Annotated in this window: 58 protein-coding genes (2 of these 58 running past the window's edge); 19 read left to right on the top strand and 39 right to left on the bottom strand. The window is 65.0% G+C overall.

Features of this window, described 5'->3' with window-relative positions:
• The 9 genes from E5Z01_RS06280 to E5Z01_RS06240 all read right to left on the bottom strand — a co-directional run.
• A protein-coding gene (locus E5Z01_RS06280) for an ABC transporter ATP-binding protein (RefSeq protein ID WP_135228586.1) crosses the window boundary here: on the bottom strand, positions 1-482 show its 5' portion. It extends 256 nt beyond the left edge of the window; 482 of the gene's 738 nt are visible here — the first part of the coding sequence; it begins with the start codon at positions 480-482; its stop codon lies beyond the left edge, outside the window.
• Positions 479-1639 (bottom strand): ABC transporter permease, encoded by a 1161-nt coding sequence (locus tag E5Z01_RS06275; protein WP_135228585.1) that lies wholly within the window; start codon positions 1637-1639, stop codon positions 479-481. The genes E5Z01_RS06280 and E5Z01_RS06275 overlap by 4 nt, the downstream gene beginning before the upstream one ends.
• Before the next feature lie 128 nt (positions 1640-1767).
• Positions 1768-2331: a type 1 glutamine amidotransferase domain-containing protein gene (locus E5Z01_RS06270; RefSeq protein WP_119765926.1), complete on the bottom strand. Its 564-nt coding sequence runs from the start codon at positions 2329-2331 to the stop codon at positions 1768-1770.
• A gap of 116 nt (positions 2332-2447) precedes the next feature.
• Complete coding sequence (locus E5Z01_RS06265; protein WP_135228584.1) at positions 2448-2744, bottom strand: AzlD domain-containing protein; 297 nt, start codon at positions 2742-2744, stop codon at positions 2448-2450.
• Positions 2741-3478, bottom strand: a complete 738-nt coding sequence (locus E5Z01_RS06260; protein ID WP_135228583.1) for an AzlC family ABC transporter permease — start codon at positions 3476-3478, stop codon at positions 2741-2743. Before E5Z01_RS06260 ends, E5Z01_RS06265 begins: the two co-directional genes overlap by 4 nt.
• Before the next feature lie 212 nt (positions 3479-3690).
• Positions 3691-4605 carry an MDR/zinc-dependent alcohol dehydrogenase-like family protein gene (locus tag E5Z01_RS06255; protein ID WP_135228582.1) on the bottom strand — a complete coding sequence of 305 codons (915 nt, stop codon included), beginning with the start codon at positions 4603-4605 and terminating at the stop codon, positions 3691-3693.
• A gap of 3 nt (positions 4606-4608) precedes the next feature.
• Positions 4609-4860 (bottom strand): glutaredoxin family protein, encoded by a 252-nt coding sequence (locus E5Z01_RS06250; RefSeq protein WP_135228581.1) that lies wholly within the window; start codon positions 4858-4860, stop codon positions 4609-4611.
• A gap of 4 nt (positions 4861-4864) precedes the next feature.
• A complete protein-coding gene (locus tag E5Z01_RS06245; RefSeq protein ID WP_135228580.1) occupies positions 4865-6976 on the bottom strand; it encodes a protein kinase domain-containing protein in 2112 nt (703 codons plus the stop codon).
• 245 nt (positions 6977-7221) lie between these two features.
• Positions 7222-7467 carry a hypothetical protein gene (locus E5Z01_RS06240; RefSeq protein WP_135228579.1) on the bottom strand — a complete coding sequence of 82 codons (246 nt, stop codon included), beginning with the start codon at positions 7465-7467 and terminating at the stop codon, positions 7222-7224.
• Positions 7468-7683: 216 nt separating this feature from the next.
• On the opposite strand from E5Z01_RS06240, the gene dnaG reads away from it, so the two are divergent.
• Positions 7684-9456, top strand: a complete 1773-nt coding sequence (dnaG, locus tag E5Z01_RS06235; protein ID WP_135228578.1) for a DNA primase — start codon at positions 7684-7686, stop codon at positions 9454-9456.
• A gap of 50 nt (positions 9457-9506) precedes the next feature.
• Here the strand turns inward: dnaG and E5Z01_RS06230 are convergent, their stop codons facing one another.
• Both E5Z01_RS06230 and E5Z01_RS06225 read right to left on the bottom strand, forming a co-directional pair.
• The gene (locus E5Z01_RS06230; RefSeq protein WP_135228577.1) at positions 9507-9932 is read right to left on the bottom strand and encodes a hypothetical protein; all 426 of its coding nucleotides are present in this window, start codon (positions 9930-9932) and stop codon (positions 9507-9509) included.
• A gap of 9 nt (positions 9933-9941) precedes the next feature.
• Positions 9942-10397 carry a MarR family winged helix-turn-helix transcriptional regulator gene (locus E5Z01_RS06225; RefSeq protein WP_135228576.1) on the bottom strand — a complete coding sequence of 152 codons (456 nt, stop codon included), beginning with the start codon at positions 10395-10397 and terminating at the stop codon, positions 9942-9944.
• 60 nt (positions 10398-10457) lie between these two features.
• Here E5Z01_RS06225 and E5Z01_RS06220 point away from each other — a divergent pair, with 60 nt between their 5' ends.
• Positions 10458-11018, top strand: coding sequence for a cupin domain-containing protein (locus E5Z01_RS06220; RefSeq protein ID WP_135228575.1), 561 nt, complete (start codon positions 10458-10460; stop codon positions 11016-11018).
• 39 nt (positions 11019-11057) lie between these two features.
• Here the strand turns inward: E5Z01_RS06220 and E5Z01_RS19915 are convergent, their stop codons facing one another.
• The 7 genes from E5Z01_RS19915 to E5Z01_RS20195 form a co-directional block, all read right to left on the bottom strand.
• Positions 11058-11219 carry a hypothetical protein gene (locus E5Z01_RS19915; RefSeq protein WP_240738208.1) on the bottom strand — a complete coding sequence of 54 codons (162 nt, stop codon included), beginning with the start codon at positions 11217-11219 and terminating at the stop codon, positions 11058-11060.
• 163 nt (positions 11220-11382) lie between these two features.
• Positions 11383-11670: a hypothetical protein gene (locus E5Z01_RS06210; protein WP_135228573.1), complete on the bottom strand. Its 288-nt coding sequence runs from the start codon at positions 11668-11670 to the stop codon at positions 11383-11385.
• Positions 11671-11682: 12 nt separating this feature from the next.
• Positions 11683-14598: a type I DNA topoisomerase gene (gene topA / locus E5Z01_RS06205; protein ID WP_167757794.1), complete on the bottom strand. Its 2916-nt coding sequence runs from the start codon at positions 14596-14598 to the stop codon at positions 11683-11685.
• A gap of 469 nt (positions 14599-15067) precedes the next feature.
• Positions 15068-15589, bottom strand: a complete 522-nt coding sequence (coaD, locus tag E5Z01_RS06200) for a pantetheine-phosphate adenylyltransferase (RefSeq protein WP_119766617.1) — start codon at positions 15587-15589, stop codon at positions 15068-15070.
• 2 nt (positions 15590-15591) lie between these two features.
• Complete coding sequence (locus tag E5Z01_RS06195) at positions 15592-16137, bottom strand: RsmD family RNA methyltransferase (protein ID WP_135228571.1); 546 nt, start codon at positions 16135-16137, stop codon at positions 15592-15594.
• 31 nt (positions 16138-16168) lie between these two features.
• Positions 16169-16414, bottom strand: a complete 246-nt coding sequence (locus tag E5Z01_RS19910) for a carboxymuconolactone decarboxylase family protein (RefSeq protein ID WP_240738207.1) — start codon at positions 16412-16414, stop codon at positions 16169-16171.
• Between the two features lie 99 nt (positions 16415-16513).
• Entirely contained in the window at positions 16514-16648 is a 135-nt protein-coding gene (locus tag E5Z01_RS20195) for a hypothetical protein (protein ID WP_276321241.1), read from the bottom strand.
• A gap of 237 nt (positions 16649-16885) precedes the next feature.
• Here E5Z01_RS20195 and proB point away from each other — a divergent pair, with 237 nt between their 5' ends.
• From proB to E5Z01_RS06155, 7 genes are all read left to right on the top strand, one after another.
• On the top strand, positions 16886-17977 hold the full coding sequence (proB, locus tag E5Z01_RS06185; protein ID WP_135228570.1) for a glutamate 5-kinase: 1092 nt from the start codon (positions 16886-16888) through the stop codon (positions 17975-17977).
• A gap of 131 nt (positions 17978-18108) precedes the next feature.
• Positions 18109-19398, top strand: coding sequence for a glutamate-5-semialdehyde dehydrogenase (locus tag E5Z01_RS06180; RefSeq protein ID WP_135228569.1), 1290 nt, complete (start codon positions 18109-18111; stop codon positions 19396-19398).
• A gap of 156 nt (positions 19399-19554) precedes the next feature.
• Positions 19555-21390, top strand: a complete 1836-nt coding sequence (locus tag E5Z01_RS06175) for a diguanylate cyclase (protein WP_135228568.1) — start codon at positions 19555-19557, stop codon at positions 21388-21390.
• A 3-nt stretch (positions 21391-21393) separates the two neighbouring features.
• Positions 21394-21897 (top strand): GNAT family N-acetyltransferase, encoded by a 504-nt coding sequence (locus E5Z01_RS06170; protein ID WP_135228567.1) that lies wholly within the window; start codon positions 21394-21396, stop codon positions 21895-21897.
• An 80-nt stretch (positions 21898-21977) separates the two neighbouring features.
• On the top strand, positions 21978-22481 hold the full coding sequence (locus E5Z01_RS06165) for a DUF1999 domain-containing protein (protein WP_135228566.1): 504 nt from the start codon (positions 21978-21980) through the stop codon (positions 22479-22481).
• Positions 22482-22488: 7 nt separating this feature from the next.
• Entirely contained in the window at positions 22489-22704 is a 216-nt protein-coding gene (locus tag E5Z01_RS06160) for a heavy-metal-associated domain-containing protein (protein WP_135228565.1), read from the top strand.
• Between the two features lie 3 nt (positions 22705-22707).
• Complete coding sequence (locus E5Z01_RS06155; protein ID WP_135228564.1) at positions 22708-23028, top strand: DUF503 domain-containing protein; 321 nt, start codon at positions 22708-22710, stop codon at positions 23026-23028.
• 75 nt (positions 23029-23103) lie between these two features.
• Here E5Z01_RS06155 and E5Z01_RS06150 read toward each other — a convergent pair whose 3' ends face one another.
• The 6 genes from E5Z01_RS06150 to E5Z01_RS06125 all read right to left on the bottom strand — a co-directional run bounded on the left by E5Z01_RS06150 (position 23104) and on the right by E5Z01_RS06125 (position 29245).
• Positions 23104-23814 (bottom strand): ABC transporter ATP-binding protein, encoded by a 711-nt coding sequence (locus tag E5Z01_RS06150; protein ID WP_135228595.1) that lies wholly within the window; start codon positions 23812-23814, stop codon positions 23104-23106.
• Between the two features lie 20 nt (positions 23815-23834).
• Positions 23835-24632 (bottom strand): ABC transporter ATP-binding protein, encoded by a 798-nt coding sequence (locus E5Z01_RS06145; RefSeq protein WP_135228563.1) that lies wholly within the window; start codon positions 24630-24632, stop codon positions 23835-23837.
• A complete protein-coding gene (locus E5Z01_RS06140) occupies positions 24629-26053 on the bottom strand; it encodes an ABC transporter permease subunit (RefSeq protein ID WP_135228562.1) in 1425 nt (474 codons plus the stop codon). Before E5Z01_RS06140 ends, E5Z01_RS06145 begins: the two co-directional genes overlap by 4 nt.
• 3 nt (positions 26054-26056) lie before the next feature.
• Positions 26057-27046: a branched-chain amino acid ABC transporter permease gene (locus E5Z01_RS06135; protein ID WP_135228561.1), complete on the bottom strand. Its 990-nt coding sequence runs from the start codon at positions 27044-27046 to the stop codon at positions 26057-26059.
• A 212-nt stretch (positions 27047-27258) separates the two neighbouring features.
• A complete protein-coding gene (locus E5Z01_RS06130) occupies positions 27259-28410 on the bottom strand; it encodes a branched-chain amino acid ABC transporter substrate-binding protein (protein WP_135228560.1) in 1152 nt (383 codons plus the stop codon).
• 499 nt (positions 28411-28909) lie between these two features.
• Positions 28910-29245, bottom strand: a complete 336-nt coding sequence (locus E5Z01_RS06125; protein WP_135228559.1) for a histidine triad nucleotide-binding protein — start codon at positions 29243-29245, stop codon at positions 28910-28912.
• A 63-nt stretch (positions 29246-29308) separates the two neighbouring features.
• Here E5Z01_RS06125 and E5Z01_RS06120 point away from each other — a divergent pair, with 63 nt between their 5' ends.
• Positions 29309-29947 (top strand): hypothetical protein, encoded by a 639-nt coding sequence (locus E5Z01_RS06120; protein ID WP_135228558.1) that lies wholly within the window; start codon positions 29309-29311, stop codon positions 29945-29947.
• 177 nt (positions 29948-30124) lie between these two features.
• On the opposite strand, the gene E5Z01_RS06115 is transcribed toward E5Z01_RS06120, so the two are convergent.
• The 5 genes from E5Z01_RS06115 to E5Z01_RS06095 form a co-directional block, all read right to left on the bottom strand.
• A complete protein-coding gene (locus tag E5Z01_RS06115; RefSeq protein ID WP_135228557.1) occupies positions 30125-31261 on the bottom strand; it encodes an acyl-CoA dehydrogenase family protein in 1137 nt (378 codons plus the stop codon).
• Between the two features lie 135 nt (positions 31262-31396).
• Positions 31397-32296: a DNA polymerase III subunit delta gene (gene holA / locus E5Z01_RS06110; protein ID WP_135228556.1), complete on the bottom strand. Its 900-nt coding sequence runs from the start codon at positions 32294-32296 to the stop codon at positions 31397-31399.
• A gap of 22 nt (positions 32297-32318) precedes the next feature.
• Positions 32319-33176, bottom strand: coding sequence for a serine/threonine protein kinase (locus E5Z01_RS06105; RefSeq protein WP_135228555.1), 858 nt, complete (start codon positions 33174-33176; stop codon positions 32319-32321).
• A 182-nt stretch (positions 33177-33358) separates the two neighbouring features.
• A complete protein-coding gene (locus E5Z01_RS06100) occupies positions 33359-33571 on the bottom strand; it encodes a hypothetical protein (RefSeq protein WP_135228554.1) in 213 nt (70 codons plus the stop codon).
• Between the two features lie 113 nt (positions 33572-33684).
• The gene (locus E5Z01_RS06095; RefSeq protein WP_167757792.1) at positions 33685-34701 is read right to left on the bottom strand and encodes a sugar-binding transcriptional regulator; all 1017 of its coding nucleotides are present in this window, start codon (positions 34699-34701) and stop codon (positions 33685-33687) included.
• A 148-nt stretch (positions 34702-34849) separates the two neighbouring features.
• Between E5Z01_RS06095 and E5Z01_RS06090 the strand changes: the two genes are divergently transcribed.
• The 6 genes from E5Z01_RS06090 (at position 34850) to ilvA (ending at position 43014) form a co-directional block, all read left to right on the top strand.
• Positions 34850-35671, top strand: coding sequence for an MIP/aquaporin family protein (locus tag E5Z01_RS06090; RefSeq protein WP_135228552.1), 822 nt, complete (start codon positions 34850-34852; stop codon positions 35669-35671).
• A 69-nt stretch (positions 35672-35740) separates the two neighbouring features.
• The gene (gene glpK / locus E5Z01_RS06085; RefSeq protein WP_135228551.1) at positions 35741-37237 is read left to right on the top strand and encodes a glycerol kinase GlpK; all 1497 of its coding nucleotides are present in this window, start codon (positions 35741-35743) and stop codon (positions 37235-37237) included.
• 177 nt (positions 37238-37414) lie between these two features.
• Entirely contained in the window at positions 37415-38971 is a 1557-nt protein-coding gene (locus E5Z01_RS06080; RefSeq protein ID WP_135228550.1) for a glycerol-3-phosphate dehydrogenase/oxidase, read from the top strand.
• Between the two features lie 276 nt (positions 38972-39247).
• Complete coding sequence (locus tag E5Z01_RS06075) at positions 39248-40186, top strand: phospho-N-acetylmuramoyl-pentapeptide-transferase (RefSeq protein ID WP_119766614.1); 939 nt, start codon at positions 39248-39250, stop codon at positions 40184-40186.
• A 115-nt stretch (positions 40187-40301) separates the two neighbouring features.
• Entirely contained in the window at positions 40302-41246 is a 945-nt protein-coding gene (locus E5Z01_RS06070; RefSeq protein WP_135228549.1) for a class I SAM-dependent rRNA methyltransferase, read from the top strand.
• Between the two features lie 220 nt (positions 41247-41466).
• Positions 41467-43014 (top strand): threonine ammonia-lyase, biosynthetic, encoded by a 1548-nt coding sequence (gene ilvA, locus E5Z01_RS06065; protein WP_135228548.1) that lies wholly within the window; start codon positions 41467-41469, stop codon positions 43012-43014.
• A gap of 28 nt (positions 43015-43042) precedes the next feature.
• Here ilvA and E5Z01_RS20190 read toward each other — a convergent pair whose 3' ends face one another.
• From E5Z01_RS20190 to hpf, 5 genes are all read right to left on the bottom strand, one after another.
• Complete coding sequence (locus E5Z01_RS20190; protein ID WP_276321240.1) at positions 43043-43171, bottom strand: hypothetical protein; 129 nt, start codon at positions 43169-43171, stop codon at positions 43043-43045.
• Positions 43172-43414: 243 nt separating this feature from the next.
• Positions 43415-43912 (bottom strand): EVE domain-containing protein, encoded by a 498-nt coding sequence (locus E5Z01_RS06060; RefSeq protein WP_135228547.1) that lies wholly within the window; start codon positions 43910-43912, stop codon positions 43415-43417.
• Between the two features lie 33 nt (positions 43913-43945).
• A complete protein-coding gene (locus tag E5Z01_RS06055; protein WP_135228546.1) occupies positions 43946-44326 on the bottom strand; it encodes a hypothetical protein in 381 nt (126 codons plus the stop codon).
• Between the two features lie 3 nt (positions 44327-44329).
• Complete coding sequence (locus E5Z01_RS06050) at positions 44330-45478, bottom strand: butyrate kinase (protein ID WP_135228545.1); 1149 nt, start codon at positions 45476-45478, stop codon at positions 44330-44332.
• A gap of 166 nt (positions 45479-45644) precedes the next feature.
• On the bottom strand, positions 45645-46205 hold the full coding sequence (gene hpf, locus E5Z01_RS06045) for a ribosome hibernation-promoting factor, HPF/YfiA family (RefSeq protein ID WP_135228544.1): 561 nt from the start codon (positions 46203-46205) through the stop codon (positions 45645-45647).
• Between the two features lie 244 nt (positions 46206-46449).
• On the opposite strand from hpf, the gene E5Z01_RS06040 reads away from it, so the two are divergent.
• Together E5Z01_RS06040 and E5Z01_RS06035 are read left to right on the top strand one after the other, a co-directional pair.
• A complete protein-coding gene (locus E5Z01_RS06040) occupies positions 46450-47175 on the top strand; it encodes a TetR/AcrR family transcriptional regulator (protein ID WP_135228543.1) in 726 nt (241 codons plus the stop codon).
• 78 nt (positions 47176-47253) lie between these two features.
• Positions 47254-47913 (top strand): glycosyltransferase family 2 protein, encoded by a 660-nt coding sequence (locus tag E5Z01_RS06035; RefSeq protein ID WP_135228542.1) that lies wholly within the window; start codon positions 47254-47256, stop codon positions 47911-47913.
• A gap of 40 nt (positions 47914-47953) precedes the next feature.
• On the opposite strand, the gene E5Z01_RS06030 is transcribed toward E5Z01_RS06035, so the two are convergent.
• Both E5Z01_RS06030 and proC read right to left on the bottom strand, forming a co-directional pair.
• The gene (locus E5Z01_RS06030; RefSeq protein ID WP_135228541.1) at positions 47954-48484 is read right to left on the bottom strand and encodes a hypothetical protein; all 531 of its coding nucleotides are present in this window, start codon (positions 48482-48484) and stop codon (positions 47954-47956) included.
• Positions 48485-48554: 70 nt separating this feature from the next.
• Positions 48555-49349 carry a pyrroline-5-carboxylate reductase gene (gene proC / locus E5Z01_RS06025; RefSeq protein WP_119765882.1) on the bottom strand — a complete coding sequence of 265 codons (795 nt, stop codon included), beginning with the start codon at positions 49347-49349 and terminating at the stop codon, positions 48555-48557.
• 211 nt (positions 49350-49560) lie between these two features.
• Between proC and E5Z01_RS06020 the strand changes: the two genes are divergently transcribed.
• Positions 49561-51060: a YifB family Mg chelatase-like AAA ATPase gene (locus E5Z01_RS06020; RefSeq protein WP_135228540.1), complete on the top strand. Its 1500-nt coding sequence runs from the start codon at positions 49561-49563 to the stop codon at positions 51058-51060.
• A 423-nt stretch (positions 51061-51483) separates the two neighbouring features.
• On the opposite strand, the gene E5Z01_RS06015 is transcribed toward E5Z01_RS06020, so the two are convergent.
• From E5Z01_RS06015 to E5Z01_RS06005, 3 genes are all read right to left on the bottom strand, one after another.
• Positions 51484-53526 (bottom strand): M3 family metallopeptidase, encoded by a 2043-nt coding sequence (locus E5Z01_RS06015; protein ID WP_135228539.1) that lies wholly within the window; start codon positions 53524-53526, stop codon positions 51484-51486.
• Positions 53527-53812: 286 nt separating this feature from the next.
• Positions 53813-54898: a tRNA preQ1(34) S-adenosylmethionine ribosyltransferase-isomerase QueA gene (gene queA, locus E5Z01_RS06010; RefSeq protein WP_135228538.1), complete on the bottom strand. Its 1086-nt coding sequence runs from the start codon at positions 54896-54898 to the stop codon at positions 53813-53815.
• Positions 54895-55426, bottom strand: partial view of a LabA-like NYN domain-containing protein gene (locus E5Z01_RS06005; protein ID WP_119765878.1) — the 3' portion only. It continues 35 nt past the right edge of the window; the window shows 532 of its 567 coding nt (coding positions 36-567); the start codon falls outside the window, past its right edge; the stop codon is at positions 54895-54897. Before E5Z01_RS06005 ends, queA begins: the two co-directional genes overlap by 4 nt.

Raw genomic sequence — 55426 nt, 5'->3', positions numbered from 1 at the left:
AGGGCGACGCGCTGGGCTTCCCCGCCGCTGAGTTGATGGGGCAGGTGCGCGGCGCGTTTCTCGAGGCCCACCTGGGCCAGCAGGGCGCGGGCACGTTCGCGGCGCTGGCGTGGGGCAATGCCTGCCAGGGTCAGCGGGAATTCCACGTTCTCCTGGGCGCTGAGAATGCTGATGAGGTTGTGGTTCTGGAACACGAAGCCGTAGTGGGCCAGGCGAAAGTCGGCCCGCTCGGCCTCACCCAGCGCGTGCAGATCCGTGTCGCCCACCGTGACGCGGCCTGACGTGGGGGTGTCGAAGCCGGCCAGCAGGTTAAGCAGGGTGCTTTTGCCGCTGCCGGACGGGCCGACCACGGCGGTCAGGCCGGGTGGGAAGGTGTGCGTAAAGGGGTGCAGGGCCGTGACCTGGGCTTCCCCGCTGGGGTAGGTGCGGCTCAGGGCGTCGGTGCGGATTCTGGGGAGCTGGCTGCCGGGAAGCTCGGTCATACGCGCCCCAGGGCTTCGGTGATGGGCAGGCGGCTGGCATTGCGGGCGGGCAGCAGGCCCGAGAGCAGGCCCAGCAGCAGGCTGATGCCAAGCGCCAGCAGCGTCAGGCGCGGGGTCAGGGCCGCGGCATTAATGTCCGCGAGTTGCTGGGTGTAGGCGTTGACGCCCCAGATGCCCAGCAGGCCCAGCAGCACGCCGCCGACCCCGCCGACCAGCGCCAGCAGCAGGGACTCGGTCAGCACCAGCGCGCGCACGAAGGCGGGCCGCGCCCCCATGGCCCGCAGCGTGCCGAACTCGCGGGTGCGCTCGAACACGCCCATCATGACGGTGTTCGCCACCGCGAGGCCGCCCACGATCAGGGCGATCAGCGAGATGCCGAAGCGCACGGCGTCACTGATGCGCATGGTTTTTTCCATGAAGCTCAGGATGTCCGATTGCGTCTGCGCTTCCACGTCCAGCGCCGCCGAGATTTTTTTCGCCACGGGTTTGGCCTGGGCCGGGTCGTTCAGTTTCACGGCGATCATCGACAGGCGGCCCTGCGCGCCCTCGGAACGCTGCAACACACTCAGCGGCACGAACATCATGGTGTCGACCAGGCCCGATTCGGGCTTCAGAATGCCGACGACTTTTACGCTGTCGCGGCGGTTGAGCCGCAGGGTGCTGCCCAGGCCCAGGTGCATGTTCTCGGCGGCTTTCGCGCCGATGACGGCCACGCCCGCCTGGGTGTCGCCGGGGGCCAGGTTGCGGCCTGAACCGAGTTGCACCGTGGGGAACACGGCGCTGATGCCGGGGCTGGGCGGCAACCCGTAGAAGATGGCACTCTGTTTCGGATCCATGCCCCCGCGCACCGCCATGACCACAGGCGTGACGGCCCTGATGCCGTACTCCGGCCCGAGGCCCTGCAAGTCGGTCACCAGCGACTGCGGCACGTTGGGGTGCAGGCTGATGCCCTGCGTGATGCCGGTCAGGCTGACCTGAATGTCCGGCCCGATGCTGCTCAGCTGTTCGCTAAACACCTTGCGAATCCCTTCGCCGAGCGACAGGAACACCACCATGCTGGCGACCGCCACGGTGATGCCCAGCGTGGTCAACAGCGTCCGCACCGGGCGGCGGGTCAGGCCGCGCCAGGCCAGCGCCCAGAGATCCATGAACTTCAAGAGGAGCCTCGCATATCGCCCCCAACTATGCCGCCTGCGCCCCCGGAGCGCGAGGGCCTGATCTTTACCCCGTCACAACGAAAAGGAGGAGAGGACACGTGTCCTCTCCCCTTCCCTGAAGTCAGCCTTCAGCGGCGGCTGGCGTGGTTGCCCTCGGCGAATTCCTCGACGATCTTTTTGTTGAAAGCGGGCAGGTCGTCCGGGTTGCGGCTGGTGGTCACGCCCCGGTCGGTCACGCACTCCTCGTCGACCCAGTTGGCGCCACTGAGTTTCAGTTCGTGTTGAAGGCTGGGCCAGCTGGTCATCTTGAGGCCCTGGCTGATGCCCGTTTCGCTCAGCAGCCAGGGGCCGTGGCAGATCGCGGCGATGGGCAGTCCGGCGTCATAGCCCTGGCGCAGGAACTGCATGGCGTCCTTGTCCATGCGCATCGTGTCGGGGTTGACGGCCCCGCCGGGAATCAGGATGCCGTCGTAATCGCTGGCCTGCACGTCCTTCACGGTCTTGTCGACCTTGAATTTGTCGCCCTTGTCGATGTGGTTGAGGCCCTGAATCTCACCGGGCTTCAGGCTCACGATCTCGGTGGTGCCGCCGGCGGCGTGAATGGCGTCGCGCGGGCTGGTCATCTCGACCTGTTCGAAAGCGTCGGTCACGAGGATGGCGATTTTCTTGCCTTGCAGGGTTTCTTTCGTCATGCCCCCAGCCTGCCGCGCCGCTTCCCCAGAAAATTCAGTTTCCGTTGAAATCCGGTTTATGCAGCCTTACCGGGCCCTTAAGGCAGGGTGACAGCCGTGACATTTTCCTGCCCACCTTAAAGCCCGGCCAGACGCGCCAGCCAGTACGCCGCGAACCCGCCCAGGATGCCCAGGGCCAGGTGACGGGTGCGCCACATCAGCAGGCCGCCTGACAGCGCCCCCACCAACCGGCGGGCCCATTCGGAGCTGCCCAGCACGTCCGGCACGACCAGCGCCGCAAACACGCTGACCGGCACGAATTTCAGGAAATTCAGCCAGAAAGGCGGGAGTTGCAGCCGGCCCAGCGAAAGGCCCAGCAGCCGCAGGGGGTAGGTGACCGCCCACATCAGCAGCAGCACCAGGGGCAGGCTCATGGCATCTCCTTCATCGGGCGTCCTTCACTGGGCGCGTCCTCCTGCTGGGAACGCGTGAGGAAGGCCGCCCCCAGCAGCGCCCCGCCCACCCCCGCCAGCAGAATGACCAGCCCACCTGGCAGCACCCGCGACAGCCCCCACGCCCCCAGCCCGGACACCAGGGCCACCAGCAGGCTGATCCGGTCGACCAGCAGAGGCACCAGCAGCCCCAGGAACGCCAGTGGAAAAATGACGCCCACGCCCAGCGCCTGCGGATTAGGCAAGGCGGCGCCCGCCACGGACCCCAGCAGGGTCGCCGCGTTCCAGATGCTGTACAGGCTCAGCTCTGCGCCCAGCAGGAAGGGAAAGCTGAGGCCGGCGGGGTCTTTCGGGCCGTTCACGATCACCATGCCGTACGCCTCGTCGGTCAGGAACTGCGCCGCCACGGGGCGCTGCCTGCGCGACAGGGGCAACTGCCGGGCCAGGCTCAGGCCGTACAGCAGATGCCGGGCGTTCAGCAAAAAGGTCGTGAACACGATGCCCAGCGCCGAAGCCCCCGCCCCCAGCATGCCGGCTGCTGCAAACTGCGAAGCGCCGGCAAAGGTCGTGAGGCTCATGAACTGCGTTTCCCACAGGCTCAGGCCGGCTGAGCGGGCGGTCAGGGCGTAGGCCACCGCAAAGGGCACCATCCCCAGCCACAGCGGAAACATCAGGCGGTACCCGCGCCAGAAAGGCGGGAAGAAAGCAGAGGTCATCGCTGGGCAGCGTAGCGGGTCATACGCGCTGCGTCCAATTCCATAGGATTGGAGAAAAGTACTCCAATCCTATTGCATCTGCCGCAGCGCGTATTTTTTGCTTCTCCTTCCAGTCGGGTGATATCGCTGCTTCCCAGCGATATCACCGCAATTGGTATCAGCGGGGTAAACGCCAGGAAGACGTTTACGCCGGGAGGCCCCGGGGCCATATCTCAGGAATCGGGCGCTTCAAGGTCACGCCAGTCGACCAGCACACTGACCGGGCGCGGCCAGGTGCCCAGGTTGCCGAACACCTCCACCAGGTTCCCGACGGGCACCACCTGTTCAAACAGTTTTTCCAGCACCGGGTCGGCATGCGCCCACAACCAGGCGGCGTAAGCGGGGTAGTCCTCGCCGTCGCTGGAGGCCACCAGCGTCAGTTCGCGCGAGTGAAATTCGGGCGGCAGTACCAGCGCCCCCCAGTTGCCGTCCGAGAGCACGCTGCACCGGGCGCTGCGGCGCAGGTGCCGCAGCAACTCGGTAAACCCGGTCGGTGAGGCGCTGCACTCCACGCCCACATCAAACTGCTCGTGCGGCAACTCGCCAGGGGCGTGGGCCGCGCGTGCGCCGAATTCCAGCGCCAGGGCGCGGCGGTGCGGGTCCGGTTCCAGCACCGTGACCTGATCCAGGCCGCGCCGGGTCAGGTTGAAGACGCTCAGCAGGCCCAGCAGGCCCGCCCCCGCGATCAGGATTTGCTCGCCAGGCTGCGGGGAGAGCTTGCGCAGGCCCTTGTGGGTTTCCTCGCCCAGGATGCTGCACAGCGCGGTGCGGTCTGAAACGCCATGCGGAACCGGAATCAGGTTTTGCACCGGGACGTTGCCGTGGCTGGCGTGCCCCAGCGTGCAGACCACGCGCTGCCCCGCCTGCAAAGACACGTCCGGGCCGACGGCTTCAATGACCCCCAGCGTCTGATACCCCAGTTTCGTCGGGGACGACCCGCCGGGAAGACCGGCCACCACACTCAGTTCCGAGGAAATGCTGACGGCGCTCAGGCGCGTGCGAATCCGCGCCTGTCTGGCCGGCGGCGCCGGGAGCGTGAAGTCCTGCCAGGCCAGGCTGTGTGGGGCAGACACCACCAGGCGGCGCATGCTTTACCCTTCGGCCAGTTGGCGCAGCAGCACCAGTTTCAGCAGGCCCAGGCGTTTGCGGTCGATGCGGCCTTTCATCAGGAGTTGTTCGCCGTGGGTCAGAACGGGGATGTCGAAGCCGTAGCGTTCTTCCAGGGCGTCGTCACCGCTGATGTCCACCTCTACGAAGGTGAAGTTCAGGGCGCGCAGGTGCCCGGCGGCCACTTCACACAGGTGGCAGCCGGCGCGTCCGTAGAGTGTGAGCAACGGAAGCACTGGATCAGGCCTTGTGGGCGACGGCAGGACGGTCGATCAGGGTCATGGCCAGCACCGGGGCGTACATGTCGCGGCTGCTCAGCAGGTCGCCGACGCTGCTGAACTGCCGCAGCATCTGCCCGCCCTGCCGCACCGCGTAGATGCTGCCGTCCTGCGCGATTTGCATCAGCCAGGGGGCGTCGGTCGGTTCGCCCACCAGCGTCTCCAGGGCGAAGGTCGCGCCGGGCGTGCCGTCGGCCTCGATCTTGCGCAACTTGCGGGCCACGCTGTCCACGATGTATACGCCGCCTTCCCGATCCACGCTCAGGCCATCCAGCGGGCGCAGGGCCTCGCTGCTGCGGTCGAGGCGAAAAGCGTAGCGGCTGACGTACTCGCCCTGGGCACTGAAGCGCTGCACCTCGTTGCTGCCGCCGTCCAGCACGTACACTTCGCCGCTGGGGGCGGCGGCGATGGCGGTGGGTTTCTCGAAGCGCCCCAGACCCTTGCCGCGCCCGCCGAAGCGCCGCACGAAGCGTCCGCCGCCGTCGTAGACGTTCACGGTCAGGGATTCGGCGTCTAGCACGTACAGGTGACCCCTGGCGTAGGCCAGCCCGACGGGTTGCAGCAGTTCCCCCTCGGCCAGGCCGTAAGCCCCGAAGGCCGCCAACTCGCGGCCCTGCGCGTCGATCTTGCGAATGAGGGCGCCGCTGCGTTCCTGCCGGAATTCCAGCAGGCTCAGGTACAGGTTGCCGGCGGGATCACCCGTCAGGGCGTTGGGGGCGCTGGGGAGGTGCGTTTCGGCGTTGCCCTGGTCGCGCAGGCTGACCCGCAGTTTGCTTTTCAGGTCTAGCAGGCGCAGGGTACCGCGTTTCTCCTGAATGCTGATCGCCAGCGCCACCGGATCGGTAAACGCCTCGTCGGCCAGCACACCCGCGTCGATGCGGGCAATGACGCTGTCCAGCGTGGGGCGCTGCGCCGGGTCTTTCTCGATCATGTCCAGGATCAGGTCGCTGAGTTGACCGGGCACCTCCAGGTTCACCTGCTTGGGGGGCTTGGGGGACTCGAACACCTGCTGGTGAACTACCGCCTCGTAACTGCCTTTGAAGGCGGTCTGCCCGGTGACCATCTCGTAGGCCAGCAGCCCCAGCGAGTACACGTCGCTGCGGGCGTCGACGCGGTTGCCCTTGGCCTGCTCGGGCGCCATGTAAATGGGCGTGCCGACCCGCGCGCCGGTCATGGTGAGCCGGGTCAGCACCTTGCCCACGGCGATGCCGAAATCCATGAGTTTCACGCCGCCCTCGCGCAGTTCGCCCTTTTCGTTGAAGGCGTGTTTCAGCACCATCACGTTGGCGGGCTTGATGTCGCGGTGAACGACGTTCTGCATGTGAATGTGCCTCAGGGCGTCGGCCATGGCCCGCAGCATCTGCACGCTCTGCCCGAAGGTCAGGGGCCGGTCTTCCAGCAGGTGTTCCAGGCTCTCGCCGTCCAGAAATTCCATGGCGATGTAATGCTCGGGGTCTTGCATGCGGTAGTCGTACACCTTGACGATGTTGGGGTGGTTGAAGCGCTTTAAGACCTCGGCCTCGCGGTAGAAGCGCTTGACGAACTTGGCGTCGGCCAGGTACTTCTCCTGCGGCACCTTCAGCGCCACGACGCGCCCGTCCTGGCGGCGGCGCGCGCGGTATACGCTGCCCATCCCGCCGACGCCCACCCGGTCGAGCACCTCATATTCCTGAAAGTTCAGGTCAGTGGTGCCGCCATGCAAGGTGGGGGTGGTGTGGCGGGTCTTGTTGCCGCTGCGCGTGGCGGGCTTGGCGGTGCGCTGCAGCCGCATGGGTTTGGCGGCGGGCTGCGCCTGGAGGGGCTTGATAGGCCGCATACGCGGCAGGCTGGCGCTGCCCAGCGCGAAGGCGGCGCTGCCCAGCACCGTGCCGACCAGCACCAGAAAACCCTGCATGCGGCTCAGGCGGCCCAGGGCGGTGGCGGCGCTCTCGTCCACGTTCATGTTCAACGAGACCAGCAGGCCGGCCAGCAGCAGTGTGACCACGCTCAGCAGGGCGCTCAGGGGCCGCTCGGGCAGGCGAATCAGCAACAGCAGCGTGACCACGAACAGGGCCAGCATCAGGAGCAGGTTCATGCCTGACCTGCCGCATCGACGGAGGTGGAAGAGGGGAAGGCGAGCAGCATTGCCTTTATTTATACCGGGATCGGCCTTGCAAGGCGCTTACACCGACCCGCAGCGTGGGGGGAGTGAACGGGGAAAGTCAAGAAGTGCGCTGCCGGCAGGGTTGGGGGCAACACCACCCGGTTTGTCACACTCCGCCCTTACTCATGAAAAGACGACCTTTAAGAAAGCGCCTTGCCCGGGCACGCTTCAAAGGCTCAGGCGGCGTCCTGAAGTTCCAGGTTCAGGCGGCGTTCCAGTTCGCCCAGGGCGGCCTCGTAGAGGGCCTGGGGCACCTGGGGAATCACCGCCAGGAAAGTGGCCGCGTCCTGCAGACCGGCGTGGGTGCTGGCGTGCTGCCAGCCTGGCCCTTCCGCCAGCAGATGCACCGCGCCGGACTGGAGGAGAAAACGTACGCGCCCCTGTGCCGTGCGCGTGTCACTGAAATGACGGGTCACGTTCATGGGGGCAGGATAACAGTCCGCCTCTGACACCAGCATCACCCAAAGGATAGAGGCGCAAGAAGGGCCGACCCAGCCCGCTTGCCGCGCGTTCTCATAAAATTTCGCCCTCTGGGCCGAACTTTGCGTGGTCTAGCGAGTTGCGCGCAGAAGGCTTAAACTGGGTACTTCCCCTGGACGCAGTCCGTCTCAAGCTGGGGCGAGGGAGGTGAGTTGCACTTGGGAACCAAAGAGGACGTTCGGTCACGTCTGAACATCGCGGACGTGATCGGCGAGTATGTGCAGCTCACCCCCGCCGGCAAGGGCCGCTTGAAGGGCCTGTGCCCCTTTCACAAGGAGAAAAGCCCCAGCTTCCAGGTAGACACCGAGCAGGGGTACTTCTACTGCTTCGGCTGCAAGGCGGGCGGGGACGTGTTCAGTTTCGTGCAGCGCACCGAAAACCTCAGTTTCGGGGACGCGCTGCGCAAACTGGCCGAGAAGGCCGGCGTGCAGGTCGAAGCGAAGTACGGCGAGAAATCCAGCCGTGACCTGTATGACGTCAACGCTTTTGCGCTCGCCTACTTCCGCGAGCACCTGCAGGGGCCAGCGCTGGAGTACCTGAAGCGCCGGGGCCTGAGCGACGAGACCATCGCGGCCTTCGAGCTGGGCTACGCGCCCGACGGCTGGGACGGCCTGCTGAAACTGGCCCGCACCCGGAGCGTCGCGGAGCGGCAACTGCTGGAAGCGGGCCTGCTGATCGAAAACCCCGAGAATGGGCGGGTATACGACCGTTTCCGGGGCCGCGTGATGTTTCCCATCCGCGACCACCTGGGCCGCCTGGTGGGCTTCGGCGGGCGCGTGCTGGACGACAGCAAGCCCAAGTACCTGAATACCCCCGAAACCGAGGCCTTTAAGAAAGGCGAACTGCTGTACGGGCTGGACAAGGCCCGCACCCGCCTGAAAGAAGACGCCGAACTGGTGGTGGTCGAAGGCTATATGGACGTCATCACCATGCACCAGCATGGCTTCACGGGCGCGGTCGCCTCGCTGGGCACCGCCCTGACCGCCGAGCATGCCACCCTGCTGGAACGCCTGGGGGTTACGAAAATCCGTTTGATGTTTGACAGCGATGACGCTGGTCGAAAGGCAACTTTAACAGGTTTGGATCAGGTGATTGGAACTCGCTTTGAAGTATCCGCACATAGGATTTCAGGTGGAAAAGACGCTGCGGATGCCTTGCTTGAACAGGGCACTCAGGCAATAGAAAAAGCGCTCGAAGACGGCCTGGATGAAGTTACCGTCCGCTATCAAAACTCGACTGCAAAGTTTAATATCAATACCCCAGAAGGAAAAAGGGCGATCTTGATGGAGCTTTTGCCCAGAATGATGATTAACGAGTCGCTTGATTTTACGAATGCTCCAGCCACGAATCTACGGCGCATCGTTGCTCACGGTCTGGATATCTCTGAAGACAGGCTGCGGGAATGGATTGATAGCAAGGCCAAGCGCAAAGCCCTATCGGACACGCACATGATCGCCATGTCCAATTCTCGCCAAGAGGAAGACCGTGAGCTGGCGCTGCTGCGGCAACTGCTGGTCGACCCCAGCCTGCTGGCGAAACTGGACGGCAGCATGCCCTGGCGCAACGAGGCGGTGCGCAAGGTGATGCTGGCTGCGCAGGGTGCCCGCAGTCCCGAGGAGATTCTGGACGTGTTCCGCGGTCAGCCCGAGGAGCAACTGCTGATTCGCCTGATGTTCGAGGGCCGCGATTCGGGCACCATCAGCAAGGCGCACGCCCAGCAGTATGAGCAAAAGGTCACCGCCTACGCCGCCGCCGCCGTGGACGACATTCAGGTCACGCTGTCTATCGATTCCATGCGCTCGGAAGTGGATTTCCTGAAAAAACAGGTGGTGAGCGCCGCCCCCGCCGAGCAACTGGGGCTGCTGAAGCAGATTCAGGAGTTGCAGCGCGCCATCGAGGCCGAGAAACGCGGACGGCGCGGGCACGCCTGACCTGCCGGGCGCACCGCGTTTACGGATACAGTGACCCCTGACAGACACCTTCACTCCTGGGCGGTCGGGCGGCTGCGGAAAGCCAGGAAGACCCCCACCCCATTCAGCAGCAGGGTCAGGGCGTATAGAAGCACCAGTTCACTGTGCACCAGCCAGTACAGGCACAGCAGTGCGCCCAGTGAGTGCAGGCTCACGCCGACGCGGTAGGTGTGCCACTCGTGCGGCGTACCGTACAGGCGCGTGCGCGGGTGCGGGTCGCGCATGGTGTCCAGCGCTTCCAGGTAACGGATGCTGGTCAGCACCCCGAACACCAGCAGGAAGCCCGCCAGGAACATCTGCCACAACCCCACGAATGGCCCCACCCGGCTGAATTCCAGGGCGCCCAGCAGAAAGTGCGCCATCGCCCCCGCCAGGCTGGACAGCGCCAGCCCCAGCGTTTTCGGGGTGCTGTAGTTGGGCGGGTCGCCAAGCGGCATGGGGCCAGTTTACGTTTCCGGCAGAAGCAGGCCACTCAGGGCGTCTTGCAGGGCGTGCCAGCGGTCTTCGCCGAGTTTGGCGCGGTATTCGTCGGCAATTTCGCGTTTCAGGGCATGGGCGTCTTGCAATAAGGCCTGTCCTTTGGCAGTGAAGGTGAGCAGCGCCGCGCGTCCGTCGCTGGGGTCAGGTTGGCGGGTCACGTACCCGCTTTTCTCCAGTTCGGTCACGAGCTGACTGGCGGCCTGCTTCGTCATGCCCGCCCGTTCGGCCAGGGTATTGATGCGCGTACCGTCAAGGTCAAGGAAGGGAATGATGTTCAGGTGCGCGGCGCTGAGCTGCGCGTGTCCCCGCGCGCGGAGTTTGTGCAGGGAGCGGGTGTTGAAGTCACGGTACGCCTGCTGAAGCTGCCGCCCGATGTGGTGCTGCCGGCCGTGTTGCAGTTGCTCGTCTGAAACCTTGCTCAAATAGTCAACCTCCTTGACTAAATTGGTCAAGCCAGTTTACCATTGCGCCAGGAGGACATCATGAACATCCCTCGCCCACACCACCAGACCACGCACACCACCGCCAACGCCACCGTCACGCCCCTCGCCACGCAGGGCAGCGGCGCAACACAGACCAGCGTCATCCGGCAGCGCATGGCCCCCGACCACGCCAACCCCACGCACACCTACACGCACGAAGAAATCATGGTGGTGCTCAGCGGAACGGTCAGCGTCACCGTAGGCGAGGACACCAGCGAACTGAGCAGCGGCGACACCCTGATCGTGCCGGCCAGCACCCCACACAGCGTCCGTAACCAGAGCAGTACGGCCGCCGAATGGCTGATCATCTCCCCCGCCGCCAGCCAGATCCACGGCCCAGACCACGCCGCCAGACGAGGAGGCATCAAGGGACACCGGAACACTGAGTCGCACCAGTTCAAGGCACAGCAGTCAGCTCACTCAGCGCACCTCCCTCGAACAACAAGTTCGCTTGCAGCGTGGCGCTTTCGGCCGGCAGGTAGCCCCTCGCATCCAATCCCACTTTCATCAGGAATTGCCCCGGACTGCGGGTATCGCACAACAGAAACCGCACCTCGGTAGCAATGAAGGCCAGCCCGGCGCTATTCCTACGTCGCCACGTCAGCCCATCAGCAAGAGGGTCGTGCCGTCACGAGTCGGCAGCACATCCCACATGGACGCCAGTTGATACCCCTCACCCGCCCGCAGGCGCACGAAATCCCCGTCGGGCAGGTCAACCACCGCCTCGCCTTTCAGGCACAGCAGCCAGCCTGGCGCATTCATACTCAACGGCCCCACCAACTGAATGACGCGCAAGCCACCCCCCGGCCCATCCCCAGGTAAGGCCACCCACACCCCAGGCGAACCCGCCGCCAACCGAACAAAATGCAGAGGCGCAGGCGGAATGGGGCGAGGAAGGCGAGGCATCTTCAGAAAATCCTTGAAATCAATCTACAAAACTGATTATTCCAGCGTTCTGCTGAATAGCATTGTCGAGAATCGCTACCAGTTCTCTATTGGCAAAATTGCCGATGGCAAGCGTGCGGAGTTCGTTCACTTGTTTTAGGTTCAACCTTGTGTCCTCAAAAGGATGAATGAGCAAATGCTGTGCCTCAGCCTCAATCCACAGACCTCGCGCCGCCATATGCTCTTGCAAGCTGATGCATCCAAGATGGATCAAACCCTCGGTGTTCTCGGGTTCAGAAAGCTCGTCACGCAAGGCAAAGATGTGCATAGATGCGGAGACCTACTCTCCCCGTGCCGCTTGATTCAGTTTCTTGCTGGCCTGTAACGCCATTCCCTTGGCTTTTTTCACATCCAGGCCGATTTCGGGGGCCACGTCCTCGACTTTGCGGCCCTGTTCGCGGGTGGCGGTAACGAGGCGGCGTTCCTGATCGGTCAGGACGCTCAGGTGGGGTTTCAGTTCGGTCCAGGTGAGGGGCGTTTTTGCGGGTGCTTTGGCTTTCGCGGCAGGTTTTTTAACTGCTGTTTTCTTGGCTGGGGCTTTCTTCGCGGCTGATCTCGTTGCTGTTTTGCTGGTGGTTTTTGCAGCGGTCTTGCGCGTTCCGGTTGTTTTTCCGGCTTTCTTCTGGGGTTCCTTGCCGCGTTCCTCCAGAATCTCCAGGGCGCGCTCGGCGCTCAGGTTGTCGGGCGTTTCCCCTTTGCGCAGGGTGGCGTTCTTCTCGCCGTCGGTGAGATACGGGCCGAAGCGTCCGTCCTTCAGTTGAATGGCGGCGCGGCCTTCGTACTCAAATGATTTCAGAGGCCCGGCGGGGGCGCTGCGGGCACGGAAACGCGGCAACAGGAACAGGGCTTCGGCTTCCTGCAACCCCACCGTAAAGATCTGCTCGTGGGTGGCGAGGCTGCGGCTGTCGGTGCCGCGTTTGATGTAGGGGCCGTACTTGCCGTTCATGGCCCAGATTTCCTCGCCGGCACTGGTGCCCACCAGGCGCGGCAGGCTCAGGAGTTGCAGGGCACGGTCCAGCGTGATGTCGTTGAGGTTGTCGCTCGGGAACAGGCTGGCGGTCTTGAGCGGCGGATTCTCGGCGCCCAGCGTGACGTAAGGGCCGTAGCGGCCAGCGCGGGCCAGCACCGGGTGCCCGGTTTCGGGATCGGTGCCGATCTCGCGGTCTCCGCTGGGGCGGGAGAGAAGTTCCTCGGCTTTCTCGGCGGTCAATTCGTCCGGCGCGAGGTCTTCCGGCAGGTTCGCCTTCGTTTCGCCGCGCTCCATGTACGGGCCATACCGCCCCACGCGCACCTCGATGCCGCTGCCCTCCAAGCGGGGCACGCGAATGGTGGCGATGCCCCGGGCGTCAATTTCGCCCATCTGCCGCTCGATGGTGGGTTTCAGAGCCATGCCCTGAACGTCCCCACTCTGGGACGGCTCACCCAGGTAGAAGCGCCTCAGGTACGGCACGCGGTGTTCGCGGCCCCCGGCGATGTCATCCAGGTCTTCTTCCATTTTGGCGGTGAAGTCGTAGTCGACCAGCCGACCGAAATGGTGCTCCAGCAGGGCTGAGGTGGCAAAAGCCGTCCAGGTGGGGGTTAACGCCTGGCCCTTCTTGGTGGCGTACCCCCGATCCTGAATGGTGCCGATGATGCTGGCGTAGGTGCTGGGTCGCCCGATGCCGGCGGCTTCCAGGGCCTGCACCAGGCTGGCTTCGGTGTAGCGGGCGGGCGGCTGGGTTTCGTGCCCCTCGGGTTTCACGCTGTCGGCGGTCACGCGCTCACCCTGCTTCAGGGGGGGAAGGGGCGTTTCGCGGTCTTCGAGGGCGGCGGCGGGGTCGTCACTGCCTTCCACGTAGGCGCGCAGGAAGCCGGGAAAGTCGATGGTGCGGCCCGAGGCACTCAGGGCCACGTCCTCCCCGCCCCCTCCATTTAAACGCTGCGCTTTGCCGCCGAGGCGCACACGCAGGCTGCGGCCTCTGGCGTCGGCCATCTGGCTGGCGACGGTGCGTTTCCAGATCAGGTCGTACAGGCGCAGCTCATCACCGCTCAGTTCATTCTTCAACTGATCCGGCGTGCGGAAGGTGCTGCCCGCCGGGCGAATAGCTTCGTGGGCTTCCTGGGCGTTCTTGGCTTTCTTGGTGTACACGCGGGGCTGCGGCGACAGGAAGTTCGCGCCGTACATCTGCGTGACCTGCTGGCGGGCGGCGGTCACGGCCTCGCTGCTCAGGTTGGTGCTGTCGGTGCGCATGTAGGTGATGTACCCGCCCTCGTACAGGCGCTGGGCGGCCCGCATGGTGCGCGTGGCGGCAAAGCCCAGCTTGCGGCTGCCTTCCTGCTGCAGGGTGGACGTAATAAAAGGTGGGTACGGCCGCTGCGTGAACGGTTTCTCCTCGGCAGAAACCACGCTCAGGGGCTGACCCTTCAACCCGTCGGCCAGCCCCCTGGCTTCCGTTTCGTTCAGCAGGCGGGCATTCGCGCCTTCCTTGAGTTTCCCGGTCAGCGGATCGAAGTCCTTCCCCGCTGCGAGTTTCTGACCGTTCACATCGGTGAGGCGGGCGGGGAAGAAATGCCCATCCTGCGTCATGGCGCTCACCAGCAAGTCCCACCAGGTCGCGGAAACGAACTTCATGCGCTCGCGTTCGCGTTCGACCAGCATACGGGTCGCCACACTCTGCACGCGCCCCGCACTCAGTTTCGGGGCCACTTTCTTCCACAGCACGGGGCTGACCTCGTACCCGTACAGCCTGTCCAGCGCCCGGCGGGCCTCCTGCGCTTCCACCAGATCCTTGTTGATCTGGCGCGGGTTGGCAATGGCCTGCTGAATGGCGTCCTTCGTGATCTCGTGGAACACCATGCGCTTCACCGGAACCTTCGGCTTCAACTCCTGGTACAGGTGCCAGGCGATGCTTTCGCCCTCGCGGTCATCGTCGGTCGCCAGGATGATCTCGTCGGCGTCCTGCGCCATCTTCTTCAGTTTCGCCACATGCTGCCGTTTCTCGGGAGCGACCACGTAGAGAGGCTGGAAGTCGTTCTCCACGTCCAGCCCCAGGCGTGCCCAGGCTTTCCCCTTGTACTTCTCGGGGATGTCGGCGGCACTTTTCGGCAAATCGCGGATATGCCCAATGCTGGACTCCACCGTGTACCCCTTTCCGAGGTACTTCTCGATGGTGCGGGCTTTGGCAGGCGATTCGACGATAACGAGGGTTTTGGACATAAGTAAGGAGAACTCCGTGGCTAAAGTTTGGTGGGAGCGTACCACGTCGCCTGACCACTTCATGAGGAACAGGGACGCATCACTGGTGCCGGTTCAATCTTCGGGCGCGGTTCATGGCGGCCTGCCGAGGGCATGACCGGGCTGAACTGGGCGGAGATCGCCGCAAAAGAGTACACCTTCGCTGAAGGCACGATTGTTAAGGAAATCCCGCCCGAGTTGCTGACCAGGCTGGGCGCACTTGAACAGAGATAACATTCCGAGGCTGGCCGAGTGCATCAAGCGCGGATTTTATATGGGTCGGGCACAAGCGCAGGCTCAGGCGGCGCAAAAGCAGTGAAACAGGGCGCTGCTGCACAGTCTGGAGCGCGGTGAGAAATCCCCCGCCAGTGGTGGGGTTCATGCTCGACGTGGTTGGGGCCGCGTTATTTGTCTTTGACCGACTGGGCGCTTCTGAATCCCACCAGAACGACTATCCCTGGTTCACGGCGCGTTCGGCGTACGCTTCGGCAAATTTAGTCTTGAGGGCGTCGGCGCTGACGCGCGGCACCATTTCGCTGATGTCGCCGCCGTAACTGGCGATCTCCTTGACCATGCTGCTGCTCACGAAACTCCAGCGGGTGGCGGCCATGATGAACACGGTCTCGGCCTCGCCGATCTGGCGGTTGAGGTGCGCGATCTGCAGTTCGTACTCGAAGTCACTGACGGCCCGCAGGCCACGAATAATCACGGCCTTGTACGGCGGGGCGTTCAGTTGCGCCACGTAATCGACCAGCAGGCCACTGAAACTGTCCACGCTGACGTTGGGCAGGTGGGCGGTGGCGGCCCGCAGGATGTGCAGGCGTTCCTCCAGGGTAAAGAGGTTCTTGCCCTGTTTGCGGGCGTTGTGCATGACGGTCATGGTGACCTGGTCGAACATGCGGCTGGCCCGCGTCAGGACGTCCATGTGTCCGCTGGTGATGGGGTCGAACGAACCCGGAAAAACGGCGGTGATGGTCATTCCTCTTTCACAGTACCTTTTTCGTAGATGCTGAGGGTGTTGCTGCCGTATTCACGCACGTCCAGGGTATAAGCGGGGTGCTCAGGCAGGCTCAGGCGATCCGGGTGCTGGCAGATCAGCAGGCCACCCTCGGTCAGGTGGTCGCTGTCCAGCAGGCGCCGGGTCAGGGCGGGAATGTCCGCTTCGTAGGGGGGGTCGCTGAAGATCAGGTCGAAACGTCCCAGGCGCGGAAGCAACTGACCGGCGTCCCCGCGCAGCACCTTGACCCGGAGTTCCAGTTGCCGGGCGTTGGTTTCCAGCGCCTTGAAAGCGCGGTTGTCCTTTTCTATGAAGGTCACGGCGTATCCCCGGCTGGCGGCCTCCAGGCCGATGGCGCCGCTGCCGCCGTGCAGGTCGAGGAAGGTGGGGAATTCGTCGGCGGGGGCGCGGGAAGCCAGCAGGTCAAAAAGGCCCTTGCGGAGGCGTACGCCGCTGGGTCGGGCACTCTCCGGCACTTTCAGTTCGCGGCCTTTGGCGCTGCCGCCCAGGATTCGGATGCTCAATGGGAAACCCTCATGCGGTACAGCATAGCGGTCAGCCTTCAGGTTTCTCCGTATACACGCGCCTGGCAGTGTTGAAGGCGCCCAGGGCAGCCGGCACACCCGCGTAAATGGCGACCCATTGCAGCACGTCGCTCAGGTCACGTTCGCTGACGCCCCTATTGGCGGTGGCTCGGACGTGGCCTCCCAGCTCCTTTCCGCGGCCCAGCGCGGCCAGCATACCCAGGGGAACCGTGTGGCGTTCGCGGTCGGTAAGACGGATTCCGCCCGATTCCCACATCGTCGGAACCCGTCTTTTCTCCTTCCAGTCGGATTGAATCCCCTAAGTTAGGGGATTCAATCGGAGTCGGTAAAAGATTGCTCCGTCCCACACGGCTCCTCAGGCGTACTCGGTCATGAAGCGCTGAAAGTCCGCACCGAAAGCGTCGGAGTCGCCCGCGAAGGCCCGGTCGACGTACCCCTGGCCCATGCCGCTGGCGCGTTTTTGCTTCCCCAGTTCCAGAGCATTTGACAAAAAGACGTTTTGTTTTTTGTCCGAGCGGCGCGAGTGAATTTAAACGAGCAGGACGGACTGGCACAGCCCCGAAGGGGAGAAGTGGTGTCCTCCGCAGAACGGAATTCAGAGAACTGCGCCAGCAGGTCTTTCTGATGGTCGGTCATGCTTTTACCGTAGGTGCGGGCGGAAGCGTGTAGCTGGGGGTCGTTTACACGGGCACCCATGAAAAAGTGCTCTGGCGGCTATGCTGGGCGTATGCGCGTGGTGTTGAAACTGGGAACGAGTGTCCTGACGGCCGGGTCGGATCGCCTGCACCGCCCGCGCCTGGTGGAGCTCATGCGTGACATTTCCGCCGTGCGCGCGGCCGGGCACGAGGTGGTGCTGGTCACCAGCGGCGCGGTGCTGGCGGGCTGGGAGGCGCTGGGTTTCCCGCCGCGTGACCGGACGCTGGCCGAAAAGCAGCTGCTGTCGGCGGTCGGCCAGAGCCGCCTGATGCACCTGTATGCGCTGGTGGCCGAACTGTACGGCCTGGACGTGGCGCAGATCCTGCTGACGGCGGCCGATTTCCGCCACCGCACGCGTTACCTGAACGCCCGCACCACCCTGGACAGCTGCCTGCGGCGCGGCGTGCTGCCGATCATCAACGAGAACGATGCGGTCGCCACCAGCGAAATCCGGGTGGGGGACAACGACACCCTCTCGGCCTTCGTGGCGAACCTGGCGGAAGCTGACCTGCTGGTCATCCTGACGGACGCGCCGGGCCTGTACACCGCCGACCCGCGCACCCACCCGGAAGCGACCCTGATTCCGGTGGTCGAGCGCGTCACGCCGGACGTGTGGGCGCTGGCGGGCGGGGCGGGCAGTCACCGGGGCACCGGCGGAATGCACACCAAAATCCAGGCGGCAGAGATCGCCACGCGGGCCGGCACGCCCGTGGTCGTTGCGCCGGGGGACGCGCCCGAGGCGCTGCGCCGCCTGGTGGCCGGCGAGGCGCTGGGCACGCGCTTTCTGGAAAACGGCACGCGCCTGGAAGCCCGCAAACGCTGGATTCTGGCCGAAATTGCGCCCGGCAGCGTCGAACTGGACGAGGGGGCCGCCCGCGCCGTGCGCGAACGCGGGGGAAGCCTGCTGCCCGCCGGTATTCACCGCGTGAACGGCCCCTTCGAGCGCGGCCACACCGTGCGCCTGCTGGGGCCGGGCGGCCAGGAAGTGGCCCGGGGCCTCACGCGCTACCCCAGCAGCGACCTGGCCCTGATCGCCGGACGCCACTCGCGCGACATCGAAGCCGTCCTGGGCTTCACCCATGGCCCCGAAGCGGTGCACCGCGACGACCTGGTGCGGTTGTAAGCCACCGCCGAGCTGCCCCTGCGCGGCACTTTCAGCACCTTCAGGTCGCAGAAACGCCCCGCCTATCCCGGAGCTGACCACGGGTCTCGACAACCCTCGGGTCTTCCCGCCACATCCCCTACACTGCGGGGATGACCACGGCCGTTTCCTCCAGTTCCTCCATCCGCGACCTGGCGGTGCGGGCCAAGCAGGCGGCCCGGACGCTGCGTTCCCTGCCTACAGTGCAGAAGGCCGAGGCCCTGCGCGCCATCGCGGCACAGTTGCGCTTGCGAGAGGACGTGATTCTGGCGGCAAATGCGCGGGACGTGCAGGCGGCGCTGGCGGCGGGCCTGCCGGGGCACATGGTGGACAGGTTGCGCCTGGACGCGCGGGCGCTGGAAGGCATCGCCTCGGATGTGGAAGCGGTGTCGCGCCTGCCGGATCCGGTGGGGGAAAGCAGTGCGGCGCGGACGCTGCCCAGCGGCATCACGGTGCGGCAGGTGCGCGTGCCGCTGGGGGTGCTGGGCGTCATTTACGAGAGCCGCCCGAACGTAACGGTGGACACCGCCACGCTGGCTTTAATGAGCGGCAACGCGGTCATTCTGCGCGGCGGCAAGGAGACGGTGCACAGCAACGCGGCGCTGGAAGAGGCCATTCACGCGGCCCTGCACGCCCAGAACCTGCCGGCAGGGGCAGTGCAGGTGATCCGCGACCCGGCGCGCGAGCGCATGCTGGAGCTGCTGCGGCTGGACGACCTGGTGGACGCCATCATTCCGCGCGGCGGGGCGGGCCTGCACCGCTTCTGCGTGGAGAACGCCACAGTGCCGGTCATCGTGGGCGGCATCGGGGTGGTTCACCTCTACCTCGACGGGTCGTTCGTGCAGGAAGGGCCAGATGTGCAGAAAGCGGCGGACATCGTGCTCAACGCCAAAACCCAGAAGCCCAGCGCCTGCAATGCCCTGGACACGCTGCTGGTGGGCCGGGCCGCGTTGCCGAAACTGCCCGAGGTGGTGCGGCCCCTCTTGCAGGCGGGCGTGACCCTGAAGGCCGACCCGGAAAGCCTGGCGCAGCTGGCCCAGGCCGGCCTGGACGCACAACCCGCCGCTGACGCCGATTACGGCACGGAATTCCTGGCATTGACCGCCAGCCTGAAAGTCGTGGAGGGGCTGGAGGAGGCGCTGGACTTCATCGCCGAACACGGCGGGCACACCGACGTGATCCTCACGCGGGACGACGCGCAGGCCGCCAGATTCATGCAGGACGTGGACAGCGCCGCCGTGATGGTGAACGCCAGCCCACGCTTCAACGACGGCGGACAGCTGGGCCTGGGGGCGGAGGTGGCGATCAGTACCCAGAAACTGCATGCTCGCGGCCCCATGGGTCTGCGTGAACTGACGACCAGTAAGTGGGTGGTGCAGGGGGACGGGCAGGTGCGTTCCTAGAGCATTTGACAAAAGAACGAAGTGCTTTTTGTCCGAGCGGACTGGCACAGCTCCGCAGGAGAGAATGGAGCGCTGGGGTGCCCTTCCGCAGAGCGCGTCATTCGGAGAACTGCTCTGAGTGCCAGCTTTGTGATGAAGCCTCCCTAGAATGGGGGCATGAAGGTGCGCCAGCTGATCTTGCTGTGGCAGCTGCCATTCTGGCTTTTGCTGCTGGGTTCGGCGCTGCTGCTCAACAGCGCGCTGGAGGGGCGGGTGACCGCCACCCGGCAGGCGACGCAGACCCGTATGCGGACCGAAGAACTGGCCGGCGTCTTGCAGGCGGTGGTGGATATGGAAACCAGCGTGCGGGGCTACGTGATTGTGGGCGACGAGGCCTTTTTGGAACCGTACCGGGCCGCGCAGGCGTCCCTGCCGCAGCGCTTCGAGCGGCTCAAGGAGCCGAACCGGCCGACCACCCGCACGGAAGTGCTGCGCCTGGAAGCGCTGCTGAAGCGCTGGCAAATCGAGGTGGCCGACCCGGAGATTACCGCGCGCCGGGCTGGACAGGAGGCCGAGGCACGCCGCCTGGTGCAGCGTGGCACCGGCAAGCGCCTGATCGATCAGGTGCGCGCCCAGATCCAGGTGCTCAACCGGAGCGAGGTGCAGCACCTCAGGGCCGATGAAACCAGGGCGGCCCGGCAGCTTCAGCATTTGCGGCGGGCGCTGCTGGCGGCCGGGCTGCTGCTGCTGGCGGGCAGCGTGGCGGCCACCGTGGTGCTGGCCTCCCGGCTGACTCGGGCGTTTCAGGCGCTGGCGCTCGCCGCGCAGCGGCTCAGTGCCGGGGAGCCGGACGTGCGGGTGGCCCCCAGCGGCGTGCAGGAGTTCCAGCAGATCGGGGCGGCCTTCAATACCATGAGTGCCGAGTTGCAGGAGTCTCAGGCGCTGGCGCAGTCGCGGCAGGTCGACCTGGAGCAGCGCAATACCCAGATGCGCTCGCTGAGTGAACTGAGTGACTGGCTTCAGGCGGCGCGTTCCCTGAACGAGGGGGCGGAGGTGCTGGGCCGCGCCCTGCCTGCGCTGCTGCCGGACACACAGGGCACGCTGCTGATGTTCAATGCCTCGCGCAATCTGCTGACGCCATTGGTAGCGTGGGGGTTGCCGGAAGGGGCGGCGCGGGCATCCTCGCCGGATGAATGCTGGGCGCTGAGGCGCGGTGAGGCGCGCTTCCCGGACGAGGGCCGTTTCGCACCGCCGTGCCTGTCGAGCGGCCTTCCGGGCAACCGCGAGTACATGTGTTTCCCCCTGTTCGTGCACGGGGAAACGCTGGGCGTGCTGCGCTTCCAGGGCGCGAGTGCAGAGCCTCCACTTCTTTTTGCCGATAAAACCGAGCTGAGGCACCTGCTGGTGCCCCTGACGCGCCAGCTGGGGCTGGCCCTCTCGGCCCTGCAACTTCAGGACAGGTTGCGCGATCAGTCGCGCCGCGACCCCCTGACCGGCCTGGCAAACCGCCGTCACCTGGAAGAAGAACTGGACAGGCAGGTGAGTCTGTCGGTCAGCACAGCTTCGCCGCTCTCGCTGGTGGCGCTGGACATCGATCATTTCAAGCGCCTCAACGACACCTTCGGCCATGACGCCGGCGACGCCGTGCTGGTGCAGATGGGGCAGACGCTGCGCAAACTTACCCCGGCGGGCGCCCTGGCCGCGCGGCCCGGCGGCGAGGAATTCTGCCTGCTGCTGCCCGGCTTCACAGGCGACGAGGCCCTGGCCCTGGCCGAGCAGGTCAGGGCCGCCATCGAGGGCTGGTCGCTGGCGCACGCGGGCATCTCGCTGGGCCGCATCACCGCGTCCCTGGGCGTCTCGACCTGGGGCGACACCGCGACCTCCGGCCCGGCCCTGGTCAAGGCCGCCGATGAGGCGCTGTACCAGGCCAAGCACGCCGGGCGCAACCGCGTGGTGCTGGCCGGTACCCGTCTGGATGAACCTCAGACCGACACGGCGGAACCCCTATCCTGACTTATGACCGCCCCCACCGTGACCGTCCGCCCCGCCACCCGCGAGGATGTCCCCGCCATTCTGGACATCTACAATCACGCGGTCATTCACACCACCGCCACCTACGACCTGGAGCCGGTCAGCCTCGCCTCGCGCCTGGCCTGGTTCGACGAGAAAACCCAGTCCGGCTGGCCGGTGTGGGTCGCCGAAAAGGCGGAGGAAGTGCTCGGCTGGGCTACATATGGCCCCTTTCGGGCCAAAGCCGGCTACGACCTGACTGCTGAGCACAGCGTGTATGTCAGGGACGGCGTGCGCGGCCAGGGCGTGGGCCGCCGGCTCATGCTGCCCCTGATCGAGGATGCCCGGCAGCGCGGCCTGCACGTCCTGATCGGCGGAGTCGACGCTGACAACGCGGGGAGCATTGCGTTTCACGAGGCCCTGGGGTTTGACCAGGGCGTGCGGCTGCGCGAAGTCGGACGCAAATTCGACCGCTGGCTCGACGTCCAGTTCATGCAACTCTTCCTGTAATCCACTGGCCACCGCTACGCGGCTCCGGAAGTTTCGCACCCCCGCACTCCCTCACCCCACCTCCCTTTACACTAACCCCCATGGAATTCCGTTTTTTCGGCGAGCCGGATTACGCTGCCTTGCAGGAGCTGGATTTACTGGTGCAACGCCACCTGGAACCGCATTTCGATGCCTTGCCGGAACGCGAGCGCGAGGGCCGTTTAAGTACGAGTGCTGCTGCCCTGAAGTTTTACGAGCGCAGTGAGCATTCTTTCGTGGCGGACGACGGCACGGGCGTTCAGGGGTTCATTCTGGCTCAGAGTGTGTGGCAGGGGGACAGGCCGATTGTGCTGATCAGAACCGTGGCGGTGCGGCCTGGCACGGACGAGGCGGTGGTGCGCGGCCTGCTGCACGCGGCGGTGAAAAGTGCTTACGACACGGCGGTGTACGAGGTTCATGTGCCCGTGAGTGCGGCCCTGGCGGAGGCGGTGCAGGAGGAGGAAGCGCACGTGCTGGGGCGGTACGCGGTGGTTCACCTGGGCACGCGGGCGCTGTCGGCTCCGGGTGAAAAACTTACGAAAACTGTCAGAGTGCCCGGCGCATAATGGGGGTATGACTGCTAAGCCGACTCGTGTGCTGTTGGGTGTTCGTGGAATGAATAAGGAGGCCGGGGTGCGCGTGGCGGCGGCCCTGGAGGGCATGCCGGGCGTCAGCCGGGCCATGCCCGATGAGGGCCAGATCGAGGTTCATTACGATCCGTCGTCGCACACGATCATGGACCTGGTGCGGACGGTGCGCGGGCAGGGCTTCCTGGCCGGAATGCTGTAAGCCGTGTCACTGGGTTACGTGGGCGTGCTGACAGTGCGCCTGGAAATGCCGTGGGTGGGGAACCTGAAGGAGAAACGGGCGATGGTGCGCCCGGTGGTGGAGCGCCTGAAGTCGCGTTTTCCCCTGACGGTGGCCCGGCTGGACGGCCTGGATGCGCACGACTGGGAGGTGATCGGCGTGGCGACCCTCTCGAACGATTACGGCTGGGTGCAGGAGACGCTGAAGATGGCGGCGGATTACATCGCGGCTGAGGGTGAGTACACCGTCACCGAGGAGAACGTGGAGATCACGGTCATCGGGGATGACGACGATGAGGAGGAATAACCCTCAGCAACGCAAAAGGCCGGAGCACTCAGCCCCGGCCCTTTTCTTTTTCCATCGACTATCGGCCGTTGACGTTTACTCGTCGCCCAGGTACGCCTTGCGCACGGTCTCGTCGGCGGCGATGTCAGCGGCGTTGCCGGACAGTTTGATCTCACCGGTCTGGAGGACGTAGGCGCGGTTGGCGATGGCCAGGGCCATGCTGGCGTTCTGCTCGACCAGCAGGATGGTGGTGCCGCGCTCCTTGTTGAGGCGCTCGATGATGTCGAAGATGGCTTCCACGAAGAGGGGCGAGAGGCCCATGCTGGGCTCGTCGAGCAGCAGCAGTTTGGGGGCCACCATCAGGGCGCGCGCGATGGCCAGCATCTGCTGCTCCCCGCCTGACATGGTGCCGCCGAGCTGGGTCTCGCGTTCCTTGAGTCGCGGGAACAGCGCGAAGCCTTCCTGAATGCGCTCCTCGACCGTTTTCTTGTTACTGACGGTGTAGGCGCCGACTTCCAGGTTCTCGCGGACGGTCAGCTGCGGGAAAATCCGGCGGCCTTCGGGAACGTGGCTCATGCCGCGCCCCATGATGGTGTGCGAAGGCACGCCGCTGACGTTTTGCCCCAGGTAGCTGACGCTGCCCTGCTTGGGCTTCATCATGCCGGAAATGGTGCGCAGGGTGGTGGTTTTGCCCGCACCGTTGCCGCCGATCAGGGCCACGATCTCGCCCTGGTTCACGGTCATGCTCAGGCCCTTGAGGGCGTGAATCTGGCCGTAGTAGGTGTGAATGTCGCTCAGTTCGAGCATGGGGGTCGAGGTGCTGGCAGTCACAGGCGGGCCTCCTTGCCGTGGTCGCCGGCGGCGGCGCCGCGTCCCAGGTACGCTTCCATGACCTCGGGGTTGTTGCGGACTTCGTGCGGCAAGCCCTCGGCCAGTTTGCTGCCGTAGTTCAGCACGGTGATGTTTTCACTGAGGGTCATGACCAGACGCATGTCGTGCTCGATCAGGACGACTGTAACGCCCAGCTCGTCGCGGATGGCGCGAATCAGGGCCTTGAGGTCTTCCGTTTCGCGGGGGTTCATGCCGGCGGCGGGCTCGTCCAGCAGGATCAGCTTGGGCGTGGTGGCCAGCGCGCGGGCAATTTCCAGTTTGCGCTGGTCGCCGTAGGGCAGGCTAGTGGACAGCTCGTTACGCCACTTGCTCAGGCCCACGAAGTCCAGCATCAGGCGGGCGGTGTCCAGCGCTTCCTGCTCGTCGTGGCGGAACTTGCCGCTGCGCAAGATCGCGTCCCAATAGCTGCTTTTCAGCCGCACACCGCGCCCCAGCATGATGTTTTCCTCGGCGGTCATGCTGGGAAACAGCCGAATGTTCTGGAAGGTGCGGCTGATGCCGGCATCCACCACCTGATCCGGGCGCAGGCCCACCAGACTCTTGCCGGCCAGGTTGATGGTGCCCTTGTCTGGGGTGTAGATGCCGGTAATCAGGTTGAAGAAGGTGGTCTTGCCCGCCCCGTTCGGCCCGATCACGCTGATGATCCCGCGTTCGGGCACCTGGAAAGTCACGTCGTTCACGGCGGTCAACCCGCCGAAAGTTTTAGTCAATCCCTGCACGTCGAGGATGCTCATTTCTCACTTCCCGTTCGTTCGTTGTCCCGGCGCGTCGCCAGCCCCGGCGAGCGCGTCTCTGCGCCGCTGCCGTCCCGCAGGTGGCCGCCCAGTTCACCGCCGTGATTCAGGTTCTCGGTGGTGATGCTGTCCACGGCAGGATGCTCGTCGTCGCTGTGCATCTCGTGCTTGCGGCGCTCGCTGGGCAGCAGGCCCTCGGGGCGGTAGAGCATCATGAACACCAGCACCAGCCCGAAAATCAGGCGCTGGTACTTGCTGGGATCGAGGTTCTGGTTGATGTTCGGGAAGCTCGATTGCAGCACTTCACTGAGGGTGGGCAGCACCATCAGGTTCAGCATGGTGACCACGATGGCCCCCAGGATCACGCCGGGGATGTTGCCCATGCCGCCCAGGATCACCATGCTCATCACGCCGATCGACTGGAAGTAGTCGAAGCTCTTGGGGTCGATGAAGGCCTGCTTGGCAGCGAAGATCACGCCCATGGCGCCGGCGAAACTGGCGCCGGTGGCGAAGGCCAGCAGCTTGGTTTTCAGCAGCGGCACGCCCATGGCCTGCGCGGCCACCTCGTCTTCACGAATGGCGATCCAGGCGCGGCCGATCTTGCTGCGGTCCAGGCGCTGGTTCACGACGATGGTCACGGCGATGACGCCCAGCACCAGGATGTAAAGGAAGAACAGGCGGTACTGATCCTCGGCGAAGCCCAGGGTGTGCGCCAGGCTGTTCAGCCACGGCACCGGCGCACTCTCGATGGCGTCGATGCCCTGCGGGCCGTTGGTGACCGACAGGTTGTTGGCGAAAATGCGGATCACTTCGCCCAGGCCCAGCGTCACGATGGCGAGGTAATCGCCCTTGAGTTTCAGCACCGGCAGGCCGATCAGAACGCCCACGCCCGCAGCGGCGGCCACAGCCAGGGGAATAAACAGCCAGAAGTACGCGGGGTTGATGCCGTTAGCAAACGCCGGGTTTCCAGTCACTTCCGCGAACTGCGGACTGCCGAAAATCCCCCACAGGTACGCCCCCACCGCGAAGAAGGCGATGTACCCCAGGTCGAGCAGGCCCGCCAGACCCACCACGATATTGAGTCCCAGCGCCAGCGCCGAGAAGATCATCATCTGAATCATCAGGTCGAAGTAACTGGTGTTCGAGCGGCCCATGAACGGCAGCACGAACACGATGGCGGCGGCAAAGACCAGCATCTTGGCCCAGGGCGCGGCCTTCCACTGGTAGGCGAACAGCAGGCTCAGCAGGAAACCGCCGAACAGCACGGGTTGCAGCATTTTCATGGGGCCGTCGGCCACCAGGTCACGCATGAACACCAGCAGCAGGCCGGAAATGGCGGTGTAGGCCAGCAGCAGCCAGGTGCGGTCGCCGCCGACGGGTCTGGTTTTCAGGGGGTTGGGCCGGACAGGTGCAGTGGTCATGGCTTACACCTTCTCCGTGGTGGCCTTGCCGAGCAGCCCGGCAGGTTTGAAGAACAGAATCAGGATCAGGGCCAGGAACGCGCCCAGATCCTTGTACTCCGCCTTGATGGCTCCCAGCCAGTGCAGGCCGGGAATCCCCTGAAAGAGGCTGACGACGCCCAGGAAGGTTTCCACCCAGCCCAGCACCAGGCCGCCCAGCATCGCGCCGGGAATGTTGCCGATGCCGCCCAGCACGGCGGCTGTGAAGGCCTTCATGCCAGGAATCGTGCCGCTGTAGGCATTGAGGGCCTGGTACTTCATGGCGAACATCACGCCGCCCAGACCACCCAGGGCACCCCCGATCAGAAAGGTCAGGCTGATGATGCTGTCACTGTTGATGCCCATCAGCCCCGAGGTCTGGCGGTCGTGCGCGACGGCCCGCATGGCGCGCCCCATACGCGTGTGGTTGACCAGCAGGTTCAGGCCCAGCATCATCAGACCCGCCACCCCGATCAGGATGATGTCCTTGACCTGCAGGTTCAGCAGGCTGATATTCACGCCCAGGAAGGTCGTGATGGAATTGGTAAAGCCTTTAGGCAGGTTAACGCTCAGGTCGAACAGACCCCTCACCCCCACCAGAAAGCGCAGGCTGTCCTGCAGCACCAGCGACACGCCGATGGCCGTGATCAGGGGTACCAGCCGCTGTGCGCCGCGCAGCGGGCGGTAGGCCAGGCGCTCAATCAGGACATTCAGGCCCCCGGAAACGAACATGGCGGCCAGGCACGCCACGATCAGCTTCAGGTAACCGTTCAGACTGGCGTCCTTGAGGGCTTCAAAAACGAAATATCCGACAATGCCCCCGGCGATGAAAACTTCCGAGTGCGCGAAATTGATGAGTTGCAGCACGCCGTACACCATGGTGTAACCCAGGGCGATGATGGCGTACAGCACTCCGAGGCTCAGGCCGCCGACGGCCACCTGAAGCAAAATGGTGCCTATTGTTTGTAAATCCATGTTTCTTCACCTGCTGAACCTTATTCCCCCACCTGCCGGGAGGGCGCGTCCTGTCTAACTGTCAGGGGCCGAATTGACTTGCCGTGATTCAGCGTGTCGTGAGTGGGGTTTTCTGCGTTCAGGGCGAGGGGGCGGCACGGTCACCCGTCCGCCCCCTGCCCTCTTCGCCTGCCCTGGGCGGGGGTCAACCCGCGCCGGATCAGGCCCCCCGCTTACTTGCGGATGACGTTGACGGTGCCGGCGGTGCTGCGGTTCCCGTCCTTCACGGCGATGACGTACATCTTGGCGGTCATGCGGTCGCCGTTCTTGTCGAATTTGACTTCGCCGGTGGTCAGGTTCTTGAAGGTGCCGCTGCGCACGGCGGTTTCCACCTGGGCGCGGGTGGGCACCTTGTTCTTGTTGAGTTTGTAGGCGTTCAGGATGCCCTGCAGCAGCACCTTGGCGGAGTCGTAGCTCATCACGCCGAAGCCCTGGATGTCCTGGTTGAAGGTCTTCTGGTAGGCGGCGGCGGCGTTCTTCGCGGCGGGCACGGCGTCGACGGGCGGGGCGACGGTGGTGAAGTAGATGTTGTTCGCGCCCGATCCGGCCAGTTTCACCAGGTCGTCACTGTCGAAGCCGTCCCCGCCGATGATGGGCGTGGTGATGCCCTTGTCGCGCAGTTGCTTGGCGAAGGGGCCGACCTGGCCGTACAGCCCGCCGAAGTAGATGGCGTCGGGCTTGAGGGCCTGGATCTTGGTGATGATGGCGGTGAAGTCGCGTTCCTCGGCGGCCACGCCCTCCGATTGCACGACGCTGACGCCCTTGGCCTTCATGGCCTTCTCGGCCTGTTCGGCCAGGCCCTGACCGTAGGGGGTCTTGTCGTTCAGGACGTACACCTTCTTGGCTTTGAGGTTGTCGGCCACGAAGTCGCCGCCCGCCGGCCCCTGCGCGTCGTCACGGGCGCAGATGCGGTTCATGTTCTTCAGGCCGCGATCCGTGACTTTCTCGTTGGTGTTGGCGGGGCTGACGAAGGTCAGTTTGCTGGGGGCCACGGCGGCGCTGGCAGGAATCACGACGCCGCTGTTCAGGGTGCCGACCACGCCCAGCACGGCCTTGTCGGCGGCGGCGCGGCGGGCGGCGGCGGTACCGGTGGCGGGGTCGGCCTGGTCGTCGTAGGCGACCAGCGAGAGGGTCATGCCCGCCTTGGCAAATTCGGCCTTCATTTCGTTTACGGCGAGTTGTGCGCCGTTCTTGATTTGCAGGCCGAGGTTGCTGTTGCTGCCTGACAGGGGGCTGATGGAGGCGATCTTGACGACGGTGGCGGCGTGGGCGCTGCCGAGCGTCAGGGCGGCGAGGATGGAAAGACTGAGGGCGGTTTTCTTCATGAATCCTCCAGGGTTAATAAGGCGCTTTTAGGGCGCTGTTGTAGAGATGGCGTAATTGTAAAGATGACCTTAAGGCTTGTCAATGCGACGAAAACAGGCTGCAAAATAGTGTGAAGCGGTTCCATAAGCTCTTTCCTAATTTAAATTGCCAAACTTATAGCTGGATGGGCAATCTTATTGCCCAAAAAATGAATCTTGCTGATGTTACCGACTCTAGTCCAATTCCAGTCAAAGTGGATTGGTTAGCATTTTACGTTTCGTCGACCGGATTGCTTTTGTTGAATTTTCCACTGCCTGGCGCTCGAATACCACTCATTCCGTACCGTATGCCGTCCGATATAGAAGGACATTCTAGGGCGGCTGACACAGAGGCTCACCTCTTCTGCCGCCTGAATATGCCTCGGATCAGGAAGTCTCCAAGCAGCGTCACCCTACCAAAAAGCTCCCTGTTCAAGAGTTCCACACCCGGAATTCGTCAACGGTTCAGTCGGAGGCCGTATCAGGTATCGGAATCCGGCCCGTTTTCCCAGCCGGCCAGGACGTGAATGTGGGTGTGAAACACCACCTGTCCCCCACCCTGCCCGCAGTTCACCAGCAGGCGGTAATCCTGCGCATGCTGCCGCGCCACTTTCACTGCGGTGAGCCACAACTGGCCCATCTCCAGCGGCTCCGCGATCTCGTCGACCCGCGCCGTCACCTTCTTTGGAATGACCAGCAGGTGAATGGGGGCCTTCGGGGCAATATCCTTGATCGCGATAAAATCCGCGTCCTCGTACACGATGTCGCTGGGAATCTTGCGGGCGATGATGCGCTCGAACAGGGTGGGGCCACTCATTAACCCACTCTACCGTGCCACAAATCAGCGGGCAGAGCGGTTCCGCCAGCACTACACTGAGGTATGAAACCCCTGCTGACCCTGCTACTGCTGACTGCCGCTCCCGCTCTGGCGCAGCAGCCTGACCTGAGTTTCACGGCGCAGGGCCAGGTCGGCACCTTCCAGGAGTTCATAACGCCCCCTACCCTGATCTGGAAGGAAGGCCCAGACAGTTACCCGGTCGGCAGAATCAACCTTGACAAGACCGTCAGCCTGACCCTGACCAAAGCCAACACGGCAAAATTCAGCCGGGCGACCATCCTGGATTGGCGCGACAGTGCCGGCAGCGAGGACGGCCGCTGCGACAACAGCAAACTGGCCGCCCAGGACGCCACCATGCTGATGCTCAGCGAGGTGTACTACACCCACGACGGCGAATCTTTTTTCCTGCGGGCCGGATACACCAGGGAAAACAGTGACGGCAGCACCACCTACACCACCAAATTCTTCGTGTGGGTCGACCGTGACGTTTTCCTGCGCGGCGAGAAGAAATGCGGGGCTTCCACCACCCGTTACGACCTGAACTTCAAGGCCGGCTGGAACGTTCTGGATTTCATTTACACCCGTAACTCGTCCACCTCGAGCTGGAGCAACGACGAGTACCGCAATGCCCAGCCCATCAAGCAATATGTCGGCCCCTGGGTCGTGTACGACGACAACTGAGCCGCCCGGCCTCCCCCATCCCCTGCCAGAGGTTCTCTTGCTCAGCGCAGTTCCCTGAATGAGGGAAGAACATGCTGAATGACTTCATCCTCAGGAGCTCTACCAGCCTGCTGGGCCAAAAGAATCAGCCGCCTGCGAGCTCTCATCGAGCATCAAGCAGGCGGCTGAAGCGAGGCCTTACTTCAGCAGGTTGCGGGCAATGACCACGCGCTGAATTTCGTTGGTGCCTTCGTAGATCTGGTTGAGTTTACTGTCGCGCAGCAGTTTTTCCACCGGGTACTCGCCGACGTAACCGTACCCGCCGTGCACCTGAATGGCCTCGTTGGCGGCGTCGAAGGCCATTTCCGAGCAGTAAGCTTTGGCGATGGCGCTCTCATAGCCGTGCGGCTGGCCCTGATCGACCAGCCAGGCGGCTTTTTGCCACATCAGGCGGCCCGTTTCGATGCCCATGGCCATTTCCGCCAGCTTGAACTGAATGGCCTGAAAGTTGCTGATGGGTTTGCCGAAAGCCTCGCGTTCCTTGCTGTACTTCACGCTTTCGTCCAGGGCGCGGCGGGCGATGCCGACCGACCCGGCGGCGACGGGCACGCGGGTCTTGTCCAGCGTCTTCATGGCGATCTTGAACCCGTCACCCAGGCCGCCCAGCTGGTTTTCTTTAGGCACGCGGACATTCTCGAACACCAGTTCGGAGGTCAGGCTGGCCCGCTGGCCCATCTTGTGCTTGATCTTGTTGTAAGAGAAACCGGGCGCGTCCTTGGGCACGACCAGGGCGACGGTGGCCTTGTGGCCGCCCTGCTTATCAGTGGTGGCGAACACCACGGTCAGCTCGGCCACCCCGCCGTTGGAAATCCACATCTTGGTGCCGTTGATGACCCATTCGTCGCCGTCCAGCACGGCAGTGGTGCCCATCGCGGCGGCGTCGGAGCCGTTGTTCGGTTCACTGAGGGCGAAGGCGGCCAGCCCAGCCTTCTCGGTGAGAGGCCCCAGGAAACGTTTCTGCTGCTCCTCGGTGCCGCCCACCAGGATGGGCGTGATGCCCAGCTCGGACGCCATCAGCACCGTGAAGATGCCCATGCAGCCGTAGGCGATCTCCTCGCCCACGAGGCACTCGTCGAGCATGCCCAGGCCGATGCCGCCGGCATGCTCAGGAATGCCGACGTTCAGCAGCCCGACCTCAAAGGCCTTTTCCACGATCTGCCAGGGCAGTTCTTCTTTCTGGTCGTACTCGGCGGCGATGGGCATGATTTCCTTGCGGGCAAAATCACGGGCAAGTTGCTGCAATTGGCGTTGTTCGTCGGACAGGGTGAATTCCATGGTGGCTCCTTGGGCTGGGTGAAATTTTTTGAACTGAGTCTAACACTCACTCGTAGCCTGTGCTCGTGGAGAACCCAAGCTACTGACCAATGCTGAAGCTTTTACAGGCTACAGGCTAAGCTTCGCCTGCAGCGTTTACACGCTGAGTTGCACGATGAGGCGTTCCAGCGTCACCGCCGGGTCAAGGCCGCGCTTCATGGCCAGGTCGGCTTCCAGAATGCGGCCCAGGTGCGCGCGGATTTTCGCCTCATTCAGCTTGCGGGCGACTTCCAGGGCTTTTTTAGCAGGGTAGGGTTTGACGCCCAGGCGCTGCGCCGCCGCCGCCTCGTTAACGCGCCCTTCTTCTTGCAGCAGGGCCACCGTGCGGGCCACCAGGCTGTACTGCCACACGACGGCCCCCATTAGTTTGAAAGGGTCTTCGCCGGACAGCAGCAGGCGGCGCAGTTGCATAACCGCTTCGGCGGCGCGTCCGGCGGTGGCAGCCCCCAGCATGGCGAAACTGTCGCCGGGCGGTTCACGGCCCACCACACGCTGCACCGCTTCGCGTGTGAAAGGGCCGTCCAGCAGCGCCAATTTGGTCATCTCGCTGGCAATGCCTGCCAGGTCAGCGCCGAACACTTCGGCCAGGTAGGAAGCCGCGTCACGTTCCAGCGCCAGTTTCTGCTTTCTGGCGCGCTGCACCACCCAGCCGGTCACGTCGCCGGGTTTGCTGGGGGCAGGCGAGGGCACAATCTGTCCGGCTTTTTCATACTGCTTGACACGGGTGGCCGGCGGAGATTCGTCCAGCACCGCCACCGTGACCTCGGCGGCGGCCAGCAGTTCCAGCAGCGCCTTGTCGGGTTTGATGCCCTCCAGGTCGACGATCACGCCGCCATCTCCGAAGAGGCCCGGCGAGAGGTGCGGGCGCAGTTGCTCGGACGTGACATCTTCGCCGGACAGGCGCGGGAGTTCACGCGGGTTCAGGCCCCGCGCCGCCAGTGTGTCGCGCAGGGTTTCATCGGCCAGAAAACGGTTCCCTGTGAAGGCCAGGATCACGGTGAGTCCCCTTTATCACAGGTCACTGGGCGGCCTGCCGGTTGCTGTATTCCTGGTTACCGTTCTCTGGCTCATCATGCCCCAGATCGCTGAGGCCCAGGGCGCGTCGGGCCTGACCCAGCGCCTTCAGCATGACCTGCGCCGATTGCGGGCGCTCGGCACGGTCACGCTGAATGGCTCCCTGCATCAGCGGGTGTAATTCTGGCGGGCCAGGCAGCTCGGCGCAGTTTTCACAGATACCCGCCAGCCAGCCCAGCGCGTCCTCATACGGCGGGTGGCCAGCCAGGCAGTCGAACAGCAACACGCCCACCGAGTACAGGTCGCTGCGCGGGTCGCCCCGGACGCCCTGAAACTGCTCGGGCGCCATGAAGTGCGGTGTGCCCATACGCGTGCTGCTGTGAATAGCCAGGTGCAGGTGGCGGGCGTGGCTCATGCTGAAATCCATGATGCGCACGCTGGCGTCATTCGCCTGGCCATTCAGCAGCATGACGTTTTCCGGTTTCAAATCCTGGTGAACCACGCCCCGGGCATGCAGGTACGCGGCTGCCTGAAGCACGCCCCACACCACCGCCGTGGCGGCGTCCGGTGTCATGGGGCCGCAGCGGGCCAGGTCGCGCAGTGTGCCGCCCCGGATGAACTCGAAGATCAGTTGCGTGTCCGTGACCGCCAACAGCCTGACGATATTCGGGTGTTGCAGGTATGCGGCGACCTCGCCCTCGTGCTGGAAGCGATCCACTATTTCGGGATCGTCGGAGATCAGGGATTTGACGAAGACGGCCTGCCCCTGCCACACGCCCTGCGCGGTCTGCACCCCACCGCGCTGCCCCAGTGGCGTCAGTCGATCGACTTGCTGGTGAGGAAGAGGGGACAAGGTGGACATAAGAACGTTAAAAACCTAACAGTTCAGTGTGTCCGAGTCCAGCTTCTTGACCAGGTGTCTTATTAAGCGGAGTCTTTAGCATTCGTCATCCTTGTGTCGGGCTGAAAAGGAACAACTTTAACCCAAAGGCATAAATCGGCGCGGGAAGGTAAAGCCCTCCCCGCGCCGAAAAAGGAAGGGCGCTACATCGCCGGGACAGAACTGGGGATAGGCAGACCGGGCGTGTCGGGGTTGCTGCTCGGCTGCGGCTCGGGCATGCCAGGCAAATCCGGATTGACCGGCGGATCGCTGATGGGGCCGGTGTCCTCGGCGCCGGGCATGCGCTCGGGCAGCGGCGCGGGCTGATCGGTGGGTTCGGTGGCGGGAGCGGGCGGGCGATCGTAAGGGCCAGTCATGGGTGACCTCCTGTGCACTGAAGTGTGCCCTCAGCCTGCCCGGCGGGCGGGTGAAAGGGGTGCAGGGTCGGTGAAGAAACCTTCAGGCCAGGGGGTTCAGGGCCGTTCTCCTCTCAGGAAAGTTCCAGCACGGCGCGGGCCGTCGTTTCATCCACGATCAGGGTGCGGGCCAGCCGGCCTTGCAGGGCGGCGTGCAGGGCGCTGGCCTTGCCCGGGTCGGCCACGATGCACACGGTGCTGGGGTGCTCACGCACGAAATTCAGGTCCGGGCCACTGGCGCGGTCGTTCAGATCGATTCCCCGGCTGCTGCCGTCGGCGCGGAAGAACACGGTGGCAATGTCGCCCGTGACGCCCTGCGCCGCCAGGTCGGTGAGGTCCTGGTCGTCCAGGTACCCGGCGGTGTGCACGTGACTGGGTGTGGCCGCTGTGAAACTGCCGACGCTGAACACCAACATGTCGGCCTGTGCCTGCAAGGTCGTGATGTGCCCCACGCTGCGTTCACGCCACATGGCTTGCTTGGTATGCGGGTCATCGAAGAAAGTAGGCACCGGGAACAGGTGCGCCCGCCCGCCGAACGCCCGGGCGAAGCGCAGCACGGTGTCGGTCACGAAGCCCGAGTTGAACTCGTAGGCGCTGGCGCTGCCGTTCAGTTGCACGAACTGTGTGTCGGCCAGCGGGCGTGGCATCAGGGCCTGGCTCACGGCGTCCAGCGTGTTGCCCCAGGCGATGCCCACGGTCATGCGGGCGCGCAGGTGCGTGCCCAGCCAGTGGGCGGCGGCCTGCGCCACGCGCTCCATGCGGGTGTCCTGCGGGGCGTTGGCCGGCAGACCGATCACCTGGGGGTTCAGGGCGGGCCAGCGTTCCCGCAGGGCCGCTTCGAGGTGCTGTGGGTGCTCCTGCGGGTCGTGGATGCGGATTTCGACCAGGCCGGTGCGGCGGGCCAAGGTCAGCAGGCGCGACACGCGCGGGCGCGAGAGGCCCAGCTCGCGGGCAATGGCGTCGGTGGTCAGGCCCTGCTGGTAGTACAGCCGGGCCACCTGCACGGCCTGCACCACGTTGGGGTCAGCCGCCGCAGGGGATGCCAGGGAGGAAGAGGGCGCACCGGGGCCGCCCGGGTCGGGGGTGGGCATGCCGCGTAGCATACGCTTCCGCACTACCTTGAACAAATGTTCACAAAGTCTTGACAATTGTTCATAGTGCATGTCACCGTGAACGCACCGAATTCAGGTTGTGCCGCGCTGGCGGCGTCTCCGGCAGGGAGCCGGAGAGAGGAGGCTTATGAAATTCACGACCTCACAGGAATTTATGGCGGAACTGCTGGGCACCATGGTGCTGATCCTTTTCGGGGTGGGTGTGGTCGCCATGGTCGTGCTGTTCGGCAGCAGCCCCGCCATTCCCGGCGAGGTGGTCAAGGGCGGGTACACCAACATCACCCTGGGCTGGGGCTTCGCGGTGCTGATGGGCATTTTCATCTCCGGCACCATCAGCGGGGCGCACCTGAACCCCGCCGTGACCATTGCGCTGGCGGCCACCGGGCGCTTTCCCTGGAGCAAGGTGGGGCATTACATCGCTGGACAGATGGTGGGCGCCTTCCTGGGGGCTGCCCTCGTGTACGCCGTGTACCACGCCAAGTGGGTGGGCGTCGATCCGGGACTGGCAAGTACCGCCGGGGTGTTCAGTACCTTCCCTGCCGTGCCGGGCTTCTGGCCGGGCTTTATCGATCAGGTGGTGGGCACCGCCCTACTGATGGCCCTGATCCTGGCGATTGGCGACAAACTCAATAACCCGCTGGGGGCCAACTGGGGCGGGCTGGCGGTGGCCTTCGTGGTGATGGCGATCGGCATGAGCTTCGGCGGCATGCACGGGTACGCCATCAACCCCGCCCGCGACCTGGGGCCGCGCCTCTTCTCGGCGCTGGCCGGCTTCAAGAACACCGGCTTTGCCGACGGCGTGTGGCTGGTGCCCGTGATCGGGCCCATCGTGGGGGCCATCGTGGGGGCCTTTATCTACGATACCTTCATCGGCAAACCGCTGCTGCGGGCCGGCGAGGCGCACCAGGGCGTGCAGGGCGTCGACCCCGAATACAACGTCAACCGCTGACAGGTCAAGCGCTGACGGGTCAAACGCTCAGTGCCTTCTCTTCCCTCCCTTCAATCAAGGAGCCACCTCATGGCAGACGATAAATTCATCCTTGCGCTCGATCAGGGCACCACCAGCAGCCGCGCCATCGTGTTCGACCACGCCGGAAACATCAAGGCGGTGGGACAAAAGGAATTCAGGCAACACTTCCCGAAACCCGGCTGGGTGGAGCACGACGCCTCGGAAATCTGGAGCACTCAGATCGGCGTGGCGCAGGAGGCCCTCAGCAAAGCGGGCATCCGGGCTTCGGACATCGCCGCCATCGGCATTACCAATCAGCGTGAAACCACCGTGATCTGGGACAGGAAAACCGGCAAGCCTATCGCCAACGCCATCGTGTGGCAGGATCGGCGCACCGCCGGGTACTGCGACTCCATCCGTGAGCAGTACGCCAAGACCCTGCAGGACAAGACCGGCCTGGTGCTGGACGCCTACTTCAGCGGCACCAAGGTCAAGTGGCTGCTGGACAACGTGGAGGGCGCTCGTGAACGCGCCGGGAAGGGTGAACTGGCCTTCGGCACCATCGACAGCTGGCTGGTGTACAACCTGACCGGCGGCGCACTGCACATCACCGACGCCACCAACGCCAGCCGCACCCTGCTGTACAACATCCACACCGGCGAGTGGGACGACGAACTGCTCCAGATCCTGGACGTCCCGCGCAGTGTCCTGCCGGAAGTGCGCAATTCGTCGGAGGTATACGGCAAGACTGCCGAGGGCCTGCTGGGCGCCCAGATTCCCATCGCGGGCATCGGCGGGGATCAGCAGGCGGCCACCTTCGGGCAGGCGTGCTTGCAGAAGGGGATGGCGAAAAACACCTACGGCACAGGTTGTTTCATGCTGATGAACACCGAGGGCGAGGCGGTGCCCAGCCAGAACAAACTGCTGACCACGGTGGCCTGGCAGTTAGGCGGGAAACGCACCTACGCGCTGGAAGGCTCGGTGTTTATCGCGGGCGCTGTGGTGCAGTGGCTGCGCGACGGCCTGGGCATCATTCGCAGCAGCGAGGAGGTCGAGGCGCTGGCCCGCACGGTGGACAGCAGCGAGGGCGTGATGCTGGTTCCTGCGTTCGTGGGCCTGGGGGCACCCTACTGGGACAGCTACGCCCGCGGCACGATGGTCGGCATCACCCGCGGCACCACCAAGGCGCACATCGCCCGCGCGGCGCTGGAAAGCATCGCCTTCCAGTCGGCGGAACTGCTGGAAGCCATGCAGAAGGACAGCGGCGCAACCCTGAAGGAACTTCGCGTGGACGGCGGGGCCAGCAACAACGACCTGATGATGCAGTTCCAGGCCGACATCCTGGGCGTGCCCGTGGTGCGGCCCAAGATCACGGAAACCACCGCCCTGGGCGCGGCTTATCTGGCGGGCCTGGCGGTGGGGTACTGGCAATCCACCGACGAGATCGCGCAGCAGTGGCAGGAAGACACACGTTTCGAGCCGCAGATGGACGCCGCCGAACGCGAGCGCCTGATGAAGCGCTGGAAGAAAGCGGTGGAACGCAGCCGCGCCTGGGAAGAAGAGTAACGCGCCGCGCCCACCGGGCTGCTTGACCCTCTCCCTACCTTGTGGAGAGGGTTTTTTGCTCAGCGGCAAACGTGACCCAAATGCTTGCACAATTGTTCAATCCATGTGAACATATGTTCACAAACGAGTACACACGAACCTTGTCCAGCCCCCTCGCCCCCACAGGAGTTCATGCCCATGACTGCACCTCAACCTGATCCCCGCACCGCCGTGACCGCCGCCCTGACGCCCCAGCCGTGGGACGTCATTGTGATCGGGGGCGGCGCATCCGGCCTGGGCAGCGCCGTGGAAGCCGCCACCCGCGGCCACCGCGTGCTGCTGCTCGAAGGCCACGACTACGCCAAGGGCACCAGCAGCCGCAGCACCAAACTGGTTCACGGCGGCGTGCGCTACCTCGCGCAGGGCAACGTGTCGCTGGTGCGCGAGGCGCTGCGCGAACGCGGCCTGCTGCGCCAGAACGCCCCGCACCTGGTGCGCGACCTGGAATTCGTGGTGCCCGCCTACGACTGGTGGGCCGAACCCTTCTACGGCATCGGGTTGAAAATGTACGACGTGCTGGCCGGTAAGCTGAGCCTGGGCAGCAGCAAACTGCTGAGCAAGGAAAAGGCCCTGGAGAAGACCTCGACGCTGCAACAGAACGGCCTGAAGGGCGGCATCCTGTACCACGACGGGCAATTCGACGACTCGCGCCTGGCGATTACGCTGCTGCGGACGCTGCAAGACCACGGCGGCGTGGCCCTGAACTACGCGCCCGTCACGGGGCTGCTCAAGGAAGGCGGCAAGGTCGTCGGTGTGAAATTCCGTGATGGCGAGAGCGGACAGGAACACGAAACCCACGCCAGAGTGGTGATCAACGCCACAGGCGTGTGGGTGGACGATATCCGCCAGATGGAGGACGCCAGCGCCAAACCCATGCTGTCCCCCAGCCAGGGCGTGCACATCGTCGTGGACAAGAAATTCCTGCCAGGCGACAGCGCCATCATGATTCCCCGCACCGATGACGGCCGGGTGCTGTTTGCGGTGCCGTGGCATGACCACGTGGTGATCGGCACCACCGACACCGCTGTGCCGCACGCCAGCTTTGAGCCGCGTGCCCTGGAAGAAGAGATCGAGTTCATCCTGCGCACCGCCGGGCGTTACCTCTCGCCCGCCCCCACCCGCGCCGACGTTCAGAGCGTGTACGCGGGCCTGCGCCCCCTGGTGAAGCCTGCCGACGAGGCCGACACCAAGGCCATCTCACGTGACCACACCATCGTGATCAGCGAGGGCGGCCTGATTACCCTGACCGGCGGCAAGTGGACGACCTACCGCCGCATGGGCGAGGACACCGTGAACCGCGCCGAGCAGCAGGCGGGCCTGCCGGAGCGCCTGACCGTTACGCCGGGCCTGCACCTGCACGGCTGGAGTCAGGAAGACCGGCCTGACCACTGGAAGGTCTACGGCACCGACGCCCCGCGCATTCAGGCGCTGCCCGGCGCGGACATCACCCTGCACCCCGAGTTGCCTTACACCGAGGCCGAAGTCCGCTGGGCTGCCCGCTTCGAGCAGGCCCGCAGCGTCGAGGACATCCTGGCGCGCCGCACCCGCGCCCTGCTGCTGAATGCCCGGGCCAGCCTGGACATTGCCCCCCGCGTGGCGGAAATCATCGCTGAAGAACTGGGCCGGGACACGGCCTGGCAGGCAGAGCAGGTCAAGGCTTACCGCGACCTGGCGCAGGGGTACATGCTGAACTGAGGGATGACATGCATCTTCCGGGAGGCGTGGCACTGTCCGCAGCGAGCCCGAAAATGAAGCTCTGAGAAAAGGGGGCCACCGCTTATTTCAGAAGTGATTCGCAGAGGCCGGTCTGTCCATTCCCGGACGCGGTCTGGCCTCTGCATCGAACACGCTTCCTGACCTGGACGCCGTGAGCGTCCCTGAAGTGACTGAGGATGAAAGCCGCGTGGTAGCCTTGCGCTTAGTGATGATGGTCTCCGTTAATCGTTTGTGGGAGGGTGCCCCGTGTTTCCGATGATGCTGGTTGCGGCGCTGCTCTCGTGGTTCCTGGTGGGCCTTTTTATTAACATCAGCAAGGCGCAGGGGTGGGGCCAGCCGGTGCGCAAGGACGGCTCGAAGTCCCACCTGGTCAAAGAGGGCACCCCCACGGCGGGCGGCGTGCCGTTCGTGGTGGCGCTGGCGCTGGTGTTCTTTCCGCTGTACTTCACGGGTCACGGTGGAGATGGGCGGGAACTGATCATCATGCTTGCGGCGCTGGGCATGGGCATCATCGGCGGGATCGACGACTGGCTCAAGGTGCAGTCGCGCATGAAGGGCAGCGGCAAGAAGGAGCTGCTGGCCCGCGAGAAATTCCCGCTGCAATTCATCGTGGCGTTCGCTTTCGCGTGGTTCGCCGCGCCGCTGGCCAGTCACCAGCTGTTGCCAGGCCTGGGCGGCATAGGGGGCGTACCCATCTGGGACGTCCTGCTGCTGACCTTCGTGATGATCGGCTCGGTCAACGCCTTCAACTTCACCGACGGCATCGACAGCCAGCTGGCGGGCGTGAGCATCATCGTGCTGCTGCCCCTGCTGGCCCTCTCGCCCAGCGCTGCGCTGCTGGTGGCGGTGCTGCTGGGCTTCCTGTGGTTCAACGCCCACCCCGCCCGCGTGTTCATGGGCGATATGGGCAGCCATGCCATCGGGGCCATCGCCGCCGGGGCATACATCCTGTACGCGGATGTGTGGCTGCTGCCCATCGCCGCGCTGATTCCCGTGGTCGAGGTGCTGAGCGTCGTCATTCAGGTGGCGTACTTCAAACGCACCGGCAAACGCGTGTTCCGCATGTCCCCCATTCACCACCACTTTGAGAACATCGACACGCCCTGGCCTGAAACGCATATCTCCATGCGCTTCTGGGTCATCACTGCCGTCATGACCAGCGTGGCGTGGTGGCTGATGGGCGGCCGCCCCTAGCGTAGACCGTGATGAAAGCAGGGGTGGGAGCAAGAGCTGAGGCTTTTGCTCCCGCTTTCTTTTCAGCGGTGAGTGGAGTTTCGGCCTACCCCACCCACCACTTACCATAAGCGACATGTTTCCTGACCTGCCGCGCCTGTTCGCCCGCCGTGCCCACCTGCCGGAGGAAGGCGCCACCGTGTACCGGGCGGCGCACCTGACGGAAACGAATGGGCTTTTTGCGCTGGATGTGGCGGGCAGCGTGGGTGTCCTGAGCCTGTACGGCCTGCTGACCGGTGAGCAGGAAAAGGAACTGGCCCACGCCTGCGCCGAGGCGGGCGACTTCTCAGGGGTTTACCTGAAACGCCGCCCGGTCGAGGCCAAGCACGCCGCAAACACGCAGCGCGATTATCTGTCGCCGCCTGACCCCCTCTGGGGCGAGGCCACACCGGAAATCACTGCCCTGGAGAATGGCGTTCCATTCCTGATCCGTCCGGGTGCCGACCTGAGCATCGGCCTGTTCACGGACGCGCGCCCGGCCCGCCAGTGGGTCAGGCAGGCCACACCCGCCAGTGTCCTGAACACTTTCGCGTATACCTGCGGCTTCGGCCTGAATGCGGCGCTGGGCGGCGCACAGGCCGTCAAAAATATTGACCTGTCGCGCAAAGTCCTGGCGTGGGGCCAGGAAAATTACGCCCTGAGCGGCCTGCCCGCGCCGGACACCGATTTCCTTTACGGGGACGTGTTCGAGTGGCTGCGCCGCCTGCACAAACGCGGCGAACAGTATGCCTTGGTGATCCTCGACCCGCCCAGTTTCGCCCGCAGTCAGGCCGGCACCTGGCGGGCCGAGAAAGACTACGCCAGGCTGGCCGCCCAGGCCGCCGCCGTCACCGCTCCCGGCGGGCAGATTCTGGCCCTGCTGAACCACGCCGGAGTCTCCCCCACGGCCTTCGAGCGCATGTTCCACAGGGGTATGGACAATGCCCACCGCAGCGGGCGCGTTGTGGAGCGCCTCCACCCTGGCGAGGATTACCCGCAGGCCACCCACCTCAAAGTCCACGTGTGGCAACTGAACGGGTAAGACGCGCTCCTAAAGGCGTCAACCTCCGGGGCTTTTTTGCGGCTTGTCTACCCGTCTTGCCCCCCGTCTCGCTGCGGTGAGGCGGGGATGTCTTATGCTTCGTCCTATGAAAGGAGCAGTGCGAATTATGACGGTTGCCGGGGTATTTGCCTGACAGCCGCCGCGCTGCCTTGACGACCCCCGCCGAGCACGCGGGGGCTTTTCATTTGGGGGTTCTGGAATGACCGTGATGCAGGAATGGAAACCGGGAGCGCTGGACGCGATGGATGTGGTGCGCCTGGCCCTGACCAGCAAGGTGTACGGCGCGGCAGTGGAAACGCCCGTAACGGACTTGCCGCGTCTGGGGGCACGTTTAGGGAACCGGGTACTGCTCAAGCGCGAGGATCAGCAGCCGGTGTTCTCGTTCAAGTTGCGTGGGGCGTTCAACCGCATGGCGCAGCTTCCGCAGGCGGAACGGGCGCGCGGGGTGATCTGCGCGTCGGCGGGGAACCACGCGCAGGGGGTGGCCTTTTCCGGGCAGCAGCTGGGGATTCGCACGGTGATCGTGATGCCCGCCACCACGCCGGAAATCAAGGTGCAGGCCTGCCGGGCGCGGGGGGCCGAGGTGGTGCTGCACGGCGACAGCTTCAGTGACGCCGAAGCGCGGGCCTTCGAGTTGCAGCGCGAGCTGGGCCTGACGTTCGTGCACCCATTCGACGACCCGCTGGTGCTGGCGGGCCAGGGCACCCTGGCGCTGGAATTGCTGCGTCAGGTGGAAGGAAACGGATTCACGGTCTTTGTTCCGGTGGGCGGCGGCGGATTGATCGCGGGCGTAGCAGCGGTCTTGAAAGCCCTGATGCCGGGTGTGCGGGTGGTGGGCGTGGAGCCGGACGACAGTGACGCCATGACCCAGAGCGTGCGGCTGGGCAAGCGGCGGCGGCTGGACACGGTGGGCATCTTCGTGGACGGCGTGGCGGTCAAGCAGGTGGGAGAGTTTACCTTCGACCTGGCACGCCGTTACGTGGATGATTGGGTCACTGTGAACACCGATGAGGTGTGTGCGGCCATCAAGGACATCTTCGACGACACGCGCGCAGTGATGGAACCCGCTGGAGCGCTGGCGCTGGCGGGCATGAAAAAGTACGCGCAGGAACGCGAATTGCACGGGGAAACGCTGGTGGCTGTGGCGAGCGGTGCGAACGTGAACTTCGACCGCCTGCGCCACGTTTCGGAACGCACGGAAATCGGCGAGAAGCGCGAAGCCATTTTCGCGGTGACCATCCCGGAAAGACCCGGCGCGTTCCTGAAGTTCATCGAGCTCATCGGCAACCGCGCCATCACGGAATTCAACTACCGCTACGCCCCGCGCGACGACGCCCGCATTTTCGTGGGCGTGCACCTCACTCACCCCGGGGAACGGCACGAGATTATGCGCGAACTTCAGGTGGCCGGGTACGCCGCCCTTGACCTGACCGACGATGAACTGGCCAAGGTTCACATCCGTTACATGGTGGGGGGCCGCGCCCCCGAAGCGCAGGACGAGCGCGTGTACTCATTCACGTTCCCGGAGCGGCCCGGGGCGCTGCGGCAATTCCTGACGCAGTTGCAGGCCGGCTGGAACATCAGCCTCTTTCACTACCGCAACCACGGCAGTGACTACGGCCGTATTCTGGCCGGCATTCAGGTGCCAGAGTGTGAGCTGGGGCAGTTCGCCGCCTCGCTGGAGGCCCTGGGGTATCCCGCCGTGAACATGAGTGACAACGCCGGTTACCGCCTGTTCCTGACGTGAGCACAGGGCCAATCGCCCGGAAGGTCGTTCAGCGCCTGGTCGTGTGGCGGGTGTGCACGCGCACGTAAGCCCTGGTCTTCTGGGATGGGTGGCGTTGCTGCGCGGCCGCCAGGGCCAGCGAGACGAGGATGGTCAGCGCAGCGAGAAGCAGTTCCATGCCTCACTATGCCCGCGCCTCCCTGACAAGAACGTGACACCATCCCAGTCCACCCCCTGGCTTCATTTCACGGGTGTCCCTCCCCTTATTGCAGAGGCATGTCAGTGTTTCTCGGTGCAGGACGGCAGTTTCAAGCCTTAAGAAGCATCCCATTTGTTCCGTTCTTCCTCCAGAAAAATGCCAGTGGGCCACCTCCACGTCCGAGACACTTTTATTCCTGTTCGCTCTGTGTAAATTTCCAAGTTATCTCCTCACTGATGGGCTGGCATTCTTATCAGACTCCAGGGTCACGTTCGCGGCCTCAAGGGCTTCCTGAAACTGCGGCGGCGTGACGGGCAGAACGCTCAGGCGCGAGCCTTTTTGCGTCAGTGGAGATGACTGCCAGGCAGGCAAGGCCCGGATAGTCTCCAGCGGCAGCACTTCCGGGAAGGCCACCACCGGGGCGACATTCACCATGCTCCAGCGCGGCTCGTCCGGGTTCGATTTAGGGTCGAAGTAAGGGCTGTCCGGGTCGAATTGCAGGTTGTCCGGGTAGGCGCCGCGCACCACGCGGGCCACGCCCGCCACCCCAGCCGGTTTCGCGTTCGAGTAGTAGAACAGGCACAGGTCACCGGCCTGCATCTGGCGCAGGTAATTGCGCGCCTGGTAATTCCGCACGCCGTTCCAGGGCTCTGTGCCCACGCGTACCAGCTCCGCGTAGGAAAAAACGTCCGGTTCAGATTTCAACAGCCAGAAAGCCATGCCGCCCAGATTAACGAGTCAATGCCTGCCGGGTCAGCGCATCCGGTCGCGCACTGCTGCCAGGGTTTCCTCGAACTCGTCCAGAAATTCGTCTTCCAGGTCGCGGTCGCGGATCAGTTCGTCCTGCTCGGTGACCAGCTGCTCCCTGGCCCAGCGCAGCCGCGCCTGCCGGGCGCTGTACACGTTGCCCTTGCCGGCCACGTGGCGGGCCGCGTGCCGCACGGCTTTCACCGGGTCGCTGGTGGGCGCGACGATGCTCAGGTTACGCAGGCCCCCCTGATCGTTGACCAGGGAACAGATGACTTCGATGCGCTGGCCGTGGCGGGCCAGAAAAATCTGGTCAACGCGCCACATGCTGGTGGCCCGGATGGGTTCGGGAGCCGGGTGCTGACCCGCGCGCAAACGCCGGGCCATGTTTTAGAGCGGGGCTCCGGCAGGCGCGGACGCGGACTCGTCCTGCCGGGGGGCCTCGACAGGCGGCAGGGTGGTGACGCCTTGCGGCGTCCACTCGCGCAGGCCTTCCAGACCCAGCAGCACGCGCCCGGCACCTTCGGCCAGGGCTTCGAGTTCCAGTTCACCGGGCACCACGACGACCGGCGCGATCCAGGCCAGGCGGCGCTCGATACGGTCGACCAGGGCGTCCCACTTGGCGATGCCGCCGGTGATGGCGATGGCGTCGGGTCGGCCGGGCAGCGCTGCCGTTTGCTCACCGATGGCCTTGCAGGCCTGGTGCACGAAGGCCGCAATGGCGGTTTGCACGGCGGTGTTGTCGGGGTCGGCGGCGCGGGCTTCCAGGTCTTTCAGGTCGGCGCTGCCGGCCAGGCTGAAAAATCCGGCCTCGCGGGTCAGCAGGTGCATGACTTCGGTTTCGCTGTGGTCACGCGCCAGTTTCAGCAGGGTGCGGGCGGGCAGCGGGCCGCTCTGGCGGGCGCCCAGCGGGCCGCCGTTGGGGGCGGTGCCGGTGGTGTCGATGGCGCGGCCCTGGTCGAAGGCGGTGACGCTGGTGGTCGAGCCGAAGTGCGCCACCACGATGCGGGCCTCACGAAACTTCTTGCCAATCTCGTGCGCGGCGCGGCGGGCCACGGCGCGGGCGTTCAGGGCGTGGAACTGCGCTTCGCGGCGCAGCCCGGTAATGCCGGTCATGTGCGCTTCGGGCAGCAGTTCGTCGACGCTTTGCGGATCGACAATAAACCCGGGTGCGCCGCGCGCCTCGGCGACCCGCAGGGCCAGCGGCGCACCCAGGTTCTCGGGTTGCTCGAAGCCGCCTTTTTCCAGCATGCGCCCGGCCAGTTCCGGCGTCAGGCGGTAGGTGCCGGCCGGAACGCGCCCCAGTTGCCCGCCCCGGCCCACGATCACGTCCGGGGCGGGCCAGTCCGCCGTGGCAGCCAGAATCTGCGCGGCCACTTCGTCCATCGCTGCCGCGTCCGGCACGTCGTCGATGGGCAGTTCACGGCGATCCAGGGTGACCCGCAGCTGGCTGGGCAGGGCCGGATTGAGGCCAGGTTGAATGGTGGCACACGCGAGTTTCACGTTGCAGCTTCCGGGGTTGATCACGTGCGCGATCATAAACACCCCAGACTATCACTCTGCTGGAAAAGAGATGTGGCTTTACTCGCCCATGCGGCAGTAACACAGGTGGCCCCTGTCCCGCCGGGCAGCGTCCACACGCCGGGCTTCGGCAAAAAGCAGAGGGCACAAGCGCAAGGCTTGGCCCCCTCTGCGGCGCGTCAGGTCAGTTGGGTTCGATCAGGCCGTAGTGGCCGTCCTTGCGGCGGTACACCACGCCGGTCCGGTTGGTCTTCATGTTCCTGAACACGAAGAAATCGTGATCCAGCGCTTCCATCTGCGCCACGGCGTCCTCGGGCGACATGGGGCGCATCTCGAACCGTTTTTGCCGCACGATTTCGGGGGCAAATTCGCTCACGTCGTCCCCGGCGTTCACAGCGGCTTCGGCCGGGCCGGGTTCGGGCAGCGGCGTGCCCTCGCTGCGGTGACGCAGGTAACGCGTCTTGAACTTGCGCAGTTGGCGTTCCAGCACGTCACTGGCCTTGTCGATGGCGGCGTACATGTCCGCGTGGTGTTCCTCGGCGCGGATGATGCCGCTGGGCACGTTCAGTTGCACTTCCACGCGGTTGCGTCGTTCAGAGTTCCGCACGTCCCGTACCGTAAGGGTCACCCGCGCGTCCGTGATCTGGTCGTTGAAACGGTCCAGGCGCGAGAGTTTTTCCTCGACATAGTCACGCATGGCATCGGTGACTTCGACGTTCCGGCCTGACAGCTTGTAGATGTGCATAATCACTCTCCTTCAATTGTCACTGGGAGTGGGTTGATCCCAGTACGGTCAATGTAGTCCGAATGTCAGACCCGGGTCAGCCGGGCAGCTTACAGCAGACCTTCATGCAAAGGGGTATCCTGATAAATGGAGAGCCGAGTGGGCTTACTGCATTTGCTGCACCCCCACTTCCTCAAGGACTGATGTTAAGACGCCCCTTTCACGACTGCATTCTCCGGGCCGCAGGGCCCTCTAGAATACGCCCGTGAAAGCAGACCGGGCAGAACAGGAGCACGAACGCCGCGTACGGATTGCGCGGGCGGCCTTCGAGTTGTTCGCCCGCAGCGGCCTGGAGGGCACCAGCGCTCAGGACATCGCCCGCGCCGCGTACGTCAGCCGCACCAACCTGTACCGCTATTTTCCGAGCAAGACGCATATGCTGCTGGCGCACTTCGAGCGGGCCGTGGCGGAAACGCGCAGTGAGGCCCTGCGCCGCCTGAACACCGGGGCCAACCCGCAGGCCGTGTGGAGCGTGGTGACGGGCCGCATGGCCGACCTGGGCGTGCGCTACCGCCACCTGGTGGGCGCGGTCGGCCAGGCGGTGATCGGTCTGCCGGTGCGCACGGTCACGGCGCCCGAAGGGGCTGGCCCTGAACGTGAAGGTAAGGCGCCGGACGCCGCTCCTTCCGTGAACAGCACGCAGGCCATGCACACCGCCATGACCCTGGTGGCGCTGGTCGAGCCGGTGCTGCTGGCCATGCGCCGCCAGGGAGGTCTTCGCCCCGAAGCCGACACGCGCCTGCTGGCGGCCATGTTCGTGGACGCCTGCCTGCTGGCCCTGCTGCACGGCGGTCACCGTGACCAGCGCGAGGTGCTTCGCGACTGGCAGGAACGCTTCACGCTGCTGATGCACGGCGCTCTGGCCCCCGGCGAGCGTTTGGAGAAACTGCTGCACGGCGAGGGGCCGCCCCCTTCGACAGAGCGCCCTTAAAGTCAAAGAAGGTAGGCTTCCTTTTGCTCTGGTCATCTCTTTGGCGAACGCGGGCCATTTCGCTTAGCATGCGTCCAGATGTGTGCCGCCCCCCCACCCCACCTGAACCCTGATTCCGTGGCTGTGGTCATTCCGGCTTTCAACGAGGAAAGCACCGTAGCGGGCGTTATCGGGGTGGCACAGCGCCTCACGGCCGACGTGGTGGTGGCCTCGGACGGCAGTGTGGACGACACCGTGAACGTGGCGCGGCAGGCCGGCGCACGGGTGCTGGATCTGCAACCCAACGGCGGCAAAGGCCCCGCCCTGAAGGCCGCGCTGGAGGCCACACAGGCCGAGTACGTCCTGATGCTGGACGCCGACCTGACCGGCCTGACCCCCGAGCACCTGCACCTGCTGCTGGCCCCCGTCACGAATGGTCAACTGGACATGAGTATCGGTGTGTTCGAGGGCGGGGGATTCGTGACCGACTGGGGCAACAAACTCACGCCGCACCTGAGTGGGCAGCGGGCCTGCCGCCGCGCCTGGCTGCTGGGCGTGCCGCACCTGGGCGAGGAACGCTGGCCTGAACCGGCCATCACCGCCCACCTGAAAAACACCGGGGCCAGGTGGGATTACATCGAACTCCCGCAGGTGGCGCAGGTACTCAAGGAGAAAAAGCGCGGGTTCTGGAAAGGCGCCCGTGCCCGCACCAGAATGTATGCCGACCTGCTGACCTTCGGCTGGCGCAAGAAAAAGTAGGCGGGAAGACACCGCCAGGAACACTGGGGGCAGATCGCTGTTAGCGTCGATCGATCAGGGGAACCACCGTGCCGTCGGCCGTCTGGAACTGCACGACGCCCAGGGTCGGCACGAAGTAGCGGTGCTGCGCCCTTTTCCCGCCGCTGGAGAAGGTGGTTACCACCAGGGCATTGAACGTCCCCGCGCTGGTTTTCACGGCCTGGGTGCCGGTGACACTGACGTCGTCTGGGCCGCTTTTCCAGCGGCGGCCCACGCTCAGCGGGCCGGGCGGGTACACGTTCAGCGGCTGGGCCAGCCAGGTCAGCTTGCCGTTCTGGTGAATGCCGCGCAGCCACACGCTGCCGTCCGGACGGTACTCCATCAGGTCCTGCTGCACCAGGAGTTTGCCGAACAGGTGATTGACCGGAACGAGGGACAGGCCCCGGTAAGTGACGGGCGATCCTACCACCTGCGTCTCGCCGTTGCCGTACGTCCAGCTTTTCCCCGCCTGGTGCGGATAGTAGTGGGGACTGACCGGGGCGGACAGGCTGGCAGACACCAGGGCGAGGCTGACTGAGGCAAGGAGGCGCACGCCCCCATTGTGCCTGGATGCGGTCACAAAAGTCTCTCGACCCCGCAGTGTCCGGTGGGCCGCAGGCCGCTCAGTCGTCCTGATCGCGGCCCAGCTCCGTAGCACGCCGGGAGGCCGCTGCCACCGCCTTGATGAAGGCGCCGCGCACGCCGGCCTCCTCCAGGCTCTCGATCCCGGCGATGGTGGTGCCGCCCGGACTGGACACCTCGTCCTTGAGCAGGCCAGGGTGGGCACGCTGCTGAAGCAGGTGGCCGCTGGCGACCATCAGTTTCGCCGCCAGTTCCCGCGCCAATGGGCGGGCCATGCCCATACGCACCGCGCCGTCGGCCAGGGCGTCCGCCACCAGCCCCATGTACCCGGGGCCAGAGGCGCTCATGCCGGTGAACACGTTGAACAGGTGCTCGGGCAGGTCGTAAGCGTCCCCCACCGCCTCGAACAGGCGGTGCGCGAAAGCCAGGTCACCCGCGTCCTCGGCTTCTTTCGGCCCGGTAATGGCCGTCTGCGAGTGCCCGATGGTGGCGGCCAGGTTGGGCATGACCCGCACCACGCGCTTCGTGCCCAGGCGGCGCACCAGCGTGCTGACGTTCACGCCCGCCATGGTGCTGATGTAGCCGGTGTTCTCGTGTGCCAGCCACTCGGTGACCTCCGGAAACACGCGCGGCTGCAAACTGACCAGCACGCGCCTGGCCTGCGCGAGTTCGCTGAGTTGCAATACGCGCGCGCCCGTCCTGGCCGCCAGTTCATTGACCCGTTCGGTGTGTGTGTCGATAAGTCCAATCTCGCCCGGCGGCAATACGCCGCGCGACGTGACGCCTTCCAGCAGGGCCAACCCCAGTTTTCCGACGCCAACAATCGCCAGTTCCATGCCAGGCAGTATAGGGAGCCGTGGAAGGCCGCTCCGGTTCATGTCTGGGATGGAGGATCGTGAATAGACACCGGGGCTGCGCCTCGACAGACCTTTCTTGACCGACCTCTTGCGATCAGCCCCCTCGGCGTCTGCCTGCGGGGCTTGTCAGGTTGGCGCGAGAGTCCGTCTCTACACTACCCCTGTGACGTTCGTGTGGAGGTTCCGGTAAATGCTGGCCCGCGCCCATAGTGTGGCCCTGATCGGCGTGGACGCCGTGGCGGTGGAAGTCGAGGTGGACGTGTCCAGCGGGCTGCCCGCGTTTACCGTGGTGGGGCTGCCCGATCAGGCCGTGAGCGAGGCCCGCGAGCGCGTCCGCGCCGCCATTCGCAACGCCGGCTTGCCCTTCCCAGCCGCCCGCATCACCGTGAACCTGGCCCCCGCCGACCTGCGCAAGGAAGGCCCGCTGTACGACCTGCCTATTGCCCTGGGGCTGCTGGCGGCGCAGGACATCATTCCTGCCGCGTCCCTGCAAGGCCTGCTGATCGCCGGGGAACTGGCGCTGGACGGCTCGCTGCGGCCCATTGCCGGGGCGGTCAATCTGGCGCTGCTGGCCTCGCAACTGCGCCGGGACGCGCTGCTGCCCGACGGCAACGCGCAGGAAGCTGCCCTGATCGGCGACCTGACTGTCTACGGCCCGCGCAACCTGTGGGACGCCGTGCAGCACCTCAGCGGGCGTCAACCCCTGAACGCTGCGCAGGCGAGAGACGTACCGGACAACGCGGACGCTTTCCCGGATCTGGCCGACCTGAAGGGCCAGAGCGCCGCCCGCCGCGCCCTGGAAGTCGCGCTGGCCGGCGGACATAACCTGCTGCTGATCGGGTCGCCTGGCAGCGGCAAGACCATGCTGGCCCGCCGCGCCCCGGGACTTTTGCCGCCCCTGACGCGGGACGAGGCGCTGGAGGTGACGCGCATCCACTCGGCGGCCGGACTGCTCACCTCACGCGGGGCCCTGCAACGCCACGCGCCCTTCCGTTCCCCTCACCACACCGTCTCGGACGCCGGGCTCATCGGCGGGGGCAGCCTTCCCAAGCCGGGCGAAGTATCGCTGGCCCACCGGGGCCTGCTCTTTCTGGACGAGTTCCCGGAGTTCAGCCGCAAGGCGCTGGAAACCCTGCGGCAGCCGCTGGAGGACGGGCATGTCACCATCTCCCGCGCGCGCGCCACGGTGGAATACCCCGCCCGCTTTCAACTGATAGCCGCCATGAACCCGTGCCCCTGTGGTCATTTTGGCGACCCGGAGAAACCCTGCACCTGCACGCCGGTAGAACGCCTGCGGTATGCGGGAAGGCTCTCAGGCCCGCTGCTCGACCGCATCGACCTCACCCTGAAAGTGCCTCGCCTTACCGTCGACGAGTTGACCCGCGCCCCGGAACCCGAGCCTTCTGCCCCAGTCAAGGCGCGGATCGTGGCCGCCCGTGAGCGCATGACGGCCCGCCAGGGCGCCCGGAACAGTGACCTGAGCGGCCAGGCCCTGCGCGAGCACGCCGCCCTGAACGCCGGGCCGCTGGCCTTCGCGCAGGCCGCCGCCCGGCAATTGGGCCTGACCGGACGCGGGTACGACCGCATTCTCCGGGTGGCCCGCACCATCGCCGACCTGGCCGGCAGTGAGACCATCACCGAAGCGCACCTGGCCGAAGCGGTGACGTACAGGCCCAGGGAACTCGTTTGAGTCGACTGAAACCAGGCGGGAACATAAGGCTGTCTCCAGCGCGGCCCAGACGGCGAAGTGGCCCTGCCGGGTGCCTGTGGCTGCCAGGTCTGGGTCTGCTGCTGAGCGCCGCTTTTTTCTGGTGGCCGGGCCGTTCAGGCAGCCAGGCCGCTTCCGATCCCTGGCAGGCTTGCCAGGAGGCGATTGCGGCGCAGGCCAGCAAAGAAATGCTGAGCTTTACTGTGCAAATCAATCCTGGCGCAACTGCCCCGAGACCGGGCAGCGTTCACTTCTGGGTCACCGGCTGGAAAACACCAGCCCGGAGCGTCGTTTTTGGTGGGTACTGCTCCGTGAATCAGCGGTATGGAAAAGCGACCGCCAGCCTGGACGACTGGCGGTTTGCTGGCGATTATTCGGCCTGGCAGAACACCCGGAAGTGACGCCTTACAGCAGGCCGCTTCGTTTCAGCAGGGCCGCGGGGTCGGGGTCACGGCCCATGAAGTCGCGGTAGAGCTGCGCGGCGTCGTCGCTGTTGCCACGGCTCAGGATGCTGTCCACGTAGGCGCGGCCGGTGTCGCGGTTGAAGAGACCCTCGCTGGCAAAACGGGAAAAAGCGTCGGCGTCGAGGACCTCGGCCCACTTGTAACTGTAGTAGCCGGCCCCGTACCCGACCGGGCTGGAGAACAGGTGGTTGAAACTGGCGATCTGGGCGTAATCGTCGGGCAGGGCGGTGGGAACGAAGCGGGCCATGATGTCGCGGGCCGCCGCGATGGGGTCAGCGCCGCTGTTCGGGTCGAATTCCACGTGCAGGGTCAGGTCGGCGGTGCCGAAACTGTACTGGCGCATGGCGGTGTAGGCGGCGCGGTAGTTGCGGGCAGCCACCATCTTCTCGAACAGGTCTTGCGGCAGGCGCTCGCCGGTCTGGTAGTGGCGGGCAAACAGGTCGAGGGCCTCGCGCTCCATGACCCAGTTCTCCATGATCTGGCTGGGCAGTTCCACGAAATCCCAGGCGACGTTGGTGCCCGACAGGCTGTGCACCGGAACCCGGCTCATGGCGTGGTGCAGCAGGTGCCCGAACTCGTGGAAGACCGTTTCCACCTCACGGATGCTCAGGAGGCTGGGCGTGTCCCCGCTGGGCGGGGTCATGTTGCCGCACATCAGGCCCAGGTGTGGTTCCACGCCGTCCTCGCGCGGCCCACCGGTGATGAAGGCGTTCATCCACGCGCCGCCGCGTTTGCTGTCGCGGGGGAACCAGTCGGTGTAGAAACTGGCGACGTGCGTGCCGGACTCGTCGGAAATATCGTAGAAGCGTACTTCGGGGTGCCAGCCGGGAGCCTGGCCCTCTTTCACGGTGATGCCGAACACCCGCTGACAGATCTCGAACAGGCCATTCAGCACATTGTTCAACTCGAAGTACGGGCGCAGGGTCTCCTCGTCGAAATCGTACTTCTCCTGGCGCTGCTTCTCGGCCCAGTACGCCACGTCCCACATTTCCAGCGCGGGCGCGTCCGCGCCGGCTTGACTGCGGTAAAAAGCCTCCAGTTCGGCGTTCTCACGCTCGAAGGCCGGGCGGGTCTTGGCTTCCAGGTCACGCTCGAAAGCCAGGGCAGTGTCGCCGGTTTTCGCCATGCGTTCTTCCAGCACCAGGTCGGCAAAATTCCTGAAGCCCAGCAGTTCGGCGCGCTCGCGGCGCAGTTGCAGGATTTCGCTCACCAGCGGGCGGTTGTCGCGCCCCTCTTCGCGGCCCAGCCGGCCGCTCGCCTGCCACAGTTCGCGGCGCAACTCGCGGTCATCGGCGTAGGTCAGGATGGGCTGCATCACCGGCTGGTGCAGGGTCAGGCGGTGGCCCTCCCTGTCCTTGCCCTGCGCATCGAGGCGCGTGGCGTCGATGACGCGCTGCGGCACACCCGCCAGCCGCTCACTGGGAACGTACAACTCGTAGGCGGCGGTGCCTTCCAGCACGTTCTTGGCAAACTGGTTGGTGATCTGCGCCAGGCGGGTATTCACCTCGGTCAGGCGGGCCTTCTTGTCGTCGGGCAAGTCGGCGCCGCCACGCTTGAACTCGTCGAGGGTGAGTTTCAGCAGCCGCGAGCGCAAGGGGTCGAGGCCCTTGGCCGCGTCCGTTTCCGCGTAGGCTTTTAGAGCCTTCCACAGGCCGGGATGCAGGCTCAACTCCGAGTAGAACGCCGAGGTTCTGGGAATGATGGCCTCCACGGCGGCCTTCCACTCGTCGCTGGTCACCACGCTGTTCAGGTGGTGGACGATGGTGTCCACTGTGCCGAGCTGCTCGGTCAGGGTATCGAGGTCATCCATGAAGCCCGCGAAATCGCGCTCGCTGGCGGCGGCCAGTTGTTCCACGCGCTCGCGGGTGGCGGCCAGCAGTGTGTCTACCGCACCTTCCGCGTGCTCAGGTTTAATCTGGTCGAAGGGAATCTTGAAACCGATATTCAGCAGTGGATTGCTGCTCTGCTCGACTTGTTGTGTCATCGCCGGAAAGTATAGGCCACCGCTGTGGGCGGGCCGTGAGCCATTTGGCCGATGTACAGGCCCGGCACGCCAGAAGATTTTCCTGGCCTGGCGGCTTTTCTTACGTCAGCCCACCCGGAGAGGCCCGTGGCCGTGGCTGAACTGGAACGCCAGCGATAGAGCCGCGTGTCTCCGACGCTCGCCATCAACGAAGCGCTGGGCTTCGTGAAGGAAAGCGCGACGGTGACGATGATTAAAGCTGATGGTTCGTAGCTTGCGGAGAAACTGACGCAACAAGGAAAAGCCTCTACAGGCTTCTTTTCAGCAGCATCGCGTCGCCCAGCGAGTAGAAACGGTAGGCGTTTTCCAGCGCAGCGGCATACGCGGCTTTGATCTGCTCCTCGCCGGCAAAGGCAGCGACCAGGAGCAGCAGGGTGCTGCCAGGCAGGTGCAGGTTGGTGATGAGAAGATCCGGGACGTTGACGGGTGTGCCGGGCGTGATGAAAATCTGCGTCTCGCCTTCGCCGGCCCTGACCTGCTGGCCGTCCCAGGCACTTTCGAGGGTGCGCACGGTGGTGGTGCCCACCGCGACCACGCGCCGGCCCTCGGCCCTGGCAGTGTTAATGGCCCGCGCGGTTTCAGGCGTGACGGTGTAGCGTTCGGCGTGCATGACGTGCTGGCTGACCGGCCCGGTGATGGGTTTGAACGTTCCCGCGCCGACATGCAGTGTTACCTGCGCCTGCTGCACCCCCATGTCCGAAAGCTTTCGCAGGAGTTCCGGCGTGAAGTGCAGCCCGGCGGTGGGCGCGGCCACGCTGCCGGGCGTGCGGGCGTATACCGTCTGGTAACGCTCGCGCCACACCTCGTCCGAGTCGCCCGCATCGATGTACGGGGGCAGCGGCAGGCGGCCAATTTCATCCAGATGGGGTTTGATGTCGTGTTCGAAGCGCAGCAGGCGGGCGCCGTCGTCCATGACGCCCACGATTTCGGCGCGGTGCTGTGCTTCTGCCTGACCCAGCAGCAATTCCTTGCCGGCGCGTTTGGCGGGTTTCAGGTACGCGCTCCAGACGTTCTTCTCTTCCTCGCGTAGCAGCAGCACTTCAATCTGGCCGCCCCCCTGTGCTGCGCCAGCCGGGCCGTTCACCACGGGCTTGCGCGCCATGATCCGGGCGGGAATGACGCGCGACTCGTTGAACACCAGCAGGTCACCAGCACGCAGGAATTCCGGCAGGTCACGGAAAAGGCGGTGCTGAAGGCCGCCCTCCACCACCATCAGCTTCGAGGTGTCGCGGGGCTCCGCGCCGGTCTGGGCAATGCGGCTGTCCGGCAGATCGAAGTTCAGCCGTTCCAGCACGGCGTTGGCGTTCTGTTCCGACCGGTCCGGGGCGGTCATGCGGTGGCGGGGTCTTCTTCCGGCGTGGCCTTGCCGTTCTTCACGCGGGCGGGCATCAGCGCCCCGTCGATGTCCGGCAGGTGCGTAAAGCGGTCGGCGGCGTCAATCAAGTCCTGACTGGTGTGCTCCCGGAAAGCGATCACCTCGACCCGCTTGCCGCGCTCCTGAAGCACTTCCACAATATCGGTGAAGTCCCCGTCTCCGCTGCCCAGCACCACGATGTCCAGGTGATCCATCAGGCGCACCATGTCGGCCACGATGCCCATATCCCAGTTGCCGCTGTAGATGGGTTTGCCGCCGTCAGTGACGTGGTGCAGCGTCAGGGTCATGCGCCGCACCTTGAACCCCAGGGTCGAGAGCTTGTAGATGAACGGCCGCGAGGTCGCCTCACCGTCGCGTTCCACGGTGTAACTGATCGCGTGAAGCAGCTCACGATCACGCGTGGCGGACTGAAGGATGGTCTCGAAATTCACGGTGCGCTCCAGCAGGTCGCGGGCGCTGTGGTAGAGGTTCTGCGTGTCGATGAAC

The sequence above is a fragment of the Deinococcus fonticola genome, assembly GCF_004634215.1.
GTDB classification, from domain to species: domain Bacteria; phylum Deinococcota; class Deinococci; order Deinococcales; family Deinococcaceae; genus Deinococcus; species Deinococcus fonticola.
The sequence above is the reverse complement of the archived record's forward strand: the minus strand, read 5'-3'. Positions and strand labels throughout refer to the sequence as shown.

Bases quoted from the DNA above. Each gene is read 5' to 3' on its own strand.
- E5Z01_RS06270 (WP_119765926.1), bottom strand. From the start codon at position 2,331: ATGACGAAAGAAACCCTGCAAGGCAAGAAAATCGCCATCCTCGTGACC.
- E5Z01_RS06265 (WP_135228584.1), bottom strand. From the start codon at position 2,744: ATGAGCCTGCCCCTGGTGCTGCTGCTGATGTGGGCGGTCACCTACCCC.
- E5Z01_RS06260 (WP_135228583.1), bottom strand. From the start codon at position 3,478: ATGACCTCTGCTTTCTTCCCGCCTTTCTGGCGCGGGTACCGCCTGATG.
- E5Z01_RS06255 (WP_135228582.1), bottom strand. From the start codon at position 4,605: ATGCGCCGCCTGGTGGTGTCTGCCCCACACAGCCTGGCCTGGCAGGAC.
- E5Z01_RS06245 (WP_135228580.1), bottom strand. From the start codon at position 6,976: ATGAACCTGCTCCTGATGCTGGCCCTGTTCGTGGTCACGCTGCTGTTG.
- E5Z01_RS06240 (WP_135228579.1), bottom strand. From the start codon at position 7,467: ATGAACGTGACCCGTCATTTCAGTGACACGCGCACGGCACAGGGGCGC.
- E5Z01_RS06230 (WP_135228577.1), bottom strand. From the start codon at position 9,932: ATGCCGCTTGGCGACCCGCCCAACTACAGCACCCCGAAAACGCTGGGG.
- E5Z01_RS06220 (WP_135228575.1), top strand. From the start codon at position 10,458: ATGAACATCCCTCGCCCACACCACCAGACCACGCACACCACCGCCAAC.
- E5Z01_RS19915 (WP_240738208.1), bottom strand. From the start codon at position 11,219: ATGAATGCGCCAGGCTGGCTGCTGTGCCTGAAAGGCGAGGCGGTGGTT.
- E5Z01_RS06210 (WP_135228573.1), bottom strand. From the start codon at position 11,670: ATGCACATCTTTGCCTTGCGTGACGAGCTTTCTGAACCCGAGAACACC.
- topA (WP_167757794.1), bottom strand. From the start codon at position 14,598: ATGTCCAAAACCCTCGTTATCGTCGAATCGCCTGCCAAAGCCCGCACC.
- E5Z01_RS19910 (WP_240738207.1), bottom strand. From the start codon at position 16,414: ATGTGGGAATCGGGCGGAATCCGTCTTACCGACCGCGAACGCCACACG.
- proB (WP_135228570.1), top strand. From the start codon at position 16,886: ATGCGCGTGGTGTTGAAACTGGGAACGAGTGTCCTGACGGCCGGGTCG.
- E5Z01_RS06180 (WP_135228569.1), top strand. From the start codon at position 18,109: ATGACCACGGCCGTTTCCTCCAGTTCCTCCATCCGCGACCTGGCGGTG.
- E5Z01_RS06175 (WP_135228568.1), top strand. From the start codon at position 19,555: ATGAAGGTGCGCCAGCTGATCTTGCTGTGGCAGCTGCCATTCTGGCTT.
- E5Z01_RS06170 (WP_135228567.1), top strand. From the start codon at position 21,394: ATGACCGCCCCCACCGTGACCGTCCGCCCCGCCACCCGCGAGGATGTC.
- E5Z01_RS06165 (WP_135228566.1), top strand. From the start codon at position 21,978: ATGGAATTCCGTTTTTTCGGCGAGCCGGATTACGCTGCCTTGCAGGAG.
- E5Z01_RS06160 (WP_135228565.1), top strand. From the start codon at position 22,489: ATGACTGCTAAGCCGACTCGTGTGCTGTTGGGTGTTCGTGGAATGAAT.
- E5Z01_RS06150 (WP_135228595.1), bottom strand. From the start codon at position 23,814: ATGCTCGAACTGAGCGACATTCACACCTACTACGGCCAGATTCACGCC.
- E5Z01_RS06145 (WP_135228563.1), bottom strand. From the start codon at position 24,632: ATGAGCATCCTCGACGTGCAGGGATTGACTAAAACTTTCGGCGGGTTG.
- E5Z01_RS06140 (WP_135228562.1), bottom strand. From the start codon at position 26,053: ATGACCACTGCACCTGTCCGGCCCAACCCCCTGAAAACCAGACCCGTC.
- E5Z01_RS06135 (WP_135228561.1), bottom strand. From the start codon at position 27,046: ATGGATTTACAAACAATAGGCACCATTTTGCTTCAGGTGGCCGTCGGC.
- E5Z01_RS06130 (WP_135228560.1), bottom strand. From the start codon at position 28,410: ATGAAGAAAACCGCCCTCAGTCTTTCCATCCTCGCCGCCCTGACGCTC.
- E5Z01_RS06125 (WP_135228559.1), bottom strand. From the start codon at position 29,245: ATGAGTGGCCCCACCCTGTTCGAGCGCATCATCGCCCGCAAGATTCCC.
- E5Z01_RS06120 (WP_135228558.1), top strand. From the start codon at position 29,309: ATGAAACCCCTGCTGACCCTGCTACTGCTGACTGCCGCTCCCGCTCTG.
- E5Z01_RS06115 (WP_135228557.1), bottom strand. From the start codon at position 31,261: ATGGAATTCACCCTGTCCGACGAACAACGCCAATTGCAGCAACTTGCC.
- E5Z01_RS06105 (WP_135228555.1), bottom strand. From the start codon at position 33,176: ATGTCCACCTTGTCCCCTCTTCCTCACCAGCAAGTCGATCGACTGACG.
- E5Z01_RS06100 (WP_135228554.1), bottom strand. From the start codon at position 33,571: ATGACTGGCCCTTACGATCGCCCGCCCGCTCCCGCCACCGAACCCACC.
- E5Z01_RS06095 (WP_167757792.1), bottom strand. From the start codon at position 34,701: ATGCCCACCCCCGACCCGGGCGGCCCCGGTGCGCCCTCTTCCTCCCTG.
- E5Z01_RS06090 (WP_135228552.1), top strand. From the start codon at position 34,850: ATGAAATTCACGACCTCACAGGAATTTATGGCGGAACTGCTGGGCACC.
- glpK (WP_135228551.1), top strand. From the start codon at position 35,741: ATGGCAGACGATAAATTCATCCTTGCGCTCGATCAGGGCACCACCAGC.
- E5Z01_RS06080 (WP_135228550.1), top strand. From the start codon at position 37,415: ATGACTGCACCTCAACCTGATCCCCGCACCGCCGTGACCGCCGCCCTG.
- E5Z01_RS06075 (WP_119766614.1), top strand. From the start codon at position 39,248: ATGATGCTGGTTGCGGCGCTGCTCTCGTGGTTCCTGGTGGGCCTTTTT.
- E5Z01_RS06070 (WP_135228549.1), top strand. From the start codon at position 40,302: ATGTTTCCTGACCTGCCGCGCCTGTTCGCCCGCCGTGCCCACCTGCCG.
- ilvA (WP_135228548.1), top strand. From the start codon at position 41,467: ATGACCGTGATGCAGGAATGGAAACCGGGAGCGCTGGACGCGATGGAT.
- E5Z01_RS20190 (WP_276321240.1), bottom strand. From the start codon at position 43,171: ATGGAACTGCTTCTCGCTGCGCTGACCATCCTCGTCTCGCTGGCCCTG.
- E5Z01_RS06060 (WP_135228547.1), bottom strand. From the start codon at position 43,912: ATGGCTTTCTGGCTGTTGAAATCTGAACCGGACGTTTTTTCCTACGCG.
- E5Z01_RS06055 (WP_135228546.1), bottom strand. From the start codon at position 44,326: ATGGCCCGGCGTTTGCGCGCGGGTCAGCACCCGGCTCCCGAACCCATC.
- E5Z01_RS06050 (WP_135228545.1), bottom strand. From the start codon at position 45,478: ATGATCGCGCACGTGATCAACCCCGGAAGCTGCAACGTGAAACTCGCG.
- hpf (WP_135228544.1), bottom strand. From the start codon at position 46,205: ATGCACATCTACAAGCTGTCAGGCCGGAACGTCGAAGTCACCGATGCC.
- E5Z01_RS06035 (WP_135228542.1), top strand. From the start codon at position 47,254: ATGTGTGCCGCCCCCCCACCCCACCTGAACCCTGATTCCGTGGCTGTG.
- proC (WP_119765882.1), bottom strand. From the start codon at position 49,349: ATGGAACTGGCGATTGTTGGCGTCGGAAAACTGGGGTTGGCCCTGCTG.
- E5Z01_RS06020 (WP_135228540.1), top strand. From the start codon at position 49,561: ATGCTGGCCCGCGCCCATAGTGTGGCCCTGATCGGCGTGGACGCCGTG.
- E5Z01_RS06015 (WP_135228539.1), bottom strand. From the start codon at position 53,526: ATGACACAACAAGTCGAGCAGAGCAGCAATCCACTGCTGAATATCGGT.
- queA (WP_135228538.1), bottom strand. From the start codon at position 54,898: ATGACCGCCCCGGACCGGTCGGAACAGAACGCCAACGCCGTGCTGGAA.